This is a genomic window from Flavobacterium sp. KH_001 (assembly GCF_057840745.1).
In genome coordinates this window covers 1,787,814-1,845,484 of sequence record NZ_CM174520.1, presented here as the reverse complement: position 1 = coordinate 1,845,484, position 57,671 = coordinate 1,787,814, and the positions used below count along the sequence as shown (strand labels likewise).

Here is a 57,671-nt window from a genome sequence, read left to right as displayed (position 1 = left end):
CTTGGGCCATTAACGACTGATATTGCTCCAGGTTACGATCATATTACTTCAGCAATTGGAGCGGCCATGATTGGCTGGTATGGATGCGCGATGTTGTGCTATGTAACGCCAAAAGAGCATCTTGGCTTACCAAACAAAAAAGACGTAAAAGATGGTGTAATCACTTATAAAATTTCAGCTCATGCTGCGGATTTGGCCAAAGGTCATCCAGGTGCCCAATATCGTGACAACGCTTTAAGTAAAGCCCGTTTCGAATTCCGTTGGGAAGATCAATTTAACTTATCACTTGATCCTGATACTGCCAGAGAATTCCATGATGAAACACTTCCTGCTGATGGTGCAAAAGTGGCACATTTCTGTTCTATGTGTGGTCCAAAATTCTGCTCTATGAAAATATCTCAGGAAATTAGGGATGTTGCTGCCGCAGAAAAAGGAATGCAGGAGAAATCAGAGGAGTTTATTGAACAGGGGAAAGAGATTTATATCTAGAAAATAGAGTCTAGAATCAAGAGAATAGAATCAAGAGTAAAGATAAAAGATATGATTGTGATTACTAATCCTTCTGCAATTTCTGGCGCAATTGACATTATTGGATCTTTATTTGAGGAAGGATTGTCTTTGCTTCATATTCGGAAACCTGAATTTTCTGAAATTGAAATGGCGCATTTTATTGATCAGATAAAAGTAGAATTCAGATCTCATTTGGTTTTACACAGTCATCATCAATTGGCAGAAGATTTTGGAATTAACCGAATTCATTTTTCTGAAAAAGATCGAAAACATTCTCATGATTTTCCTGCAAGGTTTTCAAAACCTTGCAGGTATTCAACATCAACTCATTCTATAGAAGATTTTAATTCTTTAGAAAAAGAGTTCGAATATGCCTTTTTAAGTCCTGTTTTCAAAAGCATTTCTAAAGAAGAGTATTATCCTGAAAAAGATCTTTTTAAGGCTTTGGCATTCAGAACAAACACAAATACAAAAGTTATCGCTTTAGGCGGAATTGATCTTGAAAACATCAAAAAAACACTTGAAAATGGTTTTGACGATGTCGCGCTTTTAGGAAGCATCTGGAATAGTGAAAACCCTGTAAAACAATTTAAATTATGTCAGCAAATCGCCCATTCGTACTTAGCATAGCAGGATTTGATCCTTGTGGTGGCGCGGGTGTTTTAGCTGATGTTAAAACATTCGAGCAACAGCTGGTGACCGGTTTTGCTGTTGTAACGGCAAATACAATTCAGACGGAAGATGGCTTTTATGAAATTCAATGGACCAATTTGAGTTTTGTAATCCGCTCTATTGAAACGTTATTTCTAAGCTATAAAATCAAAACGGTAAAAATAGGAATTATGCCAAGCCTGCATTACTTAAACCGAATTCTTTCAACGATAAAATTGTTGTCTCCAACGACTAAAATTATCTGGGATCCGGTTTTAAAATCCACAACAAAATTCGAGTTTTTGAAAGTTGAAGAAGATACAGATCTTAACAAGATTCTTTCAAAAATTGATTTGATTACACCAAATTACAACGAAATTGAAATTTTATTTCCCGGTTTTGTTCCGAACAAACTCTGGCTCCAAAATGAAATTCCAACCAACATTTTACTAAAAGGAGGACATAACGAATCGCAAATTGGTACCGATCGTTTGTTCTTAAAAAATGAAATTATTGAATTAGCCCCTTCCCAAAAAAAATGTTTTGAAAAACATGGTTCCGGCTGTGTTTTATCAGCAGCAATAGCCGCAAATCTGGCATTAGACCAAACTTTGGAAGAAGCTTGTAAAAATGCGAAAACCTACATAGAAAAATACCTGAATTCAACATCAACTTTAATTGGATATCACTATGTACAATAAACTGCAATACATTTCGCAAGGAAGAACAATCGAAGAACAATTGTATAATATTCATCACGCCTTAGATGCCGGATGCGATTGGATACAACTGCGTTTCAAAAATCAAACAGCCAAAGACACTTTTGCTTTAGCGGAAGCGGTAAAATTTTTATGCGAAGAATATCTCGCCAATTTTATTGTAAATGACAATTTGTATCTGGCACAACAAATCGCTGCAGATGGTGTGCATTTAGGTTTAACCGACATGAATATTGCAGAAGCAAGAGCAATTTTGGGAAATACTAAAATTATTGGAGGAACAGCCAACACCTTTGAAGATATTGAAAAACACGTAAAAAATGGCTGCGATTATATCGGATTAGGACCTTTTCGTTTCACCGATACAAAAGAAAAATTAAGCCCCATTTTAGGTTTATCAGGCTACCATACTACTCTTCAAAAAATGAAAAACAGTAAAATAGAAATTCCTGTTTACGCCATTGGCGGAATCACATTAAACGATATAAGTCCGTTAATGGAAACCGGGATTCACGGAATAGCGGTTTCTGGAATGATTACAAAAAATAATCAAAAAGAAAAATTAATTCAACAACTCAACGAAAAATTATATGCAAACGTCAGTGTTTAATATTGGAGATAAAAGCTTTAAATCGCGTTTGTTTTTGGGAACGGGAAAGTTTGGTTCCAATATCCAAATGGAAGAAGCGATCCTGGCATCAGAAAGTGAATTGGTGACAGTAGCTTTAAAACGCATCGATCTGGAAACAGATACCGATGCTATTTTGTCGCACTTAAAACATCCAAATATCAATTTATTACCCAATACATCTGGAGCTAGAAATGCAAAAGAGGCTGTTTTTGCAGCGCAGTTAGCAAGAGAAGCACTCGAAACCAATTGGGTAAAACTCGAAATTCATCCCGATCCAAAATATTTAATGCCCGATCCAATTGAAACTTTAAGAGCAACGGAGGAATTAGCCAAACTTGGATTTTTTGTTTTGCCCTACATTCATGCTGATCCTGTTTTGTGCAAACATTTAGAGAGTGCAGGAACAACTGCGGTGATGCCTTTAGGCTCGCCCATTGGAAGCAATAAAGGATTAAAGACTATTGATTTTCTTGAAATTATTATCGAACAAAGTACTGTTCCTGTAATTATAGATGCCGGAATCGGCGCTCCATCCGACGCTGCAAAAGCAATGGAAATTGGTGCCGATGCTGTTTTGGTTAATACTGCAATTGCGGTAGCCGGAAACCCAAAATTAATGGCTGAAGCATTCAAAGAAGCCGTTATTGCAGGACGAAAAGCTTTTGAAGCTAAAATTGCGAATCAACAAAATTATGCTGTTGCTTCTAGTCCTTTGACCTCATTTTTATATGAGTAAGATTATTTCACGCAGATTTTGCAGATTTAAGCAGATTAAAAATGATTTTTATATGTTGAAAACTATAAACTGGGGTTACAAAAGCAATTAAAAAAGGAAGAAAATTCTTTAATTTTTAAGTTATTTTAAATTAAAGAATAATGACTGAAAATGAAATATCGTATCTAGTTAGAGGAGCAATTTTTAAAGTATATAATAATTTAGGGCCTGGATTATTTGAATCCGTTTATGAAAGCGCCTTGTTTTATGAATTAACAAAAGCAGATTTACAAGTTCAGAAACAAGTTGAAATTATAATTCCTTACGGAGAAATAATATTAGATCCAGCTTTTAGAATTGATCTTTTAGTTGAAGACAAAGTAATAATCGAATTAAAATCTGTTGAAGATTTAGCTCCAATACATTATAAACAACTTTCGACATATTTAAGGCTCTCAAATAAGAAATTAGGATTACTTGTTAATTTCAATACTCTAAACATATTAGCTGATATAAAACGAATTGCAAATAAGGTATAAGTATAGCAAATTAAAATCAATTTTAATCTGCTTAAATCTGCAAAAATCTGCGTGAAACAAAAACACACAATCCAAATGAAAACATTTAAAGCAATATTTGAGCAATATAATTGGGATAAAATTCAATCTAAAATATACCATACAACTTCTCAGGATGTCGAACGTGCGTTGGCAAAAACAAAACGCAATATTGATGATTTTTTAGTTTTGATTTCTCCTATTGCCCAAAATTATTTGGAGCAAATGGCGCAGCAATGTCATGAACTAACCAAAAAACGCTTCGGAAAAACGATTCAAATGTATGCGCCATTATATTTAAGCAACGAATGCCAAAACATTTGTACGTATTGTGGTTTCAGTTTAGACAATAAAATCAAACGAAAAACACTTACAGACCCCGAGATTAAACTTGAAGTTGAAGCATTAAAAAATGTTGGTTTCGATCATGTTTTATTGGTAACCGGCGAAGCAAATTACACCGTAAACATTAATTATTTCCTGAATGCAATTGCTTTAATACGAGAACAATTTTCTATTATTTCTGTGGAAGTGCAGCCACTTTCTACCGAAGATTATGAACGTTTGCATGAAGCGGGTGTTTATTCTGTTTTGGTGTATCAGGAAACCTACCATCAGGAAGTTTACAAAAAATACCATACAAAAGGAAAAAAATCAAATTTTGATTACAGGGTGGAAACTCCTGACCGAATTGGAACAGCCGGAATTCATAAAATTGGTTTAGGTGTTTTATTAGGTTTAGAAGATTGGCGAACGGATAGTTTTTTCAACGCACTTCATTTAGATTATCTGCAAAAGAAATATTGGCAGACTAAATATTCGGTTTCCTTCCCGAGGCTGCGTCCGGCAGAAGGCATTATCGAACCTAATTTTATTATGGACGATAAAGATCTGACACAACTCATTTGTGCTTATCGCCTATGGAATGAAGATCTGGAAATTTCTATTTCAACTCGTGAAAACGAAAAATTCAGAAATAACATTATTCCGATTGGTGTCACCAGCATGAGTGCAGGATCCAAAACCAATCCGGGTGGTTATGTTGTTGATCCACAATCTTTGGAACAATTTGAAATCAGCGACGAACGCTCTGCAGAAGAAATAGGACAAATCATAAAAGGTTCAGGTTACGAACCCGTTTGGAAAGATTGGGACAGAACATTTAGTCAAAGGTCTGAAAGTCGAAAGTCATAAAGTCTACCAACTTTTGACTTTATAACTTTCGACTTTCAAACTTTAAGATTTCAAAAAAAAATGAGCATTATACAAGAATTTCTACGTTACAACCGACAAACCATTCTTCCTGAAATTGGTGATGAAGGGCAGGAAAAACTCAAAAAAGCAAAAATATTAGTAATTGGCGCGGGCGGTTTGGGCTGCCCCATTTTACAATATATTGCAACGGCCGGAGTTGGTTATATCGGAATTATGGATTTTGACACCATTGAAATTCACAACTTACACCGACAGATTTTATATACTGAAAATGAAATTGGACAAGAGAAAGCAATTGTTGCAAAAGAAGTCGTTTCAAAACTGAATCCCCTAATTGAAGTTGAAGCTATTAATGTGAAATTGACAAGTGAAAACGCAGGAACTATTATTCAGCAATATGATGTTATTGTTGATGGTTCTGATAATTTTGCAACGCGTTATTTGGTAAACGATACTTGTGTTGAATTTCAAAAACCTTTAGTCTACGGAAGTATTTTAAAATTTGAAGGTCAGGTTGCTGTTTTTAATCATAACGGAAGTAAAAACCTTCGTGATTTATTTCCTGAAATGCCAGATCCCAAAGAGGTCCCAAATTGTAATTTGAATGGTGTTTTAGGAACTTTGCCCGGAATTATTGGAACTATGATGGCGCACGAAACCCTCAAATTGATTTTAGAATTACCAACTTTAAAAAATGAATTGGTACTTTTTAATACGCTAAATTGGGGTTTTACAAAGTTGCATTTCTAAAGAATGTGAATTTAAAATCATCTAAAAAATGCTACAAATAAACTTGTGCTGAATTAATAAATTAGTTGAATTTATTTGTTAATATTGCCATAATATTTCCAAATACTTTTAATTCTTTTTGATAGATGATTTTATATAGGCACTCCTATTTATTTATATTTTTTTTAGCGATTTTTTGTAGAGCCCAGAGTACAAAACCAAAATCATATATTGATGAAAAAGTTGATTCGTATGAGATTTCTATAAAAAACAATATTCCTTCAATAATTTTAACCTCGAAAGAAAAAAAATGGGTAGGTGATAAAAATGAAAATGCTGTTCTCGGAAACAGAATAACCTACATTGATTCATTTGAGAAAGTTTATGACATCGAAGCTTATAGCATTTCTCCAAAAAACAAAAAAGAAAAAATAGGCTATGTTGGAACCGGTGATCGCGAAATTGGAGATGTCTTTTTTCATGACATGAAATTCAAATATTATAACTTTTTAAATCTGGAAGAAGGTTCTCAAACCTACTCTTTCTATAAAAAAGAATATAAAAAGCCTCAATTTTTAGAAAGCTATTATTTCAAAGATTATCTCGATTGTAAATCTTCAAAAGTTATTTTAAAAGTTTCTAAAGATGTCGAAATCGGATATACTGTACAAGGTAAATTTGATGAAAAAATTGATTTTTCAACTCAAAAAGAAGGCGACTTCACTATTTATACCTGGCAATTATTAAATGCCTTTAAAGAAGAAAAAGAAAACGGTTCACCAGGCCCTTCTTATTATAGTCCGCATTTAATTTTTTATATTAAAAATTACAAAACAACAACCGGCACACAAAATGTCGTTGGGTCTGTAGACAATCTTTATCATTTTTATGCCGAAACCATTAAAAATATTAATAAAGAAGACCAAACTCAGGTAAAAGAAAAAACAGCTGAACTTATCAATGGATTGACTGATAATACGGCAAAAGCAAAAGCTATTTTTGATTATGTTCAGAGTAAAATAAACTATGTTGCCTTCGAAGAAGGAATGGGTGGATTTATCCCGAGAGAAGCCGCTTCGGTATTACAGAAAAAATATGGCGATTGTAAAGATATGGCCAACCTACTTAATGAAATGTTGCACTATGCCGGCATAGAATCGAATATTTCCTGGATTGGAACACGTCAAAACAATTATACCTACGAAAATGTTCCGAGCCCAATTGTGGATAATCATATGATTACTGTTGCGACAATTGATAATAAAGACATCTTTTTGGACGCGACTGGTCATTATACTTCGTTCCCAAATATTACTCCGTTTATTCAGGGAAAAGAAGCTCTGGTAAAAATAGATGATGAGAAATACCGCATCATCAAAGTACCTGTTATTCCAGCTGATAAAAACAAAACTATTGGTAAACTAAAACTTAAATTCGATCAAAATTCTATATTGGGCGAAGCAGATTTTAGATTAGACGGATTTGTAAAAACGCAATTTATTAGCAGTTATATAACGACAACTGATAAAGATGAAATGCTAAAGGAATACCTGGCGCGTTTCATTCAAAACATTAAAACATCTAATATTGACATTAAAAATGATGACGTGTCACAAAATACGCTTCAAATTTTATATCATTTTGAATTAGATAAATGGATCAAACAGACCGATAATCAATTGCTTTTTAAACCAATTCTGTTTTTTCCTTATTCTGATGCAAGAATTAATATTGAGAAAAGAAAAAACCCATTGGAAAATGACTTTAAAAAATCTTATGAGTTTGAATATGAATTCGCTATTCCAGCAGGATATTCTTTAGATTTTTTACCTGAAAATTTCACTTTTAAAAATGATTTTTTCCAGGCAACTATCAACTATAAAAAGGTTAATAATACTATCATTATAAATCAAAAGATGGAAATGAATGTTTTACTCTTAGAAAAAGAAAATTTTGAAACATGGAATACTGCCATTAAAAACATTACAAAACAATACAATCAAAATATTATTCTTACAAAAAAATGAAAAATCTAATTTTCTTCATCATCGCAATTTTATCTACACAACTTTCATTCTCCCAAGAGGAAGAAGTCAAAAATTACAAATGGGATGAAGTTCCTAATTTTCAGGAAATTCCCGCTGAATTTAGTAATTATCCAGCTGTCGTTTTAAAAGACTACAGACTATACGAAAACAAGGTCGGAGAATATACTTACAAAGCGTATGTTGTAAAACATCAGGTAATAAAAATCTTATCTGAAGCCGGAATTAATGAATATAACAAAGTATCGATAAACAATAGATATGTAAGGGATTACAGAGATTTAAAAGTTAGAGTAATTAAACCGAACGGAAAAATTGAAGAACTTCCGAAAGAAAAAATCATTGAAAAAGAAGGAACTACTGAAAGACAATTTGCTTTTGAGGGTGTTGAAAAAGGAGATATTATTGAATATTACTATGTAATAAAAGAATATCCGGATTTTAGTGGCTGTGAGTATTTCCAGAGAGACATCCCAGTTCTTGATGCGAAGTTCCAGATTAATAAAATTTCTCGTGCCAGAACCTATACCGCTGCTTATAACGGGTTGATAAAAGAAAGTGACTTCAAAACAACAATTTATGTTGCAAAAAATCTACCAGCTTACAAATTTGAAAAAAATGCCACTAATCTTGCAAACCTTGCAAAGGTTTATTTTTTTATTGATACTTCCCTATCCTATAGTTATGTAGACTATTATAATTCTCTTAATAGTTTTGCCGATGGTGTAAGTGCTAAATCAATGATTAAAAATTTTGTAGAAAAATTTAATTTGAATGATCCTGCCCTTACAACAGATGAAAAAATAAAAATTGTCGATATCTATCTGAAAGAAAATATCGAAATCGATAAACAGTACATTTATAAAAAAGCATTAGAAACCAAAAAAATGACACCAAGCATGGTTTTATATTTTTATAAAGACGTTTTAGATTACCTTAAAATTAAATATCAGTTTACAGCTTCTACAGATAAATTTGATGATAAATTTGACAAAGAAAATGTTGTTCCCGATGCCTTATCAGAGATTCTGATTTACATACCGGAAACAAAAAAATACCTTTCTCCTTTTCAATTTTGGATGCCTTATGGTCAGCCTAATGCGCTTTCTGTAAACAACGATGCTGTTTATTTTAACAAGGAAGATCGCCAGCAGGTTACCTATGAATTCAAAAAAATAGAAAATGTTTTAATGGATGACAACGTTACGAAAGCAACAAGTAACATCACAATTGATGATGATATGGAAACCGTTTTGGTAGATAAAAAAAGCACCTATACGGGTTATCTTGCGTCGTATTTTAGATATGCCGTGAAGCATGTATCTGAAGAAAAAATAAATGATTTTGTAAAGAATAATACTTTTAATGATATTGATGTTGATGTTCAAAAATATTCTTTTGAAAATCAAGAGTACAAAAACAATTATGATCCTGAAAAACCCTTTACAATCAACAGTGCCATAAAAGTTAAAGAATCCTGGATCGAAAATGCAGGAAAAAACAATTTGATAACGATTGGAAAAGTATTAGGAAAACAAACCAGTTTACATCAGGAAACAAACAGAACAAATCCGATTGTAATATCTTATCCAAAGAAAAACATTAATTATATTAATTTAAGTATCCCATCAGGCTACAGCGTTAAAAATGTAGGCAGTTTAGCTTTTACTAAAGAAATTAAAAACGCTAATAATGATGTTATCGGTTTATTTAAATCAACAGCGCAAATTGAAGGTAATACAGTAAAAATAGCTGTCGAAGAATTTTACAATTTTACTTATTTAGAGAAAGAAAAATACAGTGAATATAGAGATTTAGTCGACGCATTATATGACTTTAATAATGCTTCATTAATTTTAACCCGAAATAATTAAATAACAACCTCATCACCAACACTAATAACTCCTGAATTCAAACTAACAATATTAGTTCCGAATAAAACGGAGTTATTTACATTTCGGTATTTGCTTAGAGTCTTTAAAGGTTCTTTTTTCAAACGACCATTTGAAGGATCATTGTTGACCATAATACATCTTCCGCAAGGCTTTATGTTTTTAAATTGAACTTCTCCGATTTTAAAAGTATCAAGATTATCTTCTTCATGTTCTTTTTGGGTACTGATAACAATGTTTGGACGAAATCTTTTTATTGTAATTTTTTCCTCCAACTTATCATTTAAAAAATCGAGACTTTCTGTACCAATCAATAAATAAGGATATCCATCAGCAAGACTGACATTGAAAGTTTCTTTTAATCGTGAACTTTCATGTTTACGCGCTCCAATTTTAGTGATCTTTACCAGTTTGCATTCAAAACCTAAGTGTTGGCTAAACCATTTTGAAGTTTCATTATTCACCTCAAATACTTCGCTTTTATCATCCCACACATTGACTTTTATTGCATTTCCTAAATTTTCATCAATAGAGAATTCATGTTTTTGATCCTTAAAAGTAATGCTGATTTTTCCATCTGAAATCTGAGGATAAAACTGACTCATAATACGATGCTCTCTTTGTGTTATCATCTGATTTTCGGCATCCAGTAACATCCAACGACGATCGTTTTCAAAGCCCATTTCTTCTGCTTTGGCATTTTGGCAGCTAATTCCCGCCAGGCTTTTTATCGGATAAATGTAAATTTCTTTTACAACATGAATTGCACTCATTTTACTTATTTTTTAAAATAGATATAAATTCATCACGACCAATTTCGCGACAGCCTAAACTCTCTAAATGCGGATTATAAACCTGACAATCCAATAATTTATAATTTTCCTTTTTTAACTTATTTACCAAGGCAATAAAAGCTGCTTTTGAAGCATTAGAAACTTTTGAAAACATACTTTCTCCACAAAAAACATCTCCTAAATCAATTCCATACAAACCTCCAACCAAAACCTCATCTTGCCAAACCTCAACTGATTTTGCAATTCCCTCTGCATGCAATTTACAGTACGCTTCGATCATTTCGTTCGAAATCCAGGTTCCGTCCTGACCGTCGCGTTTTATTTTTTGACAATTCGAAATTACATCCTTAAAATTTTGATTAAAAGTAACTTTAAACTGATTTCGATTCAAAATATTACGCATGCTTTTAGAAACGATTAATTCATCTAAAAACAAAACCATTCTGGGATCTGGCGACCACCACAAAATAGGTTCTCCTTCATTAAACCAAGGAAAAATTCCGCTTTGGTAAGCCAGCTTCAATCTTTCAGGATTTAAGTCACCGCCAATTGCCAGAATACCTTCTTCATCGGTTTCTGAAACGGGGGGGAAAGCTATATTTTCAAATAAATAATACATTCTTTTAAATATTAATTTTTAAATTCCAAATTCCAAACATCTAGAAAACCTTTGACAAAGATCTACAGAATACAAAAAATTCCAAATCCCAATACACAGAATGATTTGGAATTTGGAATTTATATTTTTTGGAATTTAAACTTATTAGAAAGGCAAATCGTCCGGTTCGTCTTCGTTTAAGTTTGTTGCCGGAGCAAAAGCTTCTGCAGCAGGCATTGGAGCTGTTTGTGCAGGACCTTCTGGAGCTAATCTTTCGATTCTCCAACCTTGAATACTATTAAAATATCTAGTTTCTCCTTGTGGATTAACCCATTCTCTTCCTCTTAAATTGATAGAAACTTTAACAGCCTCACCTTGCTTGTAGCTGCTTAACAAATCGCACTTATCCTGAGTAAATTCAATCAAAATATGTTGAGGGTATTGCTCGTCTGTAGTAACAACCAACTCTCTTTTTTTGAATGCAGCACTAACTTGTTGCTCTGGATTAACCACTTTTACTTTTCCTGTAACTTCCATCTTCGTCTATATTAATTATTGTTTCTATTCTTATTTTTTGGCTAAAAGCACTTTCCAGGCCGATAAAATATCATCATTATTCAGGTATTTTTTGGCTTCTAAATGAATTTTTTCCTGATCGTCTGAGCTCAAAACTCCTTTCACTGAAAAATTTTCTTTCACAAATATACTAACTTCTTCCGTTGTAGGCAAGGCTTCAATATTACCTAATTTTCCGAGATCATTTCCGTCAAAAACCAGACTTTCCTTGACGAAATTCGGAATTGCATCTACTCCGACCCCTAAAGTCGTTAGTGGTTTTGGTACTTCAAAAAGTCCTTGGTTTGATCTTGAGTACCAATTATTTCCGAGTCGTGAAACCAAATCAATTTTATGCTGATCAATACCACCATTTTCATCTAAAACTGCTTCATGAATATGAATTTTCACTACTTCGCACAAAACTAAATTTCCTGCTCCGCCTTCTGTTCCTAAAGGAATAATCTGCGTGACTTTGCACTCAAACTGAACCGGAGACTCTTTTACACGATATGGTTTTACCAAATCTGACGGAATTTGTGTCAATCCTGCCTTGATAAATTCGTTTACACCTTCTGCATATTCTGTACTGGCTAAAGATGTTTGTTGTACCAGATTATAATTGACCACATTAATAACCACTTCGCGTGTTGCTTCAACATTAATCAAAGTATGTTTGACCGTATTATCGCGTACGCGTCGTGCCGGTGAAAAAATTAAAATGGGCGGATTTGCACTAAACACATTAAAAAAACTAAACGGCGACAAATTCGGAATTCCTTTTTCGCTCATTGTACTGGCAAAGGCAATTGGCCTTGGTCCCACAGCGCTTTGCAGATAGCCATGTAATTTTGCCGTTGGAATTTCTTTTGGATTAATGCTAATCATATTTTTTCTTTTTAACCGAACCTCATTTCGGTATCTGCAAAAGTAGAGAAATCGTTTAATCCAAAGAAATACTTTAAGACATAAAAACAAAAATCTTAATAAATAACAAAATATAAAATGTGTTTATTTCGTTATATTTATACCTCAAAAAAATACCTATGTCTTTTTCCGAAAGAAGAAATACTACCCGCTGGATTATCATTTCCATTTCCTTCTTAATCATTTCTCTGATTCTTTGGAATACCTATATCTTTTTTCAGGTTTTCAAAAACGAAGAAAGGTTAAAAATGAATCTTTTAGCCAATGCACAAAAGGCCTTGGTCAATGCAGATGAAAACACAGACTTAGATTTACCACTTGAGATTTTAAACAACAATCATTCGGTTCCTGTAATGCTAACGATGTATGGCGATAAAATTATCAGTTCGGTCAATGTACCGGAAAGAATAATGGAAGACGAAGAAAAATCACTTTCCTATTTAAACAATCTAAAGCGAGAGAATGATCCGATAGTTATTGAATATGCTCCAGGAAAATTCCAGAAATTATATTATGGAAATTCTGAGCTAATCAATAAGCTAAAATATTACCCGATTGCCTTACTGCTGATTATCGTTTTGTTTGGTGCTCTAATTTATAATTTTTACAAAAGCACCAAAATGGCTACTCAAAACAAATTATGGGCTGGTATGGCAAAAGAAACGGCTCACCAAATTGGTACTCCCCTTTCGTCCTTAATTGGCTGGGTTGAAATTTTAAAAACAGAAGATATTGATGCGTCCATAACACTGGAAATCGAAAAAGATATTGACCGACTGCAAACCATTACAGACCGTTTTTCTAAAATTGGCTCCATCCCTGCCCTGGAAATGCATGATATCGTTTCTGAAACTTTAAGCAGTTATGAATATCTGCAATCCCGATTTTCTAAACAAGTCACTTTTTCTTATGATGGTCCAAAAGAACCTGTTTTAGCCATGATAAATCCAACGCTTCATAGCTGGACAATTGAAAATTTGGTTAAAAATGCCATTGATGCCATGAAAGGAAAAGGAACTTTAGATCTTCAAATTGAACAAGATGCACATCATGTTAAAATAAACATTAAAGATTCAGGAACCGGAATTTTAAAAAAACAATTCAAAACTATTTTTGAACCAGGTTTTACAACCAAAAAACGAGGTTGGGGATTAGGACTTTCTTTGACGAAAAGAATTGTAGAAGAATATCACCGGGGAAAAATAAAGGTTTTACAGTCTGAAATTGGAAAAGGAACCACATTTCAGATTTCACTAAATAAAAAAGAGCAGTAAAATTTTTATTTACTGCTCTTTTTATTTTATTTCGGAATCTATTACAAATTCGACTGAATGCTTTTTGCCAAAGCCTCAAATTCTTCTTTAGAAAGAGATACTTTATTTTGAAAACGCATTTCATCCATATGATTTAAAGGAATCAAATGAACGTGTGCGTGAGGAACTTCTAAACCAACAACTGCCATTCCGACTCTTTTGCAAGGAATCGTTTTTTCTAAAGCAATCGCAATTTTTTTAGAGAACTTCATTAAGCCTAAATACAATTCATCCTCCATGTCAAAAATCTTGTCGATTTCTTGTTTTGGAATACAAAGCGTGTGCCCTTTTGCATTTGGATTTACATCTAAAAAAGCCAAATAATTTTCGTCTTCGGCAATTTTATAGGAAGGAATTTCTCCGTTTACTATTTTCGTGAATATAGACATTGTTTATTCGTTTATTTGGTTACTTGTTTAACCGATTGAATGATTAAACAGTTAAACTTAAAAAAATTAGTCTCTTGAAATTTCAAGAATTTCAAATTTAAGAACTCCGTTTGGTACTGTAATTTCAGCTACTTCTCCAACAGATTTCCCAAGCAAACCTTTTCCAATAGGAGACGTTACTGAGATTTTTCCAGTTTTAAGGTCAGCTTCGCTTTCAGCAACAAGCGTATATTTCATTTCCATTCCGTTGCTTTGGTTCTTAATTTTTACATTAGAAAGCACCAATGCTTTCGAAACATCTAATTGTGATTCGTCAATTAATCTGGCGTTAGAATACACTTCCTCCAGTTTAGCAATTCTCATTTCTAATAAACCCTGTGCTTCTTTTGCTGCATCATATTCGGCATTTTCAGATAAATCACCTTTATCTCTTGCCTCTGCTATATCTTGAGATGCCTTAGGACGCATTACACTTTTTAAATGCTCCAACTCCTCTTTCAATTTTTTTAATCCTTCTGCGGTATAATAAGATACTTTACTCATAACTTCATCGTTTATATAAATACAAAAAATCCCATCGGGACGGGATTTTGTATTACAAATATACTATTATTTTTAATAGTACATAATTATATGTTAATCATATAAAATTCAAAACTAAATAATTTATTTTTGTTTCTCCAATTCTTATTTAAATCAATGAAAAAATTCTGGCTCTTACTCGTATTTGTTTCTGTACTTTTCTCTTGTAGTGATAGTGAAAGAAGCAATAATAATCCTAACATACCAAATTATTCAGTTAATCTGTCTGTAGATATGAATCTCCCGGCCTATTCCAATCTTAAATTTGTGAGTAATGGTGTTATCGTTCCGAATTTTGGAGCAAAGGGGGTCATCATTTTTAACGCCGGAGGTACTTATAATGCTTTTGATGCTGCATGCCCAAATCAGGCTTTAAATTCCTGCACCGCTATGACCATTGATGGTATTAATGCAGTATGCTCTTGTGATAAAACAGCCTATAGTTTATTTACCGGACTTGGAGGCAAAGAATATCCTTTAAAACAATACAAAGTAGAAGTTAACGGAACGTTGATTCACGTTTATAATTAAAAGTAGTTACAATTTATACGATAGCGTAAATATAATGGCTCTGGGCAAAATATAGACAGCCTGCTCGCTTATCATATAGTCAGAGAATGAATAACTATTTTTCTTTTTGATATCAAACAAATTATTAGCCGTCAATTCAAAACCCAACGGACTATTTTTCTTTTGATAAAAAAGTGACGTGTTTAAAATATCATAAAAATTAGACTGTTTATTATCGTTTGTATTTTTTAAACTCTCATAATCTATTTTATAAGTCCAGGATTTTAAAAATGTGCATTCAAAGGATGATGTCAAAGCATCCGTTTGATATTTTGATTTTGTCAAACCCGAAAATTCACTAAAACCTTTTGTATAACCAATAGTAAAGTCTGGCCATTTTTTATAAGCGGTTTTAAAAATCAGACCGACATTCTGATTATTTCTTTGGTTATTTGTCGTAATATCATTTAATGTTTGCGAATAATTAAACCATGATAATCTTGTATTTAACTTCAAATTAAATCGATAAATTCGTTTAGATACAAAACCATTAAACCCAATATTTGTTTCGGGATTATCGGTTAAAATTGGCGTATTGAACTGATCGATTCCATCCAGTTTTATTTCATTTCGAATTACTTTTACTTTTTTGGAATAATTCAACATTCCATTCCAAATAATTCCTTTATAAGAATTCATTTTTGAGTATCGCAAAGTAGAGGAATGGTATCTTTCGTTTTCTAATAATGCATTACCCTTATACACCGCATTATAAAATTCCAAAGTATATCGATTTGCCATTTGGTTAACATCTGGAAACTGATTTTCTAATTTATAGGTAAAATTCAAACTCTCTGATTTATTAAACTCGTAATCACTATTCCATTGTGGCTGGAGCAATGTTTTTGATACACTGTAATTACCATCAATTTGAGAAGTATTCAAATCATACCAATGCAAATACAGTCCTGGTTTGTTAACCCATTTCCCAATTTTAAATTTATATTCAAGACCAATATAGGCATCATTTAATCTGTATTTAATAGCATTGCCAAAACCAGCTATGGCAAAATCATTAATAGATCCATCTGTTAAGATTTGTTTTTCGGAAGTATTAAAATTAGATTTTTCAAAATTGTTTCCAATATTGGTATACAAATGATTTGTGTTATTAATAATCCAGTAATGCTTAAAAAGGGCATCAATACTGTTTACTTCAGATTTTTTTACCTGATCAACCGTATAACTTTCATCTTCTATTAATGGAATTAGTCCTTGCAAAAACGGTTCGTCGGTAAACCAATTATTTTTTGGTGTAAGTTTAGTATAAGCCTGATTTACGACAAAAGTTGTTGTATTGTGATCATTGTAACTTTTGTGCCATTCTATATATTGTTTGACTGATGCGTTATCAGCTTTATTTATGGTTTCAAAAACGCTTGAGCCTAAATTTGTCAGGGAATTTAAAACACTTTCTAAATCATTTGTATTAGACTGGTATTGCCCATTGTAATACCATTTTTCTTTCTTTGTTGGCGAATAATCCAGTTTTATATTTCCTAGTCCTAAAACAGCAGTATTATCTGCAAGCCGAACCTTTTTTTCATAATCCACAGTGCTATTGTTGTTCAAATATTCAACATTATTATCAATTCTGGCAGCAGTAAAAACTTTAGAAACAATTCCAAACCCAGACAGGGTCAGTTTTGATGAAAATTCATGACTAAAATTAAAAGCGCTAAACTGTGATTGAGATTTAAGCATGTCGGTATTGTCTTTAGAAAAAGAGTCTAAATCTGTCAACGCTTTTCTACCGGAAAGAAAACTGCTGAAACCGCCTCCAAACCGCGTTAAATCATCATAAGTAAAAGTGCTTTTTCCGATATTATTTGCATCACCAATAAAACTTAAATTGGTTTTGGGCGCAAAATAAAACAAAGCTGCATGTGCGAGATAAAAACCATTATCTCCTCCTCCAGCCTCTACACCTGCCTGTACATCGCCAAAAACAAATTTCTTTTTATCTTCTTTCAATTTTACATTCATTGCCAAATCATCACTGTCTGACACTTGTTTCATAAAACCAACTTCGTTAAAATGATCGATAACTTCTATTTTATCTAACGCATCGGCAGGAATATTTTCTACAGCTAATTTAGAACCTCCGCCAAAAAAAGATTTCCCCTCAACCAACATTTTGGTGACTTTTTTGCCTTGTACAGTAACGATTCCTTTTTTATCAACCTCAACTCCGGGTAACTTTTCAAGGATTTCTTTCATTTTGCGTTCGTTACCATTAGCAAAACTATTGACATCAAAAGTTAAGGTGTCTTTTTTAATAACAATTGGCTTAAACTCGTGTTTAATTATGATTTCTTTTAAGTTTTCTCCTGTAGATCTTAATTTAAAGTCATAAGAATTAATATTTGAATTAGGCTCCAAAATAAATACCTGATCAAGAAAACCAATATACGAAACCATAATTTCATACTTTACATTAACATCCAACTCTAGACGATATCGCCCTTTGTTATCTGCAATCGAAAATTTTAAACTCGCTTTTTCTTGTAAGGATTTTGCAATAACATTAGCCGATTCTAAGGGTTTATTAGCATCATCAGAAACTACCCCTTCAAATGTTTTGGTTTGGGCGTAAGAAAGTGTGGTTATTAAAAAAACGAGTAGGGTTTTGAGCATAAATTAAAGATAATTTGGAAAATATAAACAACTAACAATTATAATAAGTTTTATTCTTTTCCTTTCGTTTCCTCCCTTTTTTTTGCTAGCAATACAGCTCCATCGCTGTATTGAAATTTTTTATCGTACTCTTCTTTAGTAACTGTTTTACCATTTGGAAATTTTATATTCTCTTTTTTATCTCTCAACTCAACAATATTTGCCAAAAAAGTATTGCCATGCGAATTAACATACTCCGTAACTTCTAAAATAAGTCCTGGCAAACCGTAAAAGTACTTAGGACCAAGGCTAAAAGGTAAACTTGGAGTAAACCAAGCTACTATTTTAGTACTTCTATTTCTACCAAAGCTATCAATAAAGTTTTCATTAAAAAGCGCTTTGTAACATAAATACCCACCTATGTTTTTAGATTCTGCGGTAATTTCCCAATCTAAAGGAGTAATTTTACTCTCTACCAAAGTACCATCATTTCTTACTGTAATTTGGGTTTTAGCTTCCAAATTAGTATAAACATCGAGTGAAGTAAACGCCATTCTGGATATATTTAGTAATTGAGGATCTGAATCAAGACCTAGCTGATCTCTATATTTAAAACTAGCCTTATTTTCACTATACGATAATTCAAATTTTTGATTATTTGCCAATTCAACAGTATTTCCAAAAAGCTTTTTTGCATCTTCGCTTTTAAGCTCATTATTTGAGAAAGAGGTATGGAAATCATATGTAACGATAACAGTTTGCTGAGAGTAAAGTATACTTGTGAAAAGTAAACTAAAAAAAAAATATTTCATAATTATATTAAATTAAAACAATCAAAACTTCTCATTCAAATATTTAGTTGGTAAAACAAAATGAGGAGAAATTTTCAACCATTAAATTTATTTCGGAATGTAAGTCGAATTTTTCATAAACTCCTCCTCTGTTAAAACTTTGCCTTCAGGGAATTTAATTAGAATATTTTGCTTTTTCAGTTCAATCTTTTTTAAAAAATATGTTTTATTTTTTTTTCCTGTCTCAGTTAATTCTAATACTAGACCCGGCAATCCATTATAGCTATTAGGGCCAAAAGGAAATGGCAAAGAGGGAGCAAACCACGCGATTATTGTTTTGCTCATTTGTCCATTATAACCTTGGTACTTTTTGATATATTCTGCTTTATAGCATAAATAATTATCAATCACCTTTGTTTCGTTTGTAATTGTCCATGATTTTACAGCGTTCTTGTCTTTCAGAAGAATTCCATCAACCTGCTTGTTAATACTTAGCTGCTTACCCTTATCATAATAATTTTCATATCCAGATATAATATTGGCAACTCCGTTAATTAACACGTTAGCGCCCTCATTTTCCATCTCATTCGAAAGGTAAAAATGAGACTGAGTTTCATTAAATTCTAAAATAAAATTATGACTTTCTGCTATTTTTTTAGCTTCATAAAGCACATCATCGTTTTTACCATCTTTGTCTTTATATTCCGGTAACTGAATACCGTAATATGCAAAACCTGATGTTTGTGAGAAGCAAAAAAAAGAAAAAAAGAAAAAGAAAAAGAAAAAGATTTTTTTCATTATAAATTAGTTGAAATTAGTTGGATTAAAATAGATCATGATAAGTTTTATTTTAAATATTAGTAAAATTATAAACTTGCTTTGAGAAAAACATGGAGGTAAACTATACCTCCATGTAAAAACATTCTTAACAATGATTCATATAATATTGGTAAAGATAATAATTAAATATAGGGTCATCTTCACCAGCCAAATCAACAGCAGCCATGGCTTTATCCATACATTTATCGTATTCAACGATATTAATTGTTTTTTTTATTTCATTTTTTGTTTCAGAAGTTTCTGCCATCGCAGCTCCACTAAACGCAAGTAATGCTACAGCGGTAAATAAAAAATTTTTCATAATTAAATTAGTTATAAATTTATTAATTTGTTTTTTGGTTAACCGAAGTAAATTTGAAAAAAAAAAATGTAAACCTAAACTTATACAATTAACAATTTTTTAACAAGTATATCAAAAATTAAATCGATAATATATCTTACAAAATACAGCAATACAACTGATAGCGGCGGATTATGTTTGAAATACATAAAATAAGAAAATTCTTAATTTAAAATTAAAATCAAAAACGTGTTTTATTAATAGTTCATTAAACTATTGCCCAAAAACAAAAAAGCCTGAAAATTTAAAACTTTCAGGCTTTTTAATTTTTACAATATTTTAGAATTTCAAAGTCAGTCCGGCTAAGAAATTAATTCCCGCCTGTGGATAATAGTATGGATAAACATCCCACATATATCCGTTTGAAACGTATTTCTTATCTAAAATATTATTTACCAATCCTGTAATCATTATTGATTTGAAGACAGATTTTGGTTTAATCTCATAAGATACATTCAAATCATTTACAAAATAGTCGGCGAGTTTTGCTGATGGCAATTCGATATTGTTCATGTATTGCTCACCAACATATTTCTGCAATAACGAAATATGCAAACTTTCAAGTGGGCTGTAAACAATTATATTACCTGCTATTACTTCTGGAGAATAGGCAATTTTAGTTGTGCCATAATTTTGACCTTCAACAGCCAAATCAACATTTTTATTACTGCTTAAAGTAAAGTTTGGACGAAGCAAAAATTTCTCTGAAAGTTTAATAGTTGCATCTACTTCAAAACCTAAACGGTAACTTTTATCAGTATTGGAACGAATTGGCGCACCAACATCGTCTAATCTTCCGGTTAAAATCAATTGGTCTTTGTAGGCCATATAATAGAAATTCGAATTTAATTGAAATTTCTCCGAATTGAATCTCCATCCCAATTCAAAATCATTTAGTTTTTCAGGCTTTACGTTACCGCCTTCATAATCCGTTCTGTTTGGTTCACGATTGGCTCTTGCGTAGGAGAAATAAAGTGTGTTTTTTTGATTGATTTCGTAGTTCAAACCTGCTTTCGGATTAAAGAAATTGAAATTATCATCCACCAAACCAGTGTCTGCACTATTAGATTTGTATTTTACATTTCTATATTGTAAATCGCCATAAAAGCTTAGTTTTTCTGTGAATTGATAATTGGCTTTAGCGAAGATATTTCCATCTGTTTTAGTGGAGAAATCATCGTAATAATGATCGCCTAATTCTGATTGCGCAGAATGTCTTGCCCAAATTACTTTTCCGAAATGATCACCTTCGTATTTATTCCAGCCTCCGCCAAAAATAACATCCAGCTTCTCCTCTTTGTATTTTACAGAAAAAGTGGTTCCGTAAAAATCATTGTCCAGCCATTTCTGACGAATTAAATCAGTCCCTGGAACTAATTCTCCGTTGTCATTCTCAACCATTTTGGTAGGTTCAATTGGCCCATATCCTGCAACCGGCTCATCATATTTATAATTTTCGTAATACCCTTTTCCTTTAGTATAATGAACTGCTAAGTTTGAGCTCCATTTATCTGAGAATGATTCACTCCAATGCAATTGATAATGATCTTGCTGGTAGTTATCGGTTTCATTATCATAAAAACGAATGTTTCCAGATTCGTCGATATACATTCCGGAAGAATTAAAAGTACGATCTGCGTTTAGTGTTTCAGCATCAATTCCGTTCCAGGATTGATATGTTTTTTCTGTTCCGCCAAAAACCAATGCTTTAATCAAAGTGGTTTTACCAACATAAGTTCCTTGTAAAAAATAAGATTTCAAATCAGAACTTGCTCTGTCTATATACCCATCTGATTTGATTCTGGACAAACGTCCAGCCAATTCGAAATGATCGTTTAATAAACCGGTACTAAATTTTACTGTATTTTTTTGAGAATTAAAACTTCCATAAGAACCGGAAACTTCTCCATTTGCTTTTGAAGCATAATTATCTGTCAGCATATTTAAACTGGCACCAAAAGCACCAGAACCATTGGTTGAAGTTCCAACACCTCGCTGCAATTGTAAACTCTCAACAGAAGAAGCAAAATCAGGCATATTAACCCAAAATGTCCCCTGACTTTCAGCATCATTGTATGGAATTCCGTTGATGGTAACATTGACACGTGTTGCATCGCTTCCGCGGACACGAATTCCGGTGTAACCCATTCCGTTTCCAGCATCAGAAGTTGTAACCACAGAAGGCATATAATTCATCAGAATTGGAATATCCTGACCCAGATTTCTGTATTTGATGTCTTTTTTATCTAAATTACTAAACGTAACCGGCGTTTTTGCAGTAACACGAACAGCAGAGACCAAAACCTCATCAAGAGAATTTACTTTGGTAGAGTCCTGAGCTTGTGCGAAAGAAAATAGAGTAAAGAGTAAAGAAAATAGAGTAAAGAGAATAGACTTTTGGCTCACCTTTGAACCTTTGTAACTTAGCACCTTAGCACCTTTAAGAGAAGTTTTCATCCGTAAAAAATTTACGAATAAAAGGGGGAATTATTCTTTTTGTTAAATTAATAAATGTGTTTCTTACGACAAGATATAGTGTGCACGCTAACCATTGTCGTTTTTTCCCTTAGCAACATTACTCGCTCAGGTTCTTTGGGTATGATCTCAGCTCGTTATTTAGAGCACCCCTTTGAGACAGTGCAAATGTAGTGTTAAAAAACAAATTCCAAAAACTAAAATTCCAAATTCCAAAAAAAGAAATTCCAAATTCCAAAAACTTACTTCATGTAGTTTTCAATTGGAATTTGGACTCGAGCGCCAGCGAACAGGCGAAGCAATTTTATAAATTGGTTTTTATTCTAAATTAGAATTTAATCTAAATTTGGTTTCTTGCGAGATTGCTTTATTTCAGAAATATTCTTTTTATCCTTAATTCGTTTTTTAATTACAGATTTTGGAATCTTAGTTGCTTTTCGAACCTTCGGAACATGCAATCCTTTTTTGATGATTTCTAAAAACCGTTTTACAACAATATCCTTGTTTTTAAGCTGGCTGCGATCTTCGTCACAATTTAAAATCAGAATGTTTTCAGTAGTTAAGCGTGGTGCAATATTTATTAACAAAAGTGCTTTTTCTTCTTCAGACAAGGCTTGCGATGTATTCAAATCAAAAGTTAGCACCACTTTTGATGATACTTTGTTTACGTTTTGTCCACCGGCACCACTGCTACGAACGGCTTTAAAACTTAATTCTGATATGATTTTTTCTGAATCCATTATTGCGGTTGATGTGCTGCTTTTAATAAATCATTTACTGTTTTCACCGGATTAAAGGTTATTAAAGGAACAGCCACAAAAACGGTTAACCAATTTGCCATTGCTCCATTCCATAAACCTGGCAATTCATAACTTTTAACTGTTTTTCCGTCAATGCTTTTTTCTACAATAAATCCAGCTTTATGATCGACAAACTGAGTCAGATCAAACTTTTGTTTTTTATAGTTTTTAATACCGCAGATTAAATCAACAGGATTAAAATGGGTTGCTTCCGCCAAAATTTGAAGCTGTTTTTTATTCATTACATCTACCTGCGATGTTTCTACGATTTGAAGCGAAACACTTCCTCTCTCATTCATCACCCAAAATGGTCCGCCTCCGGGTTCTCCTTCATTTTTAACCATTCCACAAACGCGAATTGGGCGGTCTAACAACTCCTTAATTTTAAGGATTTTATTTTCAAATGTAAATTTATTAAAATCATTCGTGAGACGAATGTTTAGTTGCTCTCTTAAAAATTCAATAATTTCAGTTACATCATTTTCTTTAATTTCATTGTTTTCAATCGCAGTTAAATAACCAAAAACCTTATGCTGAATTTCAATTAAAATTCCTGCTAAAGACTTTTTGTACAACGTAATTTTATCAATATGATTTTGAATTACGTTATCAATATTTTTAATAAAAATAATATCAGAATCTAATTTGTTTAGGTTTTCAATTAGTGCTCCGTGGCCTCCAGGTCTAAAAACCAGTGCTCCGTCTTTATTTCGAACTCCTTTATTATGAACATCAACTGTAATAGAATCAGTACTCTTGCTTTGATAAGAATACCCAATATTAATCTTAGTTCCTGAATCTTTCTCTATTTGATATTTAACTAAATCAACAGCTTCTTCAAACTGAATTTGGTGATTTTCTGAAACCGTAAAATGAAGATTTGATGTTTTTCCTGCAGTTGCATAATGTACACATTCATTCAAATGTTCTTCTATGGGATTTGCAAGATGTGTCTTATATTGATGAAATGGCAAAACTGCTTTTGGTTTGTTTGCAAAATCAAAATAATCAGGAGACAGTAATACTTTTATAAAATAGTAATTTTTATAATCCCTGTCCAGGGTTTCAAAATCCGTGTAAATTTCCCTAAGTTTTTTATCTACAGTTTCAAAAAAAGGAAATTTATCCATTGCTACTATAAAAATCGAGAGATCACTATCTTTTTTTCTGTTTATATAAGCGTTTATGGTTTCTTTATGAATGTCAAAATCATTCAAAAACGCATTCAAGAACTTAAACATTCTACTTGCGGCTCCAGAGGCAGGAACAAACTTTTTCAGTTTTAATTTTGATTTTTGACTGTCAAAAAAAACAGCCTTTTGCTCAAGTTCAGCATCGGAAAGACTTACAATACCATCATTGATAGTTGCCGGGCTTATTAAATTGCTTTTTGCAATTCCGTTTTTAAAAATCTCCAATTGATTCAGTATATTCTCAAATGGTATTTCGTGATCATAAATCTGAACAAAGTCAACTGAAGAAAAACCTTTTTCTTTCGCTATTGTCAAATTATGTATAATTGAAGTTGCTTTTGCCAAACGGCATTCCTTGTCTCCGGAAAGCGTTATAAAAGGTTTTTTAGTATCGATCAGCGTTTGCTTAAAAACAGAGAAAACACTTTCTCTTCCATCCGGTGTATCTCTAATATCGTCTTTTTCCCAAGGAACATCAATATCTGTTAAAAAGAACAAGTCGTATTCATGCTTAAGGGCGGCTTCATTTAATAAAGGATCACAGAAACCGTAATACATTTCAGAAAAAACTTTAGTGACCATTAAGTTAGTATCGCAAAACAAATATTTGTTTGCTCTAGATAACTTTTGATTTTCTAATTCTGTTTGTCCGTATGCGATGGGCATCATATCATCAGCCACACAAATGTGCTGGTTTTCTTCCCACTTTTCTTGTAGATAATCGCGTGCAAACTCAGGAACCCATTCGGTCTGATAGTAATCCGCAAGTTGTTTTGCTAAAGTTGTTTTTCCTGTACTTTCAGGACCAAATAAAGCAATTTTTATGATAGCTGTTTTTTGCTGTCTAAGATTTTTCTCCATTCTAAATAAGCTGAAATAGCTAAAATTGTAAAAATTAAATATTGAAGTGACAACATCCCTAAGCCGCGATAAGCATAAAGTGGCACTACAATTATATCACCAATAATCCAAAGTGTCCAGTTTTCGATTTTTTTCCTGGCCATGTACCACATTCCTGCAAAAAATATTCCGGACGAAATCATATCGACATAATTGTCGGTTTTAATTTCGTAATCAAAATATTTATAAATCCCGAAAACTACAAAAACAGTTACAAAAAACAGTAAGATTCCAATTATTTTTTCATTAAGATTTGTACGAGTAATTGGTAAATTGTCTTCTGTCGTTCCGCCTTTTCCCCATAAATACCAACCGTAAATGCTCATAATTGAGAAATAACCGTTAATAATCATATCTCCTATGTAACCTGCAATATATAATAGATAAACCGAAATTACGGTAGCGATTAATCCTGTTGGATAAACCCAGATATTCTCTTTTTTAGCAAACCAGACACTTAAAATTCCACAGACAAAAACTAAAAACTCTAGTGCAATATGCCATAACGGTGCGTTTTTATAGCTGTCAAGAAAAAAATCAATCATTTGGTTTGGTTATTTGGTTATGATTTAGGCTTCAAAAAAATGACTGTCGTTTTCAAAAGCAGTTCCAATAACTACTAAATCGGCACCAGCTTTATAGGCATTCTGAATTCCGTACAAATCTACAATTCCTCCGCCAACAATTATAGGAATTTCGATGTTTTGCGCTATTAACTGTATCATTTTCAGAGGCACTGCATTTTTAGCTCCACTTCCAGCCTCCAAATACATTAATTTATTACCCAGCATTTCCCCAGCCTGTGCTGTGGCCAAAACTAAATCAAGGTTTTCACGTTTAAGCGGCTTTGTTTTACTTACCCGTGCTACTGCCGTTTCGTTGCCACTTTCTATTAAAATATATCCTGTTGAAATAACTTCAAGATTCGTCTTTTTCAGAATTGGTGCCGCCTGAACCTGATATTCAATTAAATAATCCGGATTTCTTCCAGACAATAAAGACAAGAACAAAATAGCATCTGCCTGAGGTGAAATCTGCGACGGATCGCCGGGAAATATCACAACAGGCAAATTTGTTTTTTGTTTTAATTCGGCAAGCAACTCTTCCAGAATGGTAGCCTGTACAATACTTCCTCCCACAAAAATGTGTGTTGCTGGCGATTGCTTTATTTTATCTAATAAATGATCTAAATTTTCCCATACAATTTTATCCGGATCTAAAAGTATGGCCAGCAATTTTTGCCCCTTCTTTTTAGCTTCCAAAATCTGTTGGTGTATGTTGGATATTCTTTGTTTCATAGCGGGCGTAAAAGTAAAAGTTTTTTAATGCAGAAGAACTATTTTGAATGAATTATATTTGTACAATAGCTTTTGACAACTAAATAAATGAAAGCATGATCGCTCCTGAATTGTTAGAAAAATATGGCGCCTTAAAGAAGTCTTTCGACAAAAATGACATTATTTTTGAAGAAGGAAACTTGCCAACTCATTATTATCAGATTATTTCCGGAGAGGTAAAAATGAGTAATTATAATGACGATGGCCGCGAATTCATTCAGGGAATTTTTTATAAAGAACAGTCTTTTGGCGAACCTCCCCTGTTTTTAAATCAAAATTATCCGGCAAATGCCATTGCGGTTGACGATTCGGAAGTTCTTCTTCTCTCTAAAAGCAATTTCCTGAAATTACTGGAAGAAAATCCGTCAATAAGCCTTAAAATAATCGAGAATTTAGCACAGCGATTGTATTACAAATCGGTTATGGCGGCAGAAATGTCTACTCAGGAACCGGAACACCGAGTTTTAAAACTAATTGACCACGGAATCGCCTATTTTAATTTCAAGAAAGATGTCAACGGTTACCTCATCAATTTCACCAGACAACAAATTGGGGATTTAACCGGCCTGCGTGTTGAAACCGTAATCAGAACCATAAAAGCGTTGGAGAAAAAGGGGCTTTTGAAGATTATAAACAGGAAAGTATACAGATAAAATAGTTCCTGTTTTATGATTAAAGTCATAAAATGGAGTTGCATAGTGCATGTACCTTTGTAGTATAAAAATCTCAATATCATGACACTATATCAAACAACATTCGAAAATTTCAATAAAAATTATATGGGTTCAGCAGCAATGGCCGTAATAGGTCAAAGCTGTTTAGGTGGTGCTGCTGCGATGTACATCCTTTCACACGGAACTTCTATTGGGCAAATGATTCAGCTGGCTATTATTGTATTGGCTTGCGTTTTTGCTAACACGTCAATTTTAGCACAAATGAAACATAAAGTAGTTTTTAATCTTATTATTTTAAGTGCTCTTTTAAGTGTTTTACTCATATTTCTGAATAGTTTTGTACTATGAAAAAGCAAATAGAAAATAGAACTGATGTCGAGTTTCTAGTACATCAGTTCTATGCTAAAATAAGAGCCGATGAAGAAATCAGTTTTTATTTTAATACGATGATAAGAGATTGGGACGCTCATCTCGAAAAACTGACTGATTTTTGGGAAACCAATTTATTTGCAGTCAAAAAATACAAAGGCAATCCTAATGCTGTGCACAATGAAGTTGATGCTCGTTTTGGCGGAAAAATTACTTCGAATGAATTCGGAATCTGGCTTAACTATTGGTTTCAGACTTTAGACGAACATTTTGAAGGAGAAAATGTAGAAACACTTAAAAGGCGTGCCAGAAAAATGGGAACTTTTTTGTTTGTGAGTATGTTTGAGCATCGAAAAAAAGTTGGCTGAAACGTTAGAATAATAAAAGAAAATCGTATTGTATGTCATTTCGACCGAAGGGAGAAATCACACGCGTAATTCGATAAAGATTGGCGATTTTCTTTGCGGAGTTTCTAGTGTGATTTCTCCCTTCGGTCGAAATGACAAGATTGTGTTCAATAATAGCTCACAAGTTTGGAATTTGGGATTTTTTTATTGGAATTTAATCTAAAAACTATTTCTCAAAAGCATAAACCAAAGTAAACTTTCCTTCAAAATTATCCGATTTGATTTCTTCGTAATGCACATTAAAATCTTTAATCAAATCATCAAAATGCAGACTGGCCTGGGTTTGTTCTTTATCCAAAGAAAAATCGCCCACTCTAATATGATCTTTAAAGCTGATTCCTTTTTCGTTTCTAATTTTAAAGATGGCTTCTTTCGCACCCCAGATTACGGTAAGTTTTTTAATGTATTCTTCAGAAACATTCGGATTTAAATATTCGAATTCGGTGTCAACAAATTTATCAGCGATTTTACGGATTTTCTCTCGCTGTAATTCCATATCAATTCCAACAGTCTCATGACTGATGATAATGGCTGCAAAATGATAAGAATGTGTAATTGAAATATAATTATGACAATCGAAATAAGGTTTCCCGAATTCATCATAATGTAAATCTTTATCAGTAAAACCCATTTCCTGAATCAGCATACGAACGCTTAAAAAAGCACGCTGATGCAACTGAGATTTCATTCCGTTTAACCTCAACTGTGTTTTTTCTTTCAAAACTACTTTGCTCAATAACTCCTCAAAAGATTCGGTTATTTCCCAAATTAAAAGTTTGGTCGTTTCACTGCATTGTATAGTCTGAAATAAAGGCATTGCTTTTTTAATTATGAATTATGAGTTGTGAATTATAAATTTAAGCAATTCGTAATTTAAAAAGTATAATGAAGAGAATCTTTTTTAAATGAACTTATATCACTTATATGGTTTAAAAACAATTCGCAAACTAACCTTCTAAAGATTAAGAAATTAAACATTTCACAAATCTGACAGAAATAGTAAAAATTCCAAAGGTATTCCGTAAATTTGCAAAAATTTTACAATATACAAATATACACTATAAATGAGTACTACAACTACGCCTTATGTGGCTTTCAAAGTAAAAGACATTTCTCTAGCGGCTTGGGGAAGAAAAGAAATTGAACTAGCTGAAGCTGAAATGCCAGGTTTAATGGCACTTCGTGCTGAATACAAAGACGAACAACCTCTTGCAGGTGCTCGTATCGCTGGATGTTTGCACATGACGATTCAAACTGCTGTTTTGATCGAAACTTTAATTGCTCTTGGTGCTGAAGTTACTTGGTCTTCTTGTAATATTTTCTCTACTCAGGATCAGGCTGCTGCTGCTATTGCTGCTGCAGGAATCCAGGTTTATGCTTGGAAAGGTCTTGATGAGCAATCATTTGACTGGTGTATTGAGCAAACTTTATTCTTTGGTGAAGACAGAAAACCATTGAACATGATTTTGGATGATGGTGGAGATTTAACAAACATGGTTATTGACCGTTTCCCAGAATTGGTTCCTGGAATCAAAGGATTATCTGAAGAAACTACAACTGGAGTTCACAGACTTTACGAAAGAGTAAAAGCCGGAACTTTACCAATGCCTGCAATCAACATTAATGACTCTGTTACTAAATCTAAATTTGATAACAAATACGGTTGTAAAGAATCTGCAGTAGATGCAGTTCGTCGTGCAACTGACTTAATGTTAGCTGGTAAAAGAGTTATCGTTTGTGGATACGGTGATGTTGGAAAAGGAACTGCTGCTTCTTTCAGAGGTGCAGGATCTATTGTAACAGTTACTGAAATTGACCCAATTTGTGCTTTACAAGCTGCAATGGACGGTTATGAAGTTAAAAAATTAAACACTGTTATTGCTAATGCTGATATCATCATTACAACTACAGGAAATAAAGATATCGTTCTTGGAGAGCACTTCGAGCAAATGAAAGATAAAACTGTTGTTTGTAACATCGGACACTTTGATAACGAAATTGATATGGCTTGGTTGAACAAAAACCACGGTGCATCTAAAATCGAAATCAAACCTCAGGTTGACAAATATACTATCGCTGGAAAAGATATCATCATCTTAGCTGAAGGTCGTTTAGTAAACCTTGGTTGTGCTACAGGTCACCCAAGTTTTGTAATGAGTAATTCATTTACAAACCAAACTTTGGCACAAATCGAATTATGGAAAAACAGTGCTGCTTACAACAATGACGTTTACATGTTACCAAAACATTTAGATGAAAAAGTTGCTGCTTTACACTTAGCTAAATTAGGAGTTGAATTGGAAACTTTACGTGACGATCAGGCTGCTTATATTGGTGTTCCGGTTGAAGGTCCATTCAAACCAGAATACTACAGATACTAAATTGATTTTAGATTAAAGATTTCTGATTTTAGATTTCTTTAATACTTACTTCAAACCCGACAAGTTCAAAAAAACTGTCGGGTTTTTTCTTTTTGTAATTCAACAAAAAAACATTTCACTCAAAAGATTGCACGTTTACAAATATCTGCTTACTTTTAATAATCAAAATAAGGTTCTATTTCTCAATTACTTAAACAGTACAAGCTTGAAAAAAACTACTTATTTAATCGTCTTCTTATTTTTACTAAGTCTCCCACTAGTCCTTTTTTCTCAGGAAAAAAAACCTAAAGTCGTATTAGTATTAAGCGGTGGTGGAGCAAAAGGAATTGCACATATTCCGCTTTTGCAAAAACTCGATTCCTTACACATTGTCCCTGATCTTATTGTTGGAAACAGTATGGGAAGCATCATTGGAGGTTTGTACGCCATGGGATATTCCGGAGATAGTATCGATAAACTAACCAAAAGTATCCATTGGGATAAAGTACTTGGCGGAGGCCAATCATTACGATCTGTAAGTGCAGAAGAAAAACGAGAATTTCAAAGATATTTAGTTGGTATTGGTGTTAAAGATGGAAAACTTAATAGTATTGGTTCTCTTTTAAATGATCAAAATCTAAGAGAATACCTTTCTGAATTAACCTTTCCGGTATACAATGTTAGAGATTTTGACAGTCTCCCAATTCCCTTTAGGGCTATGGCTACCGACTTAGTTGAGGGGAAAGAAGTTATTTTGAGTAAGGGAAGTTTATCGTATGCCATGAGAGCCAGTATGTCTTTGCCTGCCGTTTTTAAGCCAATGCCTTACGACAAAACAGTATTAGTAGACGGAGGCGTTTTAAATAATTTCCCAACAGATGTTGCCAAAGAAATGGGGGCGGATATTATTATTGGAAGCGACGTAGGGGGAGGAATGGAACCAATGGATAAGCTGAATAATCTGATGACCATTTTGATGCAGACCAGTATGTTTCCGAGTAATATTAAGAATCCTGCAAACCGCGATCTTTGTACAATATTGGTTGATCATTTGCCCAACTTACGTTTCTCAACGGCTGATTTTGCAGATAGTGACGAAATCTACAAAGATGGTAAAATAGCAACAAATCAAAATCTTCCGGCTTTAGTTTCATTATCAGAAAAACTAAAAGCTTTTCCCCAACGAACGCATGCGTTGCCAGATATGCCAAAAGAATTTGTGCTGGACACAATTGTTTATAAAAAAATAAGTCCTGAGAATATGCCTTTGGTGGTTGGGAGAGCAAACCTTAAAACACATGTAAAATACACCACCAAAGATTTAATAGCTGGAATTAACAGAGCCATGGGTACTAATCTTTTTGATCAAATTACGTATAGCTACTTTATCACAGAAAAAGATAAATTAGGAATTACATTGTTTGGATTCGAACGCGCCGAAAATCAGCTCAACACCTCAATACATTATGATACTTACAGAGGTGTCGGAATCATTTTTAATTACACCGGCCGAAATGTGCTTGCCGATGCCTCCCGTCTTCTTGTAACAATAGATATCGCAGAACAGCCAAAAGCGAGAATCAATTATCAAAAAAATTTCGGACAATACAGAGAATGGTGGTGGGTATCTGAAGCTTATGGAGCCTTGCTGCGACAAGAAATTTATATAAATGGTAAAGCATCAGACAACATACTTTATAATTCTTTTGAACTCAATAATGAGGTAAACAGAAATTTAAATTCATTAAAAAGTTATGTAGGTTTTGGCTTAAACTATAGCTACTCCAATCTAAAACCAAAATACGACAGGGAATACAATCCTAACTCCGTCAATATAACCAACTACGACTCTAATAATATTGAATTCAACATGCATTATTCTTATAATGATATGGACAAAGTTTTTTTTGCCACAAACGGAACCATTATAAAAGCAAATGTTGCACGATCATTTCTTAGTGATATAGATGCCTCTTTTTCTGATCCAGATTTAACACGTATTTCCGGCCCAACAAATGGCTACACAAAATTTGGTTTTGGTTTTGAAAAGAGAGCACTCTTAAAGAAGAAAATTACAGGAATTATAGGCTTTGATTCTTATTTTATTTTTCAGGATAAATTTAAAGACGATCAAATTCCGTTTTCAGGATTTGGTTATGCTGCAAAATATTTTTTAGGCGGTATTATTCCGAGCTCTGGCAGTAATCGTTTTTCATTTCCCGGCCTGCACGAAGACGAGCTCAATGTTACACAGTACATGGGACTTAAACTCGGTTCTCAAATAAATTTAACCGGAAAAATTTATCTCACTCCACACTTTAATATTGCTAGTGTAGGTTTTGACACTTTTGATGAATATATCGGTCATGTATTTAGCCCAAAAGGAAAGTGGGATGAAAATGACACCCCTAGTCTTGTACTTTCAGGAGGAACAGCGATTTCTTATCAATCCATTTTAGGTCCAATTCATTTTGATGCTTCCTGGATCAACAACATCGATAAAGTGCGATTGTTTTTTAGCGTAGGACTATCACTCAATCCGTAACAGAAACAATTTAATACTTAGACTTAATACCTACAAGAGTGCAAAATTACTTTGCGCATAAATGAATCATGTCTTTTTCTCTTTGCCCAGTGTGTGTTTTTTGGAAAATACAGAACGACTACAGCGCATCAAAATCAATAGAATTCTATTCATAGCTTTTTTGAAAAGTACAATTTTCAGGCTTCAAATTAGCCAGATTTAATCAGATATTTTATACCCTTTTTTCAATTTAAGTTTTACATTTGAAATTTCATCCCCAAATACCTGACTAAATTATGAGAACACGCCTAATTTTATTATTACTTACGCTTTTACCTTTCTTTTCAAATGCGCAATCCAGCATGCAAAGACAAATGCAGGCTAGCAATGCCATGTTCAGACAGCAAAACCAAATGTTTATGCAACAGCAACAGCAACAGCGCGATATGGCACGTAATCTTAATAATATTCAAACGGCAGAAGAAAAGCTGGCTACTGAAGAAAGAAAACTAAAGAAATTACAGCTTAAATCAACAGAAAAAGAAGCCGATTTAAAGGCTAATCAAGAAGAATTGGCCAGTTTTGAAAACAAAGTAAATGACAATGCCGATCTTAAAAAAGATATTGAAAAATCGAAAAAGAAAGTTCAAAAATCTGAAGAAAAAGTAAATAAATCGCAATCTGATTTAGACAAAAGTTCAAAGAAAATTCAGGATTTGCAAAACCAAATTCAGGCTGCAAAAATCCAAAAAGAGGAACTTATCAAAAAACACGAAGAAGAAAAAAGAGTTAAAGAAGAAGAAAAGGCAAAAAAAGAAAAAGAAAAACAGGAAAGAAAAAAATAGTCTTACTACTGATTACAATTTCACAACAATAAAAATATGATTGAAAAAATTTCATGTGAAAAACATGGCTCAAAAGATATGTCTTTTACCTGCATACATATTGCCATGGCTATTGACAATAAAGCAAAAGTTGGTTTTTTCTATTCCGAAGCCGAAGAAGACCTTCCGCAGATTGCCTGGTGTGGAGAATGTGAACAATGGCTTCTTGATAATGGCGAAGAATGGACAGATGTTTTTCAGGCCAACGCCGATTTTAAAATGTTATGCTCTGCTTGTTTTGACGAAGCAAAAAATAAGGAACCTGAAATTTATCTGCGATAACTAAATTTTCATGAAAAAGAGTACCATCCTTTATATATTTCTCCTTTTAAGTTGTTCCCTATTTGCTCAAAATAAGGATACCTGGATTTCGTTTTGGGATAAGGACACAACTCATATCGGATTTAAGGACAAGAACGGCAACATCAAGATAACGCCAAAATTTACGAGAATGACTTCTGCTCATAAATTTGACGGTATCATTGCGGTAAGTGAAGATGTAAAGGATAGCTGGAAAAGTTATTACTTAACCAAATCAGGAAAAATTGTCGGCCTTGACAGTTTGTACATTTTTGATAACGGACCGGATTGCGAAAATGAAGGTTTGATTCGTTTCAGAGATCCAAAAACGGATAAAATGGGCATGTTTAACGGGGACGGAAAAATTGTGATTCCGGCGGCATACAGCAATTTAACAAAAGCACGAAATGGACTGATTGTTGCGTTAAAAGGTGCTATTAAAACAAAGCTTGACGAAGAACATTACGGCTGGACTGGCGGAAAAGAACTTCTTATAGACACCACCAATAAAGTCTTAGTAGAAAAATTTGAATATGAAAACGATTATGATCTGAATTTTTATTCTTTAGAGAAATCAAAAACACCAACTAAGGATCCTGTAAGACAAATTTTTCATGGAATTGATGGTCAGTATTATTCTTTTATTAATTATGATAAAGAGTTTAAATTATGGCTCAAAAACACTTTGCTTTCAGATCTGTCCAAAGAAAATTTACTAAAACATTCTTTTGAAAAAATCACCTATTGGAAAAACCCAAATGGATGGATAAAGACCACAAAACCTACATTTATTGATCATAATTACACGCTTTTAAAATTAAAGTTACAAGAACTAAATTCTGAAAAAACGGACTACTTTATTTCAACTGATGGTTTAAATCAATTTATATTCAAAGAAGAAGAATATGAGAACTATTTTAACAATTGTAATGAATCCAAAGAGTGGCAATATCCCGTTATGAACATAGTAATAACTTCAAAAAACAGTGAGGATTTTGGTCAGGATCATTTTGAATTTTTAAGAACAGAAAATGGTTATAAACTAATAAGTGTTTCTATGTCAAAAGATAATCTTAAATAAGTCTTTTATATCTCACTCAAAAACAAAGCTTAACTTTGTAAAAACGTGAAACATGAAAAACTTCTTCTTTTTAGGAATTGCCATACTATTTGAAATCATTGCTACTTCTGCCTTAAAAAGATCAGAACAATTTACGCAGCTTATTCCCAGCATTATTACAATTATAGGTTATTTTGCTGCGTTTTACTTTTTAAGTTTTGCTATTAGAACTATTCCGGTTGGCATTGCGTACGCCATTTGGTCCGGCGTCGGAATTGTTTTGATTACCATAATTGGTGCGGTTTTCTTTAAGCAAATTCCAGATTTACCTGCCATTATTGGATTAGTATTAATTATGATTGGCGTTGTAGTTATCAATGTTTTTTCTAAAACTACGGCACATTAACATTTCGTTTCAGGTTTCAGGTTTCAGGTTTCAGGTTTCAGGTTGCTACAGAACGTGAAACCTGAAACAAAAACAAAGCAAGTTTCGGATTTTATGATTGCCAAACCCTGTCGATATTTGCCTTATAAAATTGAAAGAAATGAACACACAGGAAAACATCAATTATAATAGAATCGCTGATGCGATCGATTATATCAAAGCCAATTTTAAAACGCAGCCCAATCTTGATGAGGTTGCCGAAAAAGTGCATTTGAGTCCGTTTCATTTTCAGCGATTGTTTACCGAATGGGCTGGTACAAGTCCGAAGAAGTTTTTGCAGTATATCAGTGTCGAACATGCTAAAAAAATTCTGAAAGAAGACAATCAGGCAACATTATTTGACACCGCTTTCGATACCGGACTTTCCGGAACGAGCCGTCTTCATGATTTATTCATAAACATCGAAGGAATGACACCGGCCGAATATAAAAATGGTGGAAAGAATCTGGAAATAAATTTCAGTTTTGCCGAAAGTCCGTTTGGGAATATCATTGTGGCTTCGACCCAAAAAGGAGTTTGTTTTATGGCATTCGCAGAAAACGAAGAAATTGGATTTGAAGATTTAAAACATAAATTCCCAAATGCAACATTCTCCCGAAAACTGGATTTAGTACAACAAAATGCCTTATTTATTTTCCAAAACGACTGGAGTAAATTATCTGAAATCAAACTGCATTTAAAAGGAACTGATTTCCAATTGAAAGTTTGGGAAACGCTGCTTAAAATTCCGATGGGACAGCTTTCTACTTACGGTTCCATAGCACATCAAATTGAAAAACCAAATGCTTCGCGAGCTGTCGGAACAGCTATTGGAAGTAATCCCGTAGCGTTTTTAATTCCCTGCCACCGCGTAATTCAATCTACAGGTACCTTTGGTGGTTATATGTGGGGAAATACTCGAAAAACAGCTATAATTGGCTGGGAAGGCGCGCAACTAAATTCAGATCTCTAAACTTAATTCCATGCAAAATATACAATCAAAAATTGCTTCTCAAAATTGGGAAAGCATCACCGAATCTATGCACGAAAATGGATTTGCGATTATTCCCAATTTACTTACTACCGAAGAATGCGAAGATTTAAAATTCGATTATGATAATCCAAATTTATACCGAAAAACAGTTGTTATGGAGCGATACCGATTTGGTTTAGGTGAATATAAATACTTTAATTATCCACTTCCGGATTTGATTCAAAGCATTCGTTCAGCTATTTATCCAAAGCTGGCACCAATTGCAAATTCATGGATGAAAGTATTAAACATCAATACTGTTTTTCCAGAAACACATGAGAAATTGCTAGAGCAATGTCACGCTAATAATCAACTAAAAGCAACGGTTTTAATTTTAAAATATGGTAAAAGCGGTTTTAATACTCTGCATCAGGATTTATACGGAGATGTTTATTTTCCTATTCAAATAGTTCTTTTTCTAAACGAACCTGATGAAGATTTTACTGGAGGAGAATTTGTCTTAACTCAACAAACGCCCAGAGCGCAATCAAAAGCGATTGTTTTGAAACCTAAAAAAGGCGATGTTTTGGTTTTTACAACCAATTTCAGACCTGTTAAAGGCACAAAAGGATATTATCGTGTGAATATGAAACATGGTGTTAGCGAGATTCATTCTGGTGAAAGACATACGTTGGGGATTATTTTTCATGATGCGCTGTCTTAAATATTTAATTTCGCAAAGGCGCAGAGTCGCCAAATTTTTGTTTCACGCAGATTTTAAAATGATTTAAGCAGATGTGCACAGATAATTTTTGTAATTATTTTTTTAATTAAAATCTGCTTTAATCTGAAAAATCTGCGTGAAAAATTAATTTAATCCAGATTCTGTGGTCAGAAACCAATCTTTGCCGAGACACACTGCTGTGTGCCTCTACCATGAAAATGCGAAAAAAAAATATGATTCATCACTACAAAATTTCGGAACCTGATCTCCGAAATAAAATTAAAAATGCGGAAATTTGCTTCGGTGGAAACCGGAAACTAAAAATTTACGGAACACTAAAATGCGCTTCGGGTAAAAGAATGAAACGTGAAAACCGGGTTTTCTTTTTATCTGAAAACGAAGCTATGGAAAATGGTTTCAGACCTTGCGGACATTGCATGAAAACCGAATATCAAAACTGGAAAAATGGACTTATTTAATCCGCATACAGACGAAAACACAAACCTGCTTCCGAAAGATGGAACGGTGAATTATTATGGAAAATTATTTTCTCATGAAGATTCAAACCATTATTTAGAATTGCTTTTGAACACAATTGAATGGAAAAATGACGAAGCGATCATCTTTGGAAAATTAATTTTAACCAAACGAAAAGTGGCCTGGTACGGTGATTCGGGTTTTGAATATACATACTCCAATACAACAAAAAAAGCACTTCCGTGGACAAAAGAACTTTTGGAATTAAAAGCCATTATTGAAGAAAAAACAGGCGAAACATTCAACTCCTGCTTGCTTAATTTGTATCATTCCGGAGAGGAAGGAATGGCCTGGCACAGCGACGCCGAAAAAGATTTAAAGAAGAATGGCGCAATTGGTTCTGTCAGTTTTGGAGCGGAACGTAAATTTGGTTTCAAACACAAAGAAACAAAAGAAGTTGTTTCCTTAATTCTGGAACACGGTAGTTTATTAGTAATGAAAGATGAAACACAAACACATTGGCTTCATCGTTTGCCGCCAACAAAAACAACTTCAAAACCGAGAGTAAATTTGACTTTTAGAACGATTGTCAGATAGAACTTATTTCTTTTTTGAAATTACATTTTCATAAGATAGTATCAAAGCGTCTTCAAACATTTCGGGTCTTACTTCTGAAAGTTCAACTATCGTCCAGCCTTGTTTTCCCCATTTATTTGGAATTGGATAAAAAATCTTTTCACTAGAAGCACAAAAAACAGATTGATCGATTTCATTTAATTTTAAAACCGCTCTATTGTTCTTTTCATCAAATGTGCCGAAGATTTTCTTATTGACACGAAAAGAAGTTTTCTCGAAATGTGGCTCTTCTGTCGCATTAGGAAATGACATGGCTAATTTTCTAAATGTTTCAATTGAGACCATAATCGCTAAGTTTAAAATTAATTCGAATTTTACCAGCCTTGATTCAGTCCGTTTTTCAGGACTTCCTCGTATTTATCTTTATCAAAAGTATACAAATTTGGCGCTTTGTGAGCGACATTGCTTTTCTTTTCGTCCAATTTCGTCAGGATTCCGATATTGGTTATTTTTCGAAGAAAATTTCTTCTGTCCAGTTTTTTATCTAAGATTGTTTCGTATAATTTCTGAAGTTCCGGAATGGTGAATTTCTCTGGTAATAAATTGTATCCAACCGGCATTAAATTCAATTCCATTCTTAAAGTATCTAAAGCTTTATCCAGAATTTCTTTGTGATCCAGAATAAGTTCGGGTACTTCTTTATGATCGATCCACTCAATTACTTCGTCTTTATTGGCTGGTTTTGGAATAGTTTTTAGAAAATCGACTAAGGCATAATAGCCAATTGTAACAAAACGACGCATCAGCCATTTACCTTTTTCTTCTTCAATTTTTAAATATTCTAATATCTTTTTATCAAAGTGCTGGTCGTTACGTTTTACTTTTCCGAAGGTAGCAAATTGCCTTAAAAAGATACCCTCTACACCCGTTCTTTCGTTTAAAACGGTAACCGCCGCAACATCAATATCCTGATCTACCGGAATAAATCCACCGGGCAAAGACCAGGTTTCACGATGCGGAATTTTAATCAAAAGAACCTTAAGCTGATTGTCATGAAAGCCAAAAATCACACAGTCGATTGACAGTCCGGGCTGATAATTTTCATTATTCTCTATAATGTCTTTTAGCATTCGTTTTCAATTAAATACCACTTTTTCAGTGTCAAATTATCTTGCAATGTAATTCATTTTGATAAAACGAAAACATTTTTCATCTAATTCAAAAGAATTAGTACAGAAATAAAACGCTAATAAAGAAGTGTATGGCTCACAATTTTAACTTAAAATTAAAATGCAATATAAAAAAAATAAGTACATTGCGTCATAATAACACATTAATAAAAACATTTGTTATTATTGAAACACAAAAGTAAGAATAATTCTATTTTTAGTTTCATCACAAATAAGAAAGTTAATGCAAGAGATATGAATACCAATCCGTTAAAAAATATCAATGAAAAAATTAGAACCAAAATCTGGACTTCTTTCGGGTTTGTTTCTAAAACGTATCTTTTAGAAGAATCTATAAAATACAGTCAGCAACAGGAGAAGATTTTCAACCAAATGATTGTTGAAACTGAAGCAAAAGACAAAAAAGCAAAACGTGAAGCTTTTGATAAAGCCTTATATGCATCTTATAAAGGAATTGGCGCTATGGATTTTATAAATACCGTTTTGAAATAATTCAAAACCTTTATAAAATCCATAACGCCAATTTTAATTGACATTCTATATTATTGTACTAATTCAAAATCTGATTTTAGTTTAATATCTGCTGATGAAGCTCCAATCATTATTTCGAAATCTCCTGGTTCAGCAACCCATTCTAATTTATTATTGTAGAAAGAAAGTTTCTCTTTGTCAATTGTAAACTCAATTGTTTTAGATTCTCCTGCATTTAATTTTACTTTTTGGAAATCTTTCAATTCTAAAACCGGTCTTACAACAGATCCGAATTTGTCTTTTAAATACAACTGTACTACTTCTTCTCCGGCAACTTTTCCAACATTTGATAATTGAAAAGTAACTTTAATCGTTTCATTACTTTTAATTTTTGTTGAAGATAATTTCAAACCTGAATAATCAAATTTCGTATAGCTCAAACCATATCCAAAAGGAAATTTCGGAGAGTTTTTTAAATCGATGTAAGCTGAAACATAATTTTTTGAATCCTCATCTTTAGCTGGTCTTCCCGTGCTGAAATGATTGTAATAAATTGGCACCTGACCAACTTCTCTCGGGAAAGTCATAGGCAGTTTTCCTGACGGATTGTAATCTCCAAATAAAACATTAGCGATTGCAGTTCCAGCTTCAGTTCCTAGCCACCAGGTATAAACGATTGCAGGAACATTGTCTGCAGTCCAGTTAAAAATAAGCGGTCTTCCTGCATTTACCAAAACCACAACTGGTTTTCCTGTTGCCTGAATCGCTTTTACTAAATCTTCCTGAACACCTGGCAAATGAAGATCACTTCTGCTTTTTGCTTCACCGCTCATATCGCGTCTTTCGCCAATACTCAAGATAACAACATCAGCTTGTTTTGCAGTTGCAACCGCTTCAGCAAAACCATCTTTATTATCTCCGTCAACTTCACAACCTTTTGCGTACAATAATTTAGTGTTTTTACCCACTTTATTTTGTAAACCATCCCATTGCGAAACTACCCATTTATCATAATTTACTTCTGGCAATTCAACCGACCAAAATCCCATATTGGCTTTGTACTCTTTTACCATTGGTCCAATAAATGCAATTGTTTTTACACTTTTAGAAAGCGGTAAAGTCTGGTTTTCATTCTTTAATAAAACAATACTTTTCTCCGCTACTTCAAGTGCTGCTTTTCTGTTTTCAGGATTGCTAAGTGCTTTTTCAGCTCTTTTATCATCTGAATATCGGTATGGATCCTCAAATAAACCTAATTCAAATTTCTTACGAAGAATACGTTTTACAGCATCATCAACCAAATCAACAGAAACTCTTCCTTCTTTAATCAATTCGGCTAAATTATAACGATAAGCATTACTTTCCATATCCATATCACTTCCGGCAGTAATTGCTGAATAAGCGGCTTCTTTAAGATCTTTTGAATAACCGTGTGCTACCATTTCTCCAATCGAGCCCCAATCAGAAACTACAAATCCCTGAAAGTTCCATTTTCCTTTCAAAATATCACGCTGCAAATGAGAATTTCCAGTTGCCGGAATTCCGTTTACATCATTAAATGAGTTCATAAAGGTTGCTGCTCCTGCATCTAAAGCCGCCTTAAATGGAGGTAAATAGGTTTCAAGCAACATTCTTTCACTCATGTCAACAGAGTTATAATCTCTTCCGCCAACAGCAGCGCCATAAGCCGCGAAGTGTTTTACGCAGGCCATAACGGAATTTAGATCTCCCAATTTATTTCCCTGAAAACCTTTTACTCTTGCGTAGGCAATTTTAGATCCCAGATAAGTATCTTCTCCGGCACCTTCCATTACTCTTCCCCAACGTGGGTCACGCCCGATATCGACCATTGGAGCAAATGTCCAGTGAATACCGCTTGCAGATGCTTCTGTAGCCGCAACTCTGGCAGCCAATTCGATTGCCGCTAAATCCCAGCTTGCAGCCTCGGCTAACGGAATTGGGAATGTTGTTTTATAACCGTGAATAACGTCTTGTCCAAACAACAACGGAATTTTAAGACGGGACTGCATCGCCAATTCCTGATATTGTCTAGTATATTTTGTTCCGATGATGTTTAACATCGAACCCACTAAACCTGCCTTAATTTCGGCTTGTTTGTTTGGATTAATTGTGATTGGCCCTGTTGCTGAATTATCTCCAGTATATTGATTAAGCTGACCTATTTTTTCTTCAATAGTCATCTTCTTCAGTAAAGCATTTACTTTCTGATCGATTGTTTCCTGCTGAGCGGCCGCAAAAAACGAGACCATCAACAAGGTAAATGTGGTTAATTTCTTCATAGTTTAATTTTGATTACCAAACGTAAGTGGCTACTGCACCTGCATTTAAAGTAGTTGAAATTTGTTTTTGATTGTATTTGATATTGAATGTTTCTGCTGCAGTTCCATCATTTTCTACAATTAGCACAATTTGTCCCGATGGGGTTTTAAAAGCGACATTATAAAGGTTTCCACTAATATTACTTCCGATTCTAACTGATCCTTCCGGAACAAATTTAGAAGCGTGTCCAATAATATAATACCCAACTTCTCTTTTAATATTCTGATTTTTATCAATCATCAAAGCACCCTTACAAGTTGAACAGCCACCTGGTGTAAAAGGTTTGTAGAATTCATCATTTGCTAATCCCCAAGAAAGTGCAATTTTACTCCAGTTACGCATCGAACCAATTACTACATTTTTTACACTCCATTTCAAATCAGATTCAAAATTGCTTCCTGATCCTGTGTATTGTTCTGTAAAATATAAATCTTTGTTTGGATAAGCATCATGAACTGTAGACATGGCGCTGATATCTCCTTCATATAAATGAAATGCAGAACCCGCTATAAAAGGGTTTGCTTTTGCATCTTTTAAAATAGTCAGAGGATATTCTGGTTTATTGCAATTGTGATCGTAGATCACAATTTTGGTTTTAATTTTTGCTTTTGCAAAAGCTGGGCCTAAATGATTTCCAATGAAATCAGCCTCTTGTTCCGCAAGCATCAATAAACTTGGATTATTTCCCGGATGAAGAGGTTCATTTTGAGGCGTGATTGCATCAATTACAATTCCCTGCTCTTTCATTGCCTGAATATATTTTACAAAATACTCGGCGTAAACCTGATAATATTTAGGTTGTAAACTTCCTCCTTTAGAGCTTCCGTTGTCTTTCATCCATACTGGTGGAGACCATGGAGAACCCATAATTTTTATATCCGGATTTACAGCTAAAATTTCTTTTAAAACCGGCACTACATCTTTTAAATCCGGCCCAAGGTTAAAGTGTTCTAATTTTAAATCCGTTTGGCCTTCCGGCATATCATCATACGAAAAAACAGTTTCATTCAAATCTGAAGCACCAATACTGATTCTTAAATAACTCAAACCGATGGCATCTCCTTTTCTTGAAAAAAGCTCCTGAAGCAATGCTGCTCTTTTCGCTTTATCCAATTTCAAAATTGCCTGGGCACTTCCTCCAGTTAATGAAAATCCAAAACCTTCAATAGTTTGGAATTTTTGAGAAGCATCAACTAAAATGGTTTGGTTTGAATTCGCATCCGAATTAAAAACTAAATCATTTTGCTTTAGCAATTTTGATGATTCATCTGTAGTCGTGATCCACGATTGAGCTTTACCGGAATTGGCAGCTGCATTTTTTGAAGATCCACATTTTACCTGAACTGCTATAAGTGGCAGTAAAAGTAAAATCTGGAGTTTTTTCATACTATTTTTCATATTTAATCTATTTCTATTAAGACAGGCAAATGATCTGAAGGATATTTTAAATCTTTAGAATCACTTAGCACTGCGTGTTTTTCTATTTTCAGTCCACTATTTTTAGAAACAAAAATGTAATCTATTAACAACGTTACTGGTTCATTGTATTTAAAACCGTTGAAGGTTCCTGACGGTCCAAAAGGTTTTTCTTTAGAAACATCTCTGGTATCATCCATCACTTTTTTAATCTCTGTAATTTGTTTGGTATCAGGTTCCGAATTAAAATCTCCCATTAAAAAAACTGGGTATTTTTTGCTGTTAATTGCTGCAATTTTCGAAAGTACTAACTGCACTCCCTTTACTCTTGCTTCTTCACCCATATGATCCAAATGCAGATTAAAAACCCAAAATGTCTTTTTTGTTTTCAAATCGGTAAAAAGTCCATAGGTACAAACTCGGTTACAAGCAGCATCCCATCCTCTTGAAACTACATTTGGTGTTTCTGACAACCAAAATGTATTAGAGTCCTGAACTTTAAAACGATCTTTTTTATAATAAATCGTACATGCTTCTCCTGTTCCTGCTTCTTCTCTTCCTATTCCAAACTTGTTGTATTTTGGAAAAACCGAAGCAATATCTATAACCTGGTTTGGTAGTGCTTCCTGGACCCCAAAAATATCCGGACTATAAAATTGTACTTGAGAAGTAAAATAATCCTTTCGGTTTGGCCATGCATTTTCTCCATCTGAAGCCACATCTAAACGAATATTGTAGGTCATAATTTTTAAATTTTGACCATAAAATGAACCGCTTACCAAAAGCAGCATTACCACTAAAACAATTGAATTTATCTTTTTCATATTTAAAAAATTTTAATCTTGTAAAGCTAGTCTTTCCGAGGCTTTACTGAAAAAAATCAATTTAAAACTTATGTTAATTATACACTCTGACGTAGTCAACTTCGAAAGTTGCATTCGTAAAATTTGGATCAACTGTTCCTCCAAAATTACCTCCCATTGCCAAATTCAAAATCAGAAAGAAGTTTTGATTAAATGGTGTTGAAGCGCTATTTATATAGGTGTAGAACAATTGATCATCTACATAAAACTTAATATTATCTGCAGACCACTCAGCAGCATAAACATGAAATTCTGTTGCCGAATTTGGAACGGTTACGATCGCAGTGTCTGGCGTATTTCCTGAACGTCCAGGCGAATGCAACGATGAATGATTGACATTTGGATTGTTTCCAACAGATTCTAAAATATCTACTTCTCCACATAATGGCCAACCGGCAGTGTCAATGTTAGCACCTAACATCCAGAACGCAGGCCATGTTCCGCCGCCAACAGGGAGTTTTGCACGAACTTCGGCTCTTCCATATTTAAATGAAAACTTCCCTTTTGTAAGCATTCTCGATGAAGTATAATGGCTTCCCATATACTCTTCCTTAATGGCTTTAATTTTTAGAGTACCATTTGAAATAATTACATTTTCAGGTCTATTGGTATAATACTGTAATTCATTATTGCCAAAACCATTTCCCGTTCCTAAATCATAACCCCATTTTGAGTTATTTGGAGAACCGTTAACATCAAATTCATCAGCCCAAAGTATTTTTCTCGCAACAAAAACAGTAACAGAAGTTGTTTTACTTACAAATTGCCCCGCAGCATTATAAGCCGAAACAATTATGGGATAATTTTTAGTTCCCGAAGCTGTAAATTCATACGTTAAATCACCATTCGTGAGGTCTTTTGCCTGACCATCAATTAAGACTTTGTATGAAATTGCATTTGCTGCATTAAAGGTAAAATGTACTTTCCCACTTCCATCTCCATCAGGTTTATCAGTCGTTTTACCAACTACTTCCATTTTAACAGTAAGATTTGAAGGTGCTGGCAGCACTGGATCTCCATCTCCTGCGTCGCTACCACTGCTGCAAGACTGGAAGCCAAACAATAAGAGAAAAGTAAAAGTCCCTACTTTTTTCATGTAATTCTTTATTTTCATCATTATTAATTTGAATTAGTTTTTACTTTTTTGATGTACCTTTTTTAGCTTCTGAAAAATCCAAATAATTTAGATTGAAGCCGCCTTTTTCGAAAACCACTTTAATTTTGTTTGTTCCGGCATTTAAGTTTACTCCTGATAAAATAACAGTTTTCCATTTGTTATTATCTCCTGTTGCAGGAAGTGTGATGGTTTCTGATTTATTTCCGCCTTCTGTTTCTAAATGAAGTTTACCTTCAGAACTTTCACTTGAATAACGAATAGCAACTTTATAATCATTCTGTTTTTTAACTTCTGAAGTAAATTGCAGCCATTCTCCATCCTCAATAAAAGAAACCTGATAACCGTTTGATCCCGAATCCTTACATGGCAAAATATCAACACCATCATTTCTCATGGTATTTCCTTTGTTCCATTGATCAAAAGTTCCGGTTGCTACTCTGTAATTCACAAAATCTTTATCCGAATAAGCATATCCGTTTGTTCCCAGATCATATTGCGTTGCAATAATTTTCCCCGGAATTACATGTTTTATATATGGTTTAGTGTCATTAGTCTGAACTTGTCTGAACATCGCATCAATAACATCTGGTTTAACGGTTACGTTTTCCATTTTGTAATTATCTGCCATTTTCATCAACGCTTTTTTGGCAAAATCTTCTGATGGTTTTTGCCCTCCATCTTTCCAATACTTTAGTAAAATATCATATTCAGGAATTTTTGTAACCGAAGTCACGCCGGCAATATTTTCTATTTTTTTCATTGGCCAAAAAGCCCATCCAATATTATTGGTTTCCATTAGTGTAAGTGCATCTTTGAACCAAACATTAGAATTTTCTCCACTTTCTCCCAACCAAATCGGAATGTTATATTGTGTTCTGTAATCCAACATTTTCTGGATGGATTCTTTGTCATTGTAATTCCAATATTTATGAAAACTTAAAGCCATATTTTCATCCCATAAAGGAAAAACTCCGTTGTAATTATTTCCCCAACAATTCCCTTCGATAATAACCATATGATTGGTATCCACTTCGCGAATCGCTTTTGTAACCGCAACCATTAAATCTCTTAATGGACCATTAGAATTTTCATCGCAACCGTTTTTATTGGTTCCTGTAAAATTCCAGTTTGGTTCGTTGATAATGTCGTAAGCCCCAATCCAGGGATTATCTCTATAACGAGCAGCGAGTTTTTTCCATAAAGCAATCATTTTTTTCTGATTGGCTTCACTATCCCAAAGTGATGGCTTAGTGGTATCATAATCAGAAATTGCCGCATCATTCCCTTGCCCACCTGGCGCTGCGTGCAAATCTAAAATCAGGTACATTTTATTTTCGGCACACCATTTTAATAAATTATCTGTCATGATAAACCCCTCTTCAATCCAGGTAATTTCGCCATTTTTTTCTTCCTGAATTGATGGTGTGTACAAGTTGTAATGCATTGGCAAACGAACCGAATTGAAACCCCAGGCTGCTAATGAATCGATATCGCGTTTTGTGATACCGTTTGCTTTATATGCCGCATAGAATTCTTTTGTTCCTTTTTCTCCTGCAACTTCCTGAATTTTTTGTTTAATCTGATATTGAGGACTCGCAAAGGACTGTGTTTGTAACATATACCCTTCCTGAACCATCCATCCGCCTAAACCAAGACCTCTTAATATTATATTTTTCCCGTTTCCGTCTACGATCTTTTGTCCGTCTCTATGCAAGAAACCTTGTCCGAAAGTAGCAACTGAAAGTAAAAGTTGTACTGTTATAAATATTTTTTTCATCTGAAAATGATTTATTTTCTGTTAAAAATTATCTGATTATTTCCAGGTATAAGTTGCAACTGCTCCAGCGTCTAAAGACGTTGTAACCCATTTATTATTGAATTTAATATTGAAGGTTTGACTTGTTGCCCCATCATTTTCAACAATTAATACTTTTGATCCGGAAGGTGTAATAAAAGCAACGTTTTGAAGATCTCCGCCTGAATTACTTCCAATTCTTATAGAACCCATTGGAACAAATTTTGAAGCATGGGCAATGATGTAATAAGCAACATTACGCTGAAAAGCCTCACTTGAAGTTATTGTCAAAGCACCTTTACACATAGAACAGCCACCATCAGTATGAGGTTGAAAATTGCCGTCATTGGCTAAATTCCACTCAAGCGCATTTTTACTATAATTTCTCATAGAACCAATGATTACATTTCTAAGATGCCATTTTAAATCGCCATCAAAACTGGCTGCAGAAGAAGTCCATTGCTCTGTAAAATAGATATTTTTAGTTGGGTAAGCATTGTACACATTCGTAAGCGCGCTGATATCTCCACCATAAAGGTGAAAGGCAGATCCGTCTACAAATGGATTAGCATCTACATCGGCCAAAATTGCTTTTGGGTAATTAGGATTATCACAGTTATGATCGTATGCAATAATTTTAACTTTAAGATTTGCAGCTTTAAAAGCAGGGCCTAAATTATTTTTAATAAAAGAAGCCTGATCTGTGGCAGACATATACATACTAGGATTATTTCCGTCATGCAAAGGCTCGTTTTGAGGCGTTATGGCATCAATTGTAATTCCTTCAGCCTTCATTTGCTGAATGTATTTTACAAAATATTTAGCATAAACATCATAGTATTGAGTCTGTAATTTTCCTCCCATAAAACTGTCCTTGTCTTTCATCCAAACTGGAGCAGACCATGGTGTTGCCATAATCAAAATTTTAGGATTGATTACCAGAATTTCTTTCAACAGAGCAATTACTCCAGCTTTATCTTTAGCTAAACTAAATTTTGCCAAATCTAAATCAGTTTCTCCCGTTGGAAGATCGTCATAGGTAAAAGGACTAGCATTTAAATCTGATGCACCAATACTGATTCTAAGATAACTTACGCCAATAGAATTTTCTCCTGTACCAAATAATTCCTTCAATAAAGCACTCTTTTTTGATGCTGTTAATTGATTAATCATTTCAGCGCTTCCTCCTGTTAAAGTGTAACCAAAACCATCTACAGTCTGATACTTTTGAGATGCATTTACTTCGATATTGGTATAAGTATTAGAAACAGTTCCAAATCCTAAAGTTCCTGTTTGTTTCGCTAATAACATGCTTTGATCTCCTTTTGTAAGCCAAAAATCGACATCGTTTGTGACAACAACAGGAGGAGTTACAGGAGGTGTAACCGGCGGCGGAACAGGATCAGTGGCATCGTTTGATGAAGAGCATTTTACCTGTGCGAATATGGCAATCGCAAAGAATAATGCTTTTATAGTGTTTTTAAAGTTTAGTTTCATTTTTTATGGTTTTTTAGTTAATAGTGACACTTAGTATACAACTGTCTGCATAGCGTGTGCCGGTATAGTTATAATGGTTTTAGATGTGTTATTTATTAAACTATAAACAACCTCCCTATCTGATTGGTTCATAATGATAGTGGCAATTTTTCCGTCAGGGTTTTTAAAAGACGTACTCAAAAGACTTTGATCACTGTTAGTTTGATTTATTCTTTTTGCATTCGGCTGAATAAATTTTGAAAGATGACCAATATAATAATACATTGGAGTAAGAATCAATTCGTCTTTTGTGGTATCTGCATGGATTGGAGCAAAACAAAAATTCCCAACATGATTAGGTCCTCCATTTTTATCTAAAAGAATATTCCAGTCTGTCCAGCCAACCGTACCGTTATTAAAATCATTAATCATATTAAGACCATAACGCTCTGCATTTCCCCAGAATTGAAATTTTGTGGCATCAAATTTTTCTACACAGCCTTCTGTAAAAAGTAAATTTTTATTTGGAAAAGCTTTATGTACATTACCTACAGATTGAAATTGCGGAGGTCCGCCATTCCAGGTCTCATACCAGTGGAATCCAATTCCCCAGGCGTATTTTGAAACTTCAGGATCTGAAAAAACAAGATTGGCCCTTGTTTCTAACTGATCACCACGATTGTGATCCCAAATAATAATATTTTTAGAGCCCAGTCCTTCTTTTTCTAAAGTTGGTCCGAGGAAATTTTTCAGAAAATCTCGTTCGGCTTCCGGAGTATAAATACAAGATTCCCATCTCTGTTTGGCCATTGGTTCATTTTGAATTGTCAATCCCCAAACTGGTATACCTTCTTTTTCGTATGCTTTTATAAACTTGGCATAATAATTTGCCCATGATTGTGCAAACTCAGGCAATAAAACGCCGCCGTGCAAAATATCATTATTGTCTTTCATGAAAGCTGGGGGACTCCAGGGACTTACAAATAATGTTAATTTCCCGCCGGCAGTTTCAATTGCTTTTTTGATTAATGGAATTCGATATTTTCTATCGTGATCAATATTGAAGGTTTTTAATTCTTTGTCTCCCTCAGAAATATAAGTATAACTGTCGCTGCTAAAATCGCAACTATGAATGTTAGTTCTGGCTAAGGAATAACCAATTCCTTTATTTTTATCGTAGTAAGCAGTAAGGAATTCCTGCTGTTTTTTAGGAGATAATTTGGCAAAAACTTCAGCACTTGCATCTGTAATAGCACCGCCAATTCCTAAAAAAGTCTGATCTGTTTTTTCAGCATCAATAACAATAGATACTGTTGAATTTGTTTGTTGTGAAGTTGAATTTAAAATTAAATTATTAGATAATGATAATCTCAAATTAGTATTTTCGGCCGTAGTATAAACCTTAATTTTTTTGTTTGATTTGGATGCAGAAACAGTAGTGTTATCCACAACCTTTGATGAAGCACAACTTAATTGCAGCACTAGTATTGGAGCTATTAATATTCTATTTATGGCTTTCATTGTTACTTTTCAAAAAAACTGTTTAATTTAAAATTCAAGTAATCGAGGGCCAAAATGGATGATTCAGATCAACCCTCGTACTCTTCTATAAAACATTAATATACAAGTGTCTGTATAGCATGCGCAGGAATTTTTACTACTGTTTTTTCAGCAGCTATTATTAAATTATATGTAACCTCTTTATCTGTTTGGTTCATAACAATAGTTGCCATGGTTCCATCAGCATTCAAAAATGAGGTACTTAATAAAGCACTTCTGCTCACAGCAGAGCTAACTCTAACTGCATTTAAGCGAATGAATTTTGAAAAATGTCCGATATAGTAATAAGAAGGTGTATAAATTAACTCGCCCGTTGTAGTGTCAGCATGGATTGGTGAAAAACAAAAATTTCCGACATGATTAGGACCACCATTTTGATCTAAAAGAATATTCCAGTCTGTCCACCCTGCAGTTCCATTATTAAAATCATTAATCATAGAAATACCGTATCTCTCGCCGTTACCCCAAAATTGATATTTTTTAGCATCAAACTTTTCAACACAACCTTCAGTAAATAGTAAACCTTTATCAGGATAAGCTTCATTTACTTTGGCCACATTATCAAACATTGAAGCTCCGCCTGACCAGTTTTCATACCAGTGAAAACCCATTCCCCAAACATATTTTGAAGCTTCAGGATCAGAGTAAATAACATTAGCCCTGTAATTCATTAAATCGCGGTTATGATCCCATGCAATAATTTTTACATCACCTAATTTTTCCTTTTTCAATGTTGGCCCAAGGAAGTTTTTAATAAAATCTCTTTCAGCTTCTGCAGTATAAATACAAGATTCCCATGTTTGTACCGCCATTGGCTCATTTTGAGTTGAAGTTCCCCAAATTGGAATTCCTTCTTTCTCGTATGCTTTTATAAACTTGGCGTAAAAATTTGCCCAAGTCTGATAATATTCAGGTAGTAAAGTCCCGCCTTTTAATACATTTTTATTGCTTTTCATGAAAGCATTTGGTGACCAGGGTGCAACATAAGTTAACAATTTTCCTCCAGCAGTCTGAATGGCCTGCTTTATTAACGGAATGCGATATTGTCTGTCATGATCAATAGAAAACGTTTTTAAATCTTTATCGCCTTCTTCGATATAAGAATAGCTTCCACTGCTAAAATCAGAACTTTGTATCGTTGTTCTTAGCAAAGAATAGCCAATTCCTTTATTTTTATCATAATAGGCATTTAAGAATTCTGTTTGTTTTTCTTTTGAAAGTTTAGCAAAAATTTCAGCACTCGCATCTGTAATAGCGCCACCAATTCCCATAAAAGTCTGGAATCTTTTTGATGGTTCTACAAAAACTGATGTCTCAGTTTCAAGAGGTTGTTTTGCTGCAGAAAAAGTTAAATTATCTGTAGAAGTAATCCTTAGATTTGAATTTTCAGCAGTAGTATAAACTGCTATTTTTTTTCCATTGGTTGTAAATTCTTTTTTTGTTTTCGGTTGGGCAAAAGAAGCCACCGAAAATAAAAAACATAGAATTTTAAAACTATTATTTTTCATTCTTCCTTTATTATTTAAATTCTAAATTGAAGTATATTTTTTTTCAGAAACTCTTTCTCTGACGTAGTTTAAGGTTTTAAAAAATAGCCCATACTCATAACGATTATGGGCTATTTACAACCAAACTTAAACTTAACTTAATCTTTTTATTTTCCTCTAAACTCGATTTTAGTAACAGTAATTCCGTCTTTTGTAAACTTATTACCGCCAGAGCGAATTAGTAAATAAATCTTACCTGTTGCAGCGAATTTTACTGTATTAGAAACTGTACCTGTTTTCTCATTTTTAACACATCCAACTACAGAAAGCATACCTGAAAATAAATCTTTCGCGCAACCATCCCAAGTACTTAGCCCCATTACTTTATTATCTTTATATTCAACGCCTGAAACCGGTGCCGATGTTCCTGCATAAACTTCAAACCAGGTTTCATCTGACCCGCTTGGTGAAGAAACATGCATATCAATTGTGTATTCTTTATCTTTTACAACATCTATAGCCTGATAAATTCCTTCTTGAGCCCATCCTCCCGGAGAATGAATAGTAGCACTATTATTTTCATAAGACCAAAAAGCCGCACCTGAAGCACTTAAATTTAATACAGTCCATTTTGCCTGATCCGCTGCTGTTGCGAAAGAGCCTCCCTGAACTAAATTACCTTTTAAAGGATCTGTTGTAGCAACTACTAACTCTTTAGATGCAGTAGCTTTACCTCCTCCAGCCCCAATGGCCGTTTGGGTAATCGTATAAGTTCCTGCATCAGGAAAAGAAACTTCCTGCACTCCTTTTCCAACATAATCTCCATTTCCTGTATTCCAGATTGATTTTAAAACTACATTGGTTTTTGCAACCAGATTATAAGTATTTACTTTGCCTTCAACAGGAACAATATCAAAAGATGCATCAACATTGTTGTTGGTTAAACCATTATCAACAAAAGAATCATCTGGCTGACAGCTTGTAAAGCCTAATACAGCTGCCATAAAAAACAATAGTAAAAATCTTTGTTTTTTGTTTATATTTATTTTCATATGATATTTTATTAACTATTAGTAATTAGGATTTTGAACAAGTTGAGTGTTCTCTAAATCTTTCTGTGGAATTGGCCAAATTTCATTTTTACCAGCCACAAATCCACTACTAGCAAGAACAGTTGCTGCTTTCCCGGTTCTTACTAAATCAAACCAACGGTGCCCTTCACCAGCCAATTCTAATCTTCTTTCGTTAGCAATAGCATCCAAAGATACTGGTACTGAACCTAAACCAACTCTAGCACGTACAGCATCTAGTAAAGCCTGTGCTCTTGCTCCTGTTCCGCCTAAAGCTTCTGCTTCCATTAAATAAGTATCTGCTAAACGGATTGCATAAGTATCTTGTTTGTAATTTAAAGCCGTCGCTCCACCTCCTGATGAAGTATCAGAATTTAAAGGCATAAATTTCTTTAAGAAATATCCTGTATCCTGATCTCCTTTTGCGTACTTAGCTGCTCCTGATGCAACTAAAGGCAGCACGTCAAAAATTGTAGATTCAAAACGTGGATCTCCTTTCATAGCATTATACAAACTAGGGGTTACAGGATTAAAACTCCATCCGGAAACATAATCTGGTAATGTAGTTTGTGCTCTCTCGTATCCTCTTGGACCAACCATAATATTTACAGAGTTACCTTCGTCAGCTCCACCGCCCCAGAATCCCCAATCTGCATTACTTTTATCTGTATGCATAATTTCGATAATCGCTTCTGAGTTAAATTTATTACTGATCACCCATAAATCTGAGAATTTACTAAGCAGTTTGTATCCATACATACTTGTACCTCCCGGAGTTCCATTTACATCAGCAAATTCCGCCGCTGCCAATGAATTTTTACCTTCATATAAATATACTTTCCCTAATAGTGCCTGAACAGCACCTTTAGAAAAACGACCTCCTTCTGTTGCGGTATCTACTTTATTTGGTAAACCTGCTTTTGCTTCAATTAAATCTTTCTCAATTTGAGCATAAATTTCTTCCGGGCTAACTTGGGTACTTTTATATCCCTCGGCTGGTGAAATTGGAGTTAGAATTAATGGTAAATTCCTGAACGTTCTTACTAGTTCAAAATAGTAATAGCCACGCAATGCTTTTGCTTCTGCTGCAAAACGTACTTTCTTTGCATCAGACATATTTACCTCTGGCAATTTTAACAGTAAAATATTTGCTCTGGCAATTCCTTGGAAAAAATCTCCCCAATAACTTCTAGGCATAGTGATTTTATCTAATTTATAATTATCAAAACCATGAATTCCTGCTCCATCTCCAGGCCCTCCACCTCCGGCATAAAAGTCATCTGAACCAGCGTTTAGCATGGTAATCATGTTTTCAAAACCTTTTGATTGTTTGCCCATGATATCATAAGTAGCAACTAATGCTGAGAATGCTTCTGATTCATCTTTGTAATAATTCTCTACCAATGGAAGTCCTTTTGGATCAACTGTTAAAAAATCTTCACCACAAGAAGAGCTAAGAAGCAACAATCCTACTGCAGCGAATGAATATCTTATATTTTTAATTTTCATAATCTCTAATTTTAAAATTGTAAATTAACCCCTAACATTAAAGTTCTAGCTTGTGGATAATATCCTTTATCAATACCAAAAACTCCTCCACCAATTTCTGGATCATAGCCAGAGTATTTTGTAAATGTCAATAAATTTTCACCAGTCAAATAAAGTCTGGTTTTTGAAAGACCTGCTTTTGATACAACATCACTTGGAAGGTTATAACCAATTTGAACCGTTTTGATTCTCCAGTAATCTCCATCTTCTAAATAAAAATCTGATGCCTTTGAGAAATTTTCATTATTATCAACTGTTGATAAAATTGGATATGAATTAGTTGATCCTTCACCTGTCCAACGCCCCAAAGCAGAAGTTTGATAGTTAGCATCTGTAATATCCAGACGACGAAGTCCTTGAAAAATTTTGTTTCCGATTGCTCCCTGAGTAAAAATTAATAAGTCAAAGTTTTTATAATCTAAATTAAGCGTGAAACCATAGGTATATTTTGGAAGTGGACTTCCGATAAAAGTTTTATCATCGTCTGTTATTTTTCCATCACTATTAGTGTCTTGCCATCTGAAATCTCCTGGTCTTGCACCTGGCTGAATTAAACCACCTGAAGCGTTTGTGTAAGCATTAATTTCTGCTTGATTTTGAAAAATACCTTGTGTTTTATATCCATAGAAAGAATTGTAAGATTGTCCTACTTGTGTTCTTGTCACTGGACCCATATTTTGGAAAGAAGCATCTCCAGAAATGAACGTGATATCTTTTCCTAAATTAGTTACTTCATTTTCCAAATAAGAAATATTTCCGCTTATACCAAAACCAACCTGACCAATTTTTTTGCGATAAGAAAGTTCTAAGTCAATCCCCTTATTATCCATATCAGCAATGTTTGCAGAAGGTCGACCAGTACTACCAACATGACCAGGCAAGTCAATATCTTGCAAAATACCTGTAGATTTTTTAATATAAAAATCTGTGGTTAATGACAAATCATTAAAAAATGTAATATCGAAAGCTACGTTAGCCTGACTTGTTTCTTCCCATTTCAAATCTGGATTTGCTGGTGCATTTGGACTATTACCAACAACTACTGAGCCTTGATTTCCGATAGTATAGTTTCGCCCCGAACCAATAGTTGCTAAGTATTTGAAATCTCCAATAGCATCACTACCTGTAATTCCATATCCTCCTCTAAACTTTAACTGAGTAACTACCTTGTTTGCTGGCCAAAAATTTTCTTTAGTTGGTACCCATCCTAAAGAGAATGATGGAAAAGTTCCGTATTTATTATTTTGACCAAAACGAGAAGAACCATCACGACGTACAATACCAGTAAATAAGTATTTCTCTTTGTAATCATAATTCACTCTAGCGAATAATGATGTTACTTTATGCTGAAAACCATTGTAAGCAGAAGCTGTAATATCGTCCTGTGGATGATCGTTCGGGAAAGTTGCATCATCAAAATTGGTGTATGGTATACTGAAATAAGTCACTGTCGACCCAGAGGTAATATTATCAACATATGCACCTTGCCCTACCAAAACTGAAAAGTTATGATCAGCTATTTGTTTCGTGTATGAAACAGTGTTTTCGATATTCCATCCAAAACCTTTATTAGAATTTCTGGACAAATTATTTTTAGCATTAATAGTAGAAGAGTTGAAATAATATTCAGGTGTAAAACTTTCTGCTCCCCAATACGATAATTTACCTCCTAATGTAGTTCTAAATTTTAAGCCTTTAATCGCTTCTACTTCTAAGTAAGCATTACCTACAAAATTATCTGACCATCCATAATTACCTAATCTAGTTTGGATATACGCCAAAGGATTACTCATTTCCTGAACTACTTTTTGAGAAATTCCGTATGGATTACCACTTGCGTCTCTTAAAATATAATCCTGAGTGTATGGTGCTGCATTTGCTACAGCCGGATCAGTAACAATAGCCGGTGTAAGTGGATCTAAATTGATTGCAGAACTTAAAGGGCCTCCATATTCATTATTAGTATTTCCAATTCCAACATTTTTTTCGTGAGAATATCCTAAAGTCTGACCAAAAGTTAATCCTTTTACAATTTTATGAGTCGAATTTAAACGGATGTTTTTTCTATTGTAGTTAGAAATAGGAGTTGCTACAATACCTTCCTGATCTAATAATCCGAACGAAACATAAAATGTAGATACATCATTGCCGCCTGACAAACTAAGTTCATGACCTGTCTTTTGAGCACTGTCATTAAAAATTGTACTTTGCCAATCAGTACCAGCACCATAAGAAGATGGAGATTGGTATGGCAATGTATATGGTTTTGCCGGATCATACCCGTTTGCATATCTTTCATTCATTAAAGTAGCATACTCTGTTCCATTCAATAAATCTAATTTTCTAGCTGCTTTAGAGAAACCGGTGTAACCATTATAGTTTACACTCATTTTACCAGATTTTCCTTTTTTAGTAGTAATAAGGATAACCCCTGCTGCTGCTCTGGCACCATAAATTGCTTGGGATGCAGCATCTTTTAAAACCTCCATTGACGCAATGTCAGATTGATTTAAGTAACCAATTCCACCTGAATCAACAATAACTCCATCAACAACCCATAAAGGTTCGTTGTTTCCAAACGAAGTGATACCCCTAACGCGAATTGTCGAAGATGATCCTGGCTGTCCAGCGTTTGCAGCAATAGTAACTCCTGAAACCCTTCCTTGTAAAGCTTGCTCCACTCTTGTAAGTGGTAAATCTTCTAAGTCAGCAGCTTTTACACTAGAGATTGCTCCCGTTACAACTGATTTCTTTTGAGTACCGTATCCAACAACCACAACCTCGTTTAATGATTGTGATTCTGGTTTTAATTGAATTGTAATATTTGTTCTTCCATTTACAGCCTCCGTAACCGCACTGTAACCAATAAAAGTAACTGTCAAAACACCATTTGAAGGCACTT

General features: G+C 33.8%; 55 protein-coding genes (2 of these 55 cut by a window edge). 26 read left to right on the top strand and 29 right to left on the bottom strand.

What is annotated here, in order from left to right:
• The 10 genes from thiC to AC3ITQ_RS08035 all read left to right on the top strand — a co-directional run.
• Nucleotides 1-489, top strand: the 3' portion of a protein-coding gene (gene thiC / locus AC3ITQ_RS08080) for a phosphomethylpyrimidine synthase ThiC (protein ID WP_194658574.1). 1,335 nt of this gene lie to the left of the window's left edge; only the last 489 of its 1,824 coding nucleotides appear in the window; its start codon lies off the left edge, out of view; it ends in the stop codon at nt 487-489.
• Nucleotides 490-540: 51 nt separating this feature from the next.
• Nucleotides 541-1,140: a thiamine phosphate synthase gene (locus AC3ITQ_RS08075; protein ID WP_489237922.1), complete on the top strand. Its 600-nt coding sequence runs from the start codon at nt 541-543 to the stop codon at nt 1,138-1,140.
• The gene (locus AC3ITQ_RS08070) at nt 1,107-1,862 is read left to right on the top strand and encodes a hydroxymethylpyrimidine/phosphomethylpyrimidine kinase (protein WP_489237920.1); all 756 of its coding nucleotides are present in this window, start codon (nt 1,107-1,109) and stop codon (nt 1,860-1,862) included. The genes AC3ITQ_RS08075 and AC3ITQ_RS08070 overlap by 34 nt, the downstream gene beginning before the upstream one ends.
• Nucleotides 1,852-2,490, top strand: a complete 639-nt coding sequence (locus AC3ITQ_RS08065) for a thiamine phosphate synthase (protein WP_489237918.1) — start codon at nt 1,852-1,854, stop codon at nt 2,488-2,490. The genes AC3ITQ_RS08070 and AC3ITQ_RS08065 overlap by 11 nt, the downstream gene beginning before the upstream one ends.
• Nucleotides 2,471-3,247, top strand: a complete 777-nt coding sequence (locus AC3ITQ_RS08060) for a thiazole synthase (RefSeq protein ID WP_489237916.1) — start codon at nt 2,471-2,473, stop codon at nt 3,245-3,247. Before AC3ITQ_RS08065 ends, AC3ITQ_RS08060 begins: the two co-directional genes overlap by 20 nt.
• Before the next feature lie 140 nt (nt 3,248-3,387).
• Entirely contained in the window at nt 3,388-3,765 is a 378-nt protein-coding gene (locus tag AC3ITQ_RS08055) for a GxxExxY protein (protein ID WP_489237914.1), read from the top strand.
• Between the two features lie 75 nt (nt 3,766-3,840).
• Nucleotides 3,841-4,977 (top strand): 2-iminoacetate synthase ThiH, encoded by a 1,137-nt coding sequence (gene thiH, locus AC3ITQ_RS08050; RefSeq protein WP_489237912.1) that lies wholly within the window; start codon nt 3,841-3,843, stop codon nt 4,975-4,977.
• 60 nt (nt 4,978-5,037) lie between these two features.
• Nucleotides 5,038-5,748, top strand: coding sequence for a HesA/MoeB/ThiF family protein (locus tag AC3ITQ_RS08045; RefSeq protein WP_489237910.1), 711 nt, complete (start codon nt 5,038-5,040; stop codon nt 5,746-5,748).
• A 125-nt stretch (nt 5,749-5,873) separates the two neighbouring features.
• Nucleotides 5,874-7,754, top strand: a complete 1,881-nt coding sequence (locus AC3ITQ_RS08040) for a DUF3858 domain-containing protein (RefSeq protein WP_489237908.1) — start codon at nt 5,874-5,876, stop codon at nt 7,752-7,754.
• Complete coding sequence (locus AC3ITQ_RS08035) at nt 7,751-9,646, top strand: DUF3857 domain-containing protein (protein ID WP_489237906.1); 1,896 nt, start codon at nt 7,751-7,753, stop codon at nt 9,644-9,646. Before AC3ITQ_RS08040 ends, AC3ITQ_RS08035 begins: the two co-directional genes overlap by 4 nt.
• Here the strand turns inward: AC3ITQ_RS08035 and AC3ITQ_RS08030 are convergent.
• The 4 genes from AC3ITQ_RS08030 to AC3ITQ_RS08015 all read right to left on the bottom strand — a co-directional run bounded on the left by AC3ITQ_RS08030 (nt 9,643) and on the right by AC3ITQ_RS08015 (nt 12,499).
• Entirely contained in the window at nt 9,643-10,437 is a 795-nt protein-coding gene (locus AC3ITQ_RS08030; protein ID WP_489237904.1) for an MOSC domain-containing protein, read from the bottom strand. The genes AC3ITQ_RS08035 and AC3ITQ_RS08030 overlap by 4 nt on opposite strands.
• A 1-nt stretch (nt 10,438) precedes the next feature.
• Nucleotides 10,439-11,077, bottom strand: coding sequence for a leucyl/phenylalanyl-tRNA--protein transferase (gene aat / locus AC3ITQ_RS08025; protein ID WP_489237903.1), 639 nt, complete (start codon nt 11,075-11,077; stop codon nt 10,439-10,441).
• 144 nt (nt 11,078-11,221) lie between these two features.
• Nucleotides 11,222-11,593: a DUF3127 domain-containing protein gene (locus AC3ITQ_RS08020; RefSeq protein WP_026983757.1), complete on the bottom strand. Its 372-nt coding sequence runs from the start codon at nt 11,591-11,593 to the stop codon at nt 11,222-11,224.
• 30 nt (nt 11,594-11,623) lie between these two features.
• A complete protein-coding gene (locus AC3ITQ_RS08015) occupies nt 11,624-12,499 on the bottom strand; it encodes a flavin reductase family protein (protein WP_489237900.1) in 876 nt (291 codons plus the stop codon).
• Between the two features lie 158 nt (nt 12,500-12,657).
• Between AC3ITQ_RS08015 and AC3ITQ_RS08010 the strand changes: the two genes are divergently transcribed.
• Nucleotides 12,658-13,812 carry a sensor histidine kinase gene (locus AC3ITQ_RS08010; protein ID WP_489237899.1) on the top strand — a complete coding sequence of 385 codons (1,155 nt, stop codon included), beginning with the start codon at nt 12,658-12,660 and terminating at the stop codon, nt 13,810-13,812.
• Nucleotides 13,813-13,853: 41 nt separating this feature from the next.
• Here the strand turns inward: AC3ITQ_RS08010 and AC3ITQ_RS08005 are convergent, their stop codons facing one another.
• Both AC3ITQ_RS08005 and greA read right to left on the bottom strand, forming a co-directional pair.
• On the bottom strand, nt 13,854-14,240 hold the full coding sequence (locus tag AC3ITQ_RS08005) for an HIT family protein (RefSeq protein WP_489237897.1): 387 nt from the start codon (nt 14,238-14,240) through the stop codon (nt 13,854-13,856).
• 66 nt (nt 14,241-14,306) lie between these two features.
• The gene (gene greA / locus AC3ITQ_RS08000) at nt 14,307-14,783 is read right to left on the bottom strand and encodes a transcription elongation factor GreA (protein WP_072970495.1); all 477 of its coding nucleotides are present in this window, start codon (nt 14,781-14,783) and stop codon (nt 14,307-14,309) included.
• Between the two features lie 156 nt (nt 14,784-14,939).
• Here greA and AC3ITQ_RS07995 point away from each other — a divergent pair, with 156 nt between their 5' ends.
• Nucleotides 14,940-15,353 carry a Rieske (2Fe-2S) protein gene (locus tag AC3ITQ_RS07995; RefSeq protein WP_375033883.1) on the top strand — a complete coding sequence of 138 codons (414 nt, stop codon included), beginning with the start codon at nt 14,940-14,942 and terminating at the stop codon, nt 15,351-15,353.
• Between the two features lie 6 nt (nt 15,354-15,359).
• Here the strand turns inward: AC3ITQ_RS07995 and AC3ITQ_RS07990 are convergent, their stop codons facing one another.
• From AC3ITQ_RS07990 to AC3ITQ_RS07950, 9 genes are all read right to left on the bottom strand, one after another.
• Nucleotides 15,360-18,029, bottom strand: a complete 2,670-nt coding sequence (locus tag AC3ITQ_RS07990; RefSeq protein ID WP_489237894.1) for a TonB-dependent receptor — start codon at nt 18,027-18,029, stop codon at nt 15,360-15,362.
• 50 nt (nt 18,030-18,079) lie between these two features.
• The gene (locus AC3ITQ_RS07985; RefSeq protein WP_489237892.1) at nt 18,080-18,820 is read right to left on the bottom strand and encodes a GLPGLI family protein; all 741 of its coding nucleotides are present in this window, start codon (nt 18,818-18,820) and stop codon (nt 18,080-18,082) included.
• Nucleotides 18,821-18,907: 87 nt separating this feature from the next.
• Nucleotides 18,908-19,597: a GLPGLI family protein gene (locus tag AC3ITQ_RS07980; protein ID WP_489237890.1), complete on the bottom strand. Its 690-nt coding sequence runs from the start codon at nt 19,595-19,597 to the stop codon at nt 18,908-18,910.
• Nucleotides 19,598-19,724: 127 nt separating this feature from the next.
• Entirely contained in the window at nt 19,725-19,940 is a 216-nt protein-coding gene (locus AC3ITQ_RS07975; protein ID WP_489237888.1) for a hypothetical protein, read from the bottom strand.
• Between the two features lie 318 nt (nt 19,941-20,258).
• Complete coding sequence (locus AC3ITQ_RS07970; protein WP_489237886.1) at nt 20,259-22,436, bottom strand: TonB-dependent receptor; 2,178 nt, start codon at nt 22,434-22,436, stop codon at nt 20,259-20,261.
• A 353-nt stretch (nt 22,437-22,789) separates the two neighbouring features.
• Complete coding sequence (gene arfB, locus AC3ITQ_RS07965; protein ID WP_489237884.1) at nt 22,790-23,194, bottom strand: alternative ribosome rescue aminoacyl-tRNA hydrolase ArfB; 405 nt, start codon at nt 23,192-23,194, stop codon at nt 22,790-22,792.
• Nucleotides 23,194-25,308: a DUF4301 family protein gene (locus AC3ITQ_RS07960; protein ID WP_489237882.1), complete on the bottom strand. Its 2,115-nt coding sequence runs from the start codon at nt 25,306-25,308 to the stop codon at nt 23,194-23,196. Before AC3ITQ_RS07960 ends, arfB begins: the two co-directional genes overlap by 1 nt.
• Entirely contained in the window at nt 25,269-25,892 is a 624-nt protein-coding gene (gene pnuC, locus AC3ITQ_RS07955; protein WP_489237880.1) for a nicotinamide riboside transporter PnuC, read from the bottom strand. The genes AC3ITQ_RS07960 and pnuC overlap by 40 nt, the downstream gene beginning before the upstream one ends.
• Nucleotides 25,893-25,916: 24 nt before the next feature.
• Complete coding sequence (locus tag AC3ITQ_RS07950) at nt 25,917-26,645, bottom strand: phosphoglycerol geranylgeranyltransferase (RefSeq protein ID WP_489237878.1); 729 nt, start codon at nt 26,643-26,645, stop codon at nt 25,917-25,919.
• A 95-nt stretch (nt 26,646-26,740) separates the two neighbouring features.
• Between AC3ITQ_RS07950 and AC3ITQ_RS07945 the strand changes: the two genes are divergently transcribed.
• The 3 genes from AC3ITQ_RS07945 (at nt 26,741) to AC3ITQ_RS07935 (ending at nt 28,095) form a co-directional block, all read left to right on the top strand.
• Nucleotides 26,741-27,337, top strand: coding sequence for a Crp/Fnr family transcriptional regulator (locus AC3ITQ_RS07945; protein WP_489237876.1), 597 nt, complete (start codon nt 26,741-26,743; stop codon nt 27,335-27,337).
• Nucleotides 27,338-27,418: 81 nt separating this feature from the next.
• Nucleotides 27,419-27,706: a hypothetical protein gene (locus tag AC3ITQ_RS07940; RefSeq protein WP_133523218.1), complete on the top strand. Its 288-nt coding sequence runs from the start codon at nt 27,419-27,421 to the stop codon at nt 27,704-27,706.
• Complete coding sequence (locus AC3ITQ_RS07935; protein WP_489237874.1) at nt 27,703-28,095, top strand: group III truncated hemoglobin; 393 nt, start codon at nt 27,703-27,705, stop codon at nt 28,093-28,095. Before AC3ITQ_RS07940 ends, AC3ITQ_RS07935 begins: the two co-directional genes overlap by 4 nt.
• Before the next feature lie 205 nt (nt 28,096-28,300).
• Here the strand turns inward: AC3ITQ_RS07935 and AC3ITQ_RS07930 are convergent, their stop codons facing one another.
• Entirely contained in the window at nt 28,301-28,951 is a 651-nt protein-coding gene (locus AC3ITQ_RS07930; protein ID WP_489237872.1) for a 4'-phosphopantetheinyl transferase family protein, read from the bottom strand.
• A gap of 247 nt (nt 28,952-29,198) precedes the next feature.
• Here AC3ITQ_RS07930 and ahcY point away from each other — a divergent pair, with 247 nt between their 5' ends.
• The 10 genes from ahcY (at nt 29,199) to AC3ITQ_RS07880 (ending at nt 38,457) form a co-directional block, all read left to right on the top strand.
• Nucleotides 29,199-30,515 carry an adenosylhomocysteinase gene (gene ahcY / locus AC3ITQ_RS07925; RefSeq protein WP_026983772.1) on the top strand — a complete coding sequence of 439 codons (1,317 nt, stop codon included), beginning with the start codon at nt 29,199-29,201 and terminating at the stop codon, nt 30,513-30,515.
• A gap of 205 nt (nt 30,516-30,720) precedes the next feature.
• The gene (locus tag AC3ITQ_RS07920; RefSeq protein WP_489237869.1) at nt 30,721-33,039 is read left to right on the top strand and encodes a patatin-like phospholipase family protein; all 2,319 of its coding nucleotides are present in this window, start codon (nt 30,721-30,723) and stop codon (nt 33,037-33,039) included.
• Nucleotides 33,040-33,314: 275 nt separating this feature from the next.
• Nucleotides 33,315-33,863, top strand: coding sequence for a hypothetical protein (locus AC3ITQ_RS07915; protein WP_489237867.1), 549 nt, complete (start codon nt 33,315-33,317; stop codon nt 33,861-33,863).
• 36 nt (nt 33,864-33,899) lie between these two features.
• Entirely contained in the window at nt 33,900-34,184 is a 285-nt protein-coding gene (locus tag AC3ITQ_RS07910; RefSeq protein WP_489237865.1) for a hypothetical protein, read from the top strand.
• A gap of 10 nt (nt 34,185-34,194) precedes the next feature.
• The gene (locus AC3ITQ_RS07905; protein ID WP_489237863.1) at nt 34,195-35,283 is read left to right on the top strand and encodes a WG repeat-containing protein; all 1,089 of its coding nucleotides are present in this window, start codon (nt 34,195-34,197) and stop codon (nt 35,281-35,283) included.
• 52 nt (nt 35,284-35,335) lie between these two features.
• The gene (locus AC3ITQ_RS07900) at nt 35,336-35,668 is read left to right on the top strand and encodes a DMT family transporter (protein WP_194658550.1); all 333 of its coding nucleotides are present in this window, start codon (nt 35,336-35,338) and stop codon (nt 35,666-35,668) included.
• Between the two features lie 139 nt (nt 35,669-35,807).
• A complete protein-coding gene (locus AC3ITQ_RS07895; RefSeq protein ID WP_489237861.1) occupies nt 35,808-36,659 on the top strand; it encodes a methylated-DNA--[protein]-cysteine S-methyltransferase in 852 nt (283 codons plus the stop codon).
• A gap of 10 nt (nt 36,660-36,669) precedes the next feature.
• The gene (locus AC3ITQ_RS07890) at nt 36,670-37,383 is read left to right on the top strand and encodes a 2OG-Fe(II) oxygenase (protein ID WP_489237860.1); all 714 of its coding nucleotides are present in this window, start codon (nt 36,670-36,672) and stop codon (nt 37,381-37,383) included.
• A 233-nt stretch (nt 37,384-37,616) separates the two neighbouring features.
• The gene (locus AC3ITQ_RS07885) at nt 37,617-37,862 is read left to right on the top strand and encodes an Ada metal-binding domain-containing protein (RefSeq protein ID WP_489237858.1); all 246 of its coding nucleotides are present in this window, start codon (nt 37,617-37,619) and stop codon (nt 37,860-37,862) included.
• Entirely contained in the window at nt 37,849-38,457 is a 609-nt protein-coding gene (locus AC3ITQ_RS07880; protein ID WP_489237856.1) for an alpha-ketoglutarate-dependent dioxygenase AlkB family protein, read from the top strand. Before AC3ITQ_RS07885 ends, AC3ITQ_RS07880 begins: the two co-directional genes overlap by 14 nt.
• A 3-nt stretch (nt 38,458-38,460) precedes the next feature.
• Here the strand turns inward: AC3ITQ_RS07880 and AC3ITQ_RS07875 are convergent, their stop codons facing one another.
• Both AC3ITQ_RS07875 and AC3ITQ_RS07870 read right to left on the bottom strand, forming a co-directional pair.
• On the bottom strand, nt 38,461-38,781 hold the full coding sequence (locus AC3ITQ_RS07875) for an MmcQ/YjbR family DNA-binding protein (protein ID WP_489237854.1): 321 nt from the start codon (nt 38,779-38,781) through the stop codon (nt 38,461-38,463).
• Nucleotides 38,782-38,810: 29 nt separating this feature from the next.
• Nucleotides 38,811-39,566: an NUDIX hydrolase gene (locus AC3ITQ_RS07870; protein WP_375033862.1), complete on the bottom strand. Its 756-nt coding sequence runs from the start codon at nt 39,564-39,566 to the stop codon at nt 38,811-38,813.
• A 225-nt stretch (nt 39,567-39,791) separates the two neighbouring features.
• On the opposite strand from AC3ITQ_RS07870, the gene AC3ITQ_RS07865 reads away from it, so the two are divergent.
• Nucleotides 39,792-40,118, top strand: coding sequence for a hypothetical protein (locus tag AC3ITQ_RS07865; RefSeq protein ID WP_489237852.1), 327 nt, complete (start codon nt 39,792-39,794; stop codon nt 40,116-40,118).
• Nucleotides 40,119-40,168: 50 nt separating this feature from the next.
• On the opposite strand, the gene AC3ITQ_RS07860 is transcribed toward AC3ITQ_RS07865, so the two are convergent.
• The 11 genes from AC3ITQ_RS07860 to AC3ITQ_RS07810 all read right to left on the bottom strand — a co-directional run.
• Nucleotides 40,169-42,397 (bottom strand): glycoside hydrolase family 3 N-terminal domain-containing protein, encoded by a 2,229-nt coding sequence (locus AC3ITQ_RS07860; RefSeq protein WP_489237850.1) that lies wholly within the window; start codon nt 42,395-42,397, stop codon nt 40,169-40,171.
• Nucleotides 42,398-42,410: 13 nt separating this feature from the next.
• Nucleotides 42,411-43,835, bottom strand: coding sequence for a glycoside hydrolase family 30 protein (locus AC3ITQ_RS07855; RefSeq protein ID WP_489237848.1), 1,425 nt, complete (start codon nt 43,833-43,835; stop codon nt 42,411-42,413).
• A gap of 2 nt (nt 43,836-43,837) precedes the next feature.
• On the bottom strand, nt 43,838-44,677 hold the full coding sequence (locus tag AC3ITQ_RS07850; RefSeq protein WP_489237846.1) for an endonuclease/exonuclease/phosphatase family protein: 840 nt from the start codon (nt 44,675-44,677) through the stop codon (nt 43,838-43,840).
• A 73-nt stretch (nt 44,678-44,750) separates the two neighbouring features.
• Nucleotides 44,751-45,833, bottom strand: a complete 1,083-nt coding sequence (locus tag AC3ITQ_RS07845) for a glycoside hydrolase family 16 protein (protein WP_489237844.1) — start codon at nt 45,831-45,833, stop codon at nt 44,751-44,753.
• A 19-nt stretch (nt 45,834-45,852) separates the two neighbouring features.
• Entirely contained in the window at nt 45,853-47,610 is a 1,758-nt protein-coding gene (locus tag AC3ITQ_RS07840; protein WP_489237842.1) for a cellulase family glycosylhydrolase, read from the bottom strand.
• A 36-nt stretch (nt 47,611-47,646) separates the two neighbouring features.
• Nucleotides 47,647-49,125, bottom strand: coding sequence for a glycoside hydrolase family 30 protein (locus AC3ITQ_RS07835; protein WP_489237840.1), 1,479 nt, complete (start codon nt 49,123-49,125; stop codon nt 47,647-47,649).
• Between the two features lie 30 nt (nt 49,126-49,155).
• Nucleotides 49,156-50,625, bottom strand: coding sequence for a glycoside hydrolase family 30 protein (locus AC3ITQ_RS07830; RefSeq protein WP_489237838.1), 1,470 nt, complete (start codon nt 50,623-50,625; stop codon nt 49,156-49,158).
• 95 nt (nt 50,626-50,720) lie between these two features.
• Nucleotides 50,721-52,172, bottom strand: coding sequence for a glycoside hydrolase family 30 protein (locus tag AC3ITQ_RS07825; protein ID WP_489237836.1), 1,452 nt, complete (start codon nt 52,170-52,172; stop codon nt 50,721-50,723).
• Nucleotides 52,173-52,318: 146 nt separating this feature from the next.
• Nucleotides 52,319-53,203: a hypothetical protein gene (locus tag AC3ITQ_RS07820; RefSeq protein WP_489237834.1), complete on the bottom strand. Its 885-nt coding sequence runs from the start codon at nt 53,201-53,203 to the stop codon at nt 52,319-52,321.
• A gap of 18 nt (nt 53,204-53,221) precedes the next feature.
• On the bottom strand, nt 53,222-54,730 hold the full coding sequence (locus tag AC3ITQ_RS07815; protein ID WP_489237832.1) for a RagB/SusD family nutrient uptake outer membrane protein: 1,509 nt from the start codon (nt 54,728-54,730) through the stop codon (nt 53,222-53,224).
• 11 nt (nt 54,731-54,741) lie between these two features.
• A protein-coding gene (locus AC3ITQ_RS07810) for a SusC/RagA family TonB-linked outer membrane protein (RefSeq protein ID WP_489237830.1) crosses the window boundary here: on the bottom strand, nt 54,742-57,671 show its 3' portion. Its footprint extends 190 nt past the window's final position; only the last 2,930 of its 3,120 coding nucleotides appear in the window; the start codon falls outside the window, past its right edge; the stop codon is at nt 54,742-54,744.

What these genes read in the sequence shown, in the direction of transcription:
- AC3ITQ_RS08035 (WP_489237906.1), top strand. Translation starts at nt 7,751, where the DNA reads ATGAAAAATCTAATTTTCTTCATCATCGCAATTTTATCTACACAACTT.
- AC3ITQ_RS07830 (WP_489237838.1), bottom strand. Translation starts at nt 50,625, where the DNA reads ATGAAAGCCATAAATAGAATATTAATAGCTCCAATACTAGTGCTGCAA.
- AC3ITQ_RS07970 (WP_489237886.1), bottom strand. Translation starts at nt 22,436, where the DNA reads ATGAAAACTTCTCTTAAAGGTGCTAAGGTGCTAAGTTACAAAGGTTCA.
- AC3ITQ_RS08005 (WP_489237897.1), bottom strand. Translation starts at nt 14,240, where the DNA reads ATGTCTATATTCACGAAAATAGTAAACGGAGAAATTCCTTCCTATAAA.
- ahcY (WP_026983772.1), top strand. Translation starts at nt 29,199, where the DNA reads ATGAGTACTACAACTACGCCTTATGTGGCTTTCAAAGTAAAAGACATT.
- AC3ITQ_RS07860 (WP_489237850.1), bottom strand. Translation starts at nt 42,397, where the DNA reads ATGAAGAAATTAACCACATTTACCTTGTTGATGGTCTCGTTTTTTGCG.
- aat (WP_489237903.1), bottom strand. Translation starts at nt 11,077, where the DNA reads ATGTATTATTTATTTGAAAATATAGCTTTCCCCCCCGTTTCAGAAACC.
- AC3ITQ_RS08040 (WP_489237908.1), top strand. Translation starts at nt 5,874, where the DNA reads ATGATTTTATATAGGCACTCCTATTTATTTATATTTTTTTTAGCGATT.
- AC3ITQ_RS07890 (WP_489237860.1), top strand. Translation starts at nt 36,670, where the DNA reads ATGCAAAATATACAATCAAAAATTGCTTCTCAAAATTGGGAAAGCATC.
- AC3ITQ_RS07820 (WP_489237834.1), bottom strand. Translation starts at nt 53,203, where the DNA reads ATGAAAATAAATATAAACAAAAAACAAAGATTTTTACTATTGTTTTTT.
- AC3ITQ_RS07935 (WP_489237874.1), top strand. Translation starts at nt 27,703, where the DNA reads ATGAAAAAGCAAATAGAAAATAGAACTGATGTCGAGTTTCTAGTACAT.
- AC3ITQ_RS07895 (WP_489237861.1), top strand. Translation starts at nt 35,808, where the DNA reads ATGAACACACAGGAAAACATCAATTATAATAGAATCGCTGATGCGATC.
- AC3ITQ_RS07825 (WP_489237836.1), bottom strand. Translation starts at nt 52,172, where the DNA reads ATGAAAAATAATAGTTTTAAAATTCTATGTTTTTTATTTTCGGTGGCT.
- AC3ITQ_RS07980 (WP_489237890.1), bottom strand. Translation starts at nt 19,597, where the DNA reads ATGAAAAAAATCTTTTTCTTTTTCTTTTTCTTTTTTTCTTTTTTTTGC.
- AC3ITQ_RS07975 (WP_489237888.1), bottom strand. Translation starts at nt 19,940, where the DNA reads ATGAAAAATTTTTTATTTACCGCTGTAGCATTACTTGCGTTTAGTGGA.
- AC3ITQ_RS07870 (WP_375033862.1), bottom strand. Translation starts at nt 39,566, where the DNA reads ATGCTAAAAGACATTATAGAGAATAATGAAAATTATCAGCCCGGACTG.
- AC3ITQ_RS07850 (WP_489237846.1), bottom strand. Translation starts at nt 44,677, where the DNA reads ATGAAAAAGATAAATTCAATTGTTTTAGTGGTAATGCTGCTTTTGGTA.
- AC3ITQ_RS07990 (WP_489237894.1), bottom strand. Translation starts at nt 18,029, where the DNA reads ATGCTCAAAACCCTACTCGTTTTTTTAATAACCACACTTTCTTACGCC.
- AC3ITQ_RS08030 (WP_489237904.1), bottom strand. Translation starts at nt 10,437, where the DNA reads ATGAGTGCAATTCATGTTGTAAAAGAAATTTACATTTATCCGATAAAA.
- AC3ITQ_RS08070 (WP_489237920.1), top strand. Translation starts at nt 1,107, where the DNA reads ATGTCAGCAAATCGCCCATTCGTACTTAGCATAGCAGGATTTGATCCT.
- AC3ITQ_RS07835 (WP_489237840.1), bottom strand. Translation starts at nt 49,125, where the DNA reads ATGAAACTAAACTTTAAAAACACTATAAAAGCATTATTCTTTGCGATT.
- AC3ITQ_RS08065 (WP_489237918.1), top strand. Translation starts at nt 1,852, where the DNA reads ATGTACAATAAACTGCAATACATTTCGCAAGGAAGAACAATCGAAGAA.
- AC3ITQ_RS08010 (WP_489237899.1), top strand. Translation starts at nt 12,658, where the DNA reads ATGTCTTTTTCCGAAAGAAGAAATACTACCCGCTGGATTATCATTTCC.
- AC3ITQ_RS07900 (WP_194658550.1), top strand. Translation starts at nt 35,336, where the DNA reads ATGAAAAACTTCTTCTTTTTAGGAATTGCCATACTATTTGAAATCATT.
- AC3ITQ_RS08020 (WP_026983757.1), bottom strand. Translation starts at nt 11,593, where the DNA reads ATGGAAGTTACAGGAAAAGTAAAAGTGGTTAATCCAGAGCAACAAGTT.
- AC3ITQ_RS07905 (WP_489237863.1), top strand. Translation starts at nt 34,195, where the DNA reads ATGAAAAAGAGTACCATCCTTTATATATTTCTCCTTTTAAGTTGTTCC.
- AC3ITQ_RS07930 (WP_489237872.1), bottom strand. Translation starts at nt 28,951, where the DNA reads ATGCCTTTATTTCAGACTATACAATGCAGTGAAACGACCAAACTTTTA.
- AC3ITQ_RS07815 (WP_489237832.1), bottom strand. Translation starts at nt 54,730, where the DNA reads ATGAAAATTAAAAATATAAGATATTCATTCGCTGCAGTAGGATTGTTG.
- AC3ITQ_RS07875 (WP_489237854.1), bottom strand. Translation starts at nt 38,781, where the DNA reads ATGGTCTCAATTGAAACATTTAGAAAATTAGCCATGTCATTTCCTAAT.
- AC3ITQ_RS07950 (WP_489237878.1), bottom strand. Translation starts at nt 26,645, where the DNA reads ATGAAACAAAGAATATCCAACATACACCAACAGATTTTGGAAGCTAAA.
- arfB (WP_489237884.1), bottom strand. Translation starts at nt 23,194, where the DNA reads ATGGATTCAGAAAAAATCATATCAGAATTAAGTTTTAAAGCCGTTCGT.
- AC3ITQ_RS08055 (WP_489237914.1), top strand. Translation starts at nt 3,388, where the DNA reads ATGACTGAAAATGAAATATCGTATCTAGTTAGAGGAGCAATTTTTAAA.
- AC3ITQ_RS07910 (WP_489237865.1), top strand. Translation starts at nt 33,900, where the DNA reads ATGATTGAAAAAATTTCATGTGAAAAACATGGCTCAAAAGATATGTCT.
- thiH (WP_489237912.1), top strand. Translation starts at nt 3,841, where the DNA reads ATGAAAACATTTAAAGCAATATTTGAGCAATATAATTGGGATAAAATT.
- AC3ITQ_RS07915 (WP_489237867.1), top strand. Translation starts at nt 33,315, where the DNA reads ATGAGAACACGCCTAATTTTATTATTACTTACGCTTTTACCTTTCTTT.
- AC3ITQ_RS08060 (WP_489237916.1), top strand. Translation starts at nt 2,471, where the DNA reads ATGCAAACGTCAGTGTTTAATATTGGAGATAAAAGCTTTAAATCGCGT.
- AC3ITQ_RS08015 (WP_489237900.1), bottom strand. Translation starts at nt 12,499, where the DNA reads ATGATTAGCATTAATCCAAAAGAAATTCCAACGGCAAAATTACATGGC.
- AC3ITQ_RS07940 (WP_133523218.1), top strand. Translation starts at nt 27,419, where the DNA reads ATGACACTATATCAAACAACATTCGAAAATTTCAATAAAAATTATATG.
- AC3ITQ_RS07960 (WP_489237882.1), bottom strand. Translation starts at nt 25,308, where the DNA reads ATGGAGAAAAATCTTAGACAGCAAAAAACAGCTATCATAAAAATTGCT.
- greA (WP_072970495.1), bottom strand. Translation starts at nt 14,783, where the DNA reads ATGAGTAAAGTATCTTATTATACCGCAGAAGGATTAAAAAAATTGAAA.
- AC3ITQ_RS08075 (WP_489237922.1), top strand. Translation starts at nt 541, where the DNA reads ATGATTGTGATTACTAATCCTTCTGCAATTTCTGGCGCAATTGACATT.
- AC3ITQ_RS07845 (WP_489237844.1), bottom strand. Translation starts at nt 45,833, where the DNA reads ATGATGAAAATAAAGAATTACATGAAAAAAGTAGGGACTTTTACTTTT.
- AC3ITQ_RS07945 (WP_489237876.1), top strand. Translation starts at nt 26,741, where the DNA reads ATGATCGCTCCTGAATTGTTAGAAAAATATGGCGCCTTAAAGAAGTCT.
- pnuC (WP_489237880.1), bottom strand. Translation starts at nt 25,892, where the DNA reads ATGATTGATTTTTTTCTTGACAGCTATAAAAACGCACCGTTATGGCAT.
- AC3ITQ_RS07995 (WP_375033883.1), top strand. Translation starts at nt 14,940, where the DNA reads ATGAAAAAATTCTGGCTCTTACTCGTATTTGTTTCTGTACTTTTCTCT.
- AC3ITQ_RS07840 (WP_489237842.1), bottom strand. Translation starts at nt 47,610, where the DNA reads ATGAAAAAAATATTTATAACAGTACAACTTTTACTTTCAGTTGCTACT.
- AC3ITQ_RS07880 (WP_489237856.1), top strand. Translation starts at nt 37,849, where the DNA reads ATGGACTTATTTAATCCGCATACAGACGAAAACACAAACCTGCTTCCG.
- AC3ITQ_RS08045 (WP_489237910.1), top strand. Translation starts at nt 5,038, where the DNA reads ATGAGCATTATACAAGAATTTCTACGTTACAACCGACAAACCATTCTT.
- AC3ITQ_RS07855 (WP_489237848.1), bottom strand. Translation starts at nt 43,835, where the DNA reads ATGAAAAATAGTATGAAAAAACTCCAGATTTTACTTTTACTGCCACTT.
- AC3ITQ_RS07885 (WP_489237858.1), top strand. Translation starts at nt 37,617, where the DNA reads ATGATTCATCACTACAAAATTTCGGAACCTGATCTCCGAAATAAAATT.
- AC3ITQ_RS07985 (WP_489237892.1), bottom strand. Translation starts at nt 18,820, where the DNA reads ATGAAATATTTTTTTTTTAGTTTACTTTTCACAAGTATACTTTACTCT.